The following is a 44,782-nucleotide window of genomic DNA, read 5'->3' on the forward strand; positions in this document are numbered from 1 at the left end:
AATAGACTATTTCTAGGAGCTAATATAAGTAGTGGAGGACTAGACTATAACTCATTTATATACTACGACATAGATCATAAGAAAAACAGACTATCTTTTAACCTAGCCTCTAAACTAGCGCTAAATAACCTTAGTGCTTATCTATGCTTAGATGAGCTAAGAGGATCTGGTAATGAGATAGATGCAAGATATTTTAACTATGCTAGAAGTAGATACACTGAATCTGATGTAGAGATAAGAGAGTTAAATTTGCATGTTGAGGAGGAGAAAGAGGTGTATAAAACATACAAAAAGAATTCAATACCGATCAAAGTAGCAGGCGAAACAAAATATCCAATAGATGCCTATCAAGAGGCTGCAAAGATTATATATATGCTTAGACTAGGAATTTTTAACACCAACTATGACAATACTCATCACAACCTCTCAAGAGAGCTTGTAGAGGCTCTTGATACTATAGGAAACAATAACATAAAAGGGATATATGTGGGGTGTAAAGATAATTATAAAAATGGAGAGTTAAACATTTCTAAGCCTATAATCCCTCCTCGCCTAATAGGTCGTCTAGCCACCACCATAGTAATGGAAGATGGTCTATATATAGGATAAGATATGAAGAAAATAATATTTATCATCATAGCTCTTTTAGTAGCTGGATCACTATTAATAATAAATAAAGGAAATTTAATGAGTAAAGAAAATCTAATGGATAACACTAATACATATACGGTTATAGCGCCAAATGGAAATATAATTGAGATTGATAAGAAGACTAATTTAATAGCTTCTAAAAATATCAAAAATGATAGTGCATACTTAGAGGAAAAATCCAAAATGCTCCTTGAAGCCCGTGCAATCCTAGACTCATCCCCATATAAAAACTATAAGCCACTATACTATAACCCTAAACCAAATTCTCTAGGTCAAACAGACTATCTATCATTTAAACCATGGCTAGATATTAGCTATAAATCAAACTCTACTAAAATTTCACCTTGGACCAAATCAGAAAAAGCCTACTATGAAAGCTTAAAAGATAAAAGAGATAGATATATCTATCTAGTAAAAAGAAGTAATCTAAAATGTACTATGATAGATATCCCAGATGATGCCATAGGTAGAGTAGATAGTAATGGCAAACTAACTAAACCAGAATATGCTGAAATCTATGATGAAGTAAATGCTCATAAAGGTACATTAAAATCAGAACTATTTGCAGCAGAGTGGAATATATGTGCAGGAGTATTGGGAGATATGGGAGGATTTGTAGGAGGGGTTGGACTAGGTTATGCAGGATTTAAAGCAAGAGCATATCAATCAATGTTTCTATCAGCCCAGCTTGGTCAAAAAGGAGCCTTAGAGGCATTAGCTGATCTATTTGAATACTCTACCTATCTAGTAGGTCTAAATACAAATTTACAAATGGCAGAAGAATTTAGAAGACTAGCTAAAAATCCCCCACTAGATGAATATGGCATGATGCCTTATCTAGATGAGATAGTAGGTAGCTACTTTGTGATGGATTTTAATAGAGATAATTTAGTAGTTATACCAGATGGTGGCTTTTATGCCGGACTTAGAGAGCTTGTAGAAGACAAAGGCAAGCTACTGGACCCTAGAGACCTAGATGCAAACGAGACTACAAGAAATGAATTTGATAACTTTATAAAGAAAGTTCTAGATGACAACAAAGAGGATTTTAAAGGCGGTTTCCCTGCAGAGTGGGATGAAAGAAGATTGTCTCTCTACATCGACTCCACCCTCCTAGAAGCCAAAATAATGTCCCTAACCCCACCAGAGGGATATCCAAATGCACCATACTACAACACACCAGAAGAGCTAACAAGACTATATGAGGCTGGTAAATTAGATAAAAAGCTAAATCCTCTAACACCAGTGATGTATAGAGATAGCTTCCCTGAAGATCTTAGGCAAAAAATATTAAGCTATGCCAAAGAGCATAATATAAAGGATTAGAAAATAAGCTTAATATCTATGGCTCCAAACGGAGCCACCTACGAACAACAAAAAAGATCTTATGAACTAATACTTCATAAGTATTTCACAAATAAATTTAATGATACCTATGCTGTTAAGAATATATCTTATGAACCAAATTCAAATAAAACAAGTGAATATACTTACTACCCTATAGAGATATACTCATCTTTTATAAATATAGATCTAAAAAGAACTATCATAGGAGGAAGACTATCTAGTGGAGGACTAGACTATCATAACTTCTTCTACTATGATATAAACACCACCACAAACAAACTAGACTCTAATCTATCTAAAGATATAAGCCTAGATACTATGATATCTTATCTATGTCTAGATGAGCTAAGAACAGATAATAAAACTGATGAAGAGTTCTTTAATAACCTTAACAAAAGAAATAAAAAACTAGCATATTCACCAAAAGAGCTTATGCTACAAGGAGTTAAAACATTGCTAACAATAAGTCCATCAAACTCAATAGATATAAAACAAAGAGGTGAAATTTATGATTTATATAGTCAGGGTGTAGAAGAGGGTACTGACCTACCAATAGACAAATACAACGAAGCTATGGAGATACTAGAAGACTTTAAAAATGGAAATTTAAATACCTTTGGCTCAGAAGTAGATAATAAATCAAGAAGACTACTAAAAGCATTAGATGTTATAGGAAACAACAATGTCAAGGGTATGTATGTGGGGTGTAAGGAATTTCAAGAATATAAAAATGCTAAGAGCAAAAAGGCGCCTTCGAAAGTTCCTCCTCGCCTAATCGGTCGTCTAGCCACTACCATAATAATGGAAGATGGTCTATATATAGGATAAGAGATGAAGAAGATCATATTTATCATAATAGCTCTTTTAGTAGCAGGATCACTATTAATAATAAACAAAGGAAATTTAATGAGTAAAGAAACGTATACAGTCTTAGCACCAGATGGAACAGAACTAAAATTTGATAAAGCAACAAACCTATTGGTGCCAAATAATAATGAGTATAAAAAGGTGCGTACTAGTAAGGAATACTTAGAAATTCAGTCTAAATATTTACTACAAGCTCGCTCCATCCTAGACTCATCCCCATATAAAAACTATAAGCCCCTATACTATAACCCTAAACCAAATTCTCTAGGTCAAACAGATTATTTAGCATTTAAACCATGGCTAGACATTAGCTATAAACCAAGCTCTACTAAGATAGCTCCATGGACTAAATCAGAAAAAGCCTACTATGAAAGCTTAAAAGATAAAAGAGATAGATATATCTATCTAGTAAAAAGAAGTAATCTAAAATGCACTATGATAGATATCCCAGAAGATGCAATAGGTAGAGTAGATAGTAGTGGCAAACTAACAAAGCCAGAATATGCTGAAATTTATGATGAAGTAGATAGAAATAAAAATACACTTAAATCAAGATTGTTTAGTGGTGAGTGGAGAATTTGTGCAGGTATATTAGGGGATAGACGATCATTTTCTTCAGCTACTGTATTAAATAACTCTGGCTTTAAAACAAGAGCTAGACAAGCAGTATTTTTAGCAGCTCAACTAGGAGAAGTAGATGCTTTAAAAGTGCTAGCTAGATACTTTTCTTCTTCGTCTTATATATCAGGCTCAAATAAAGACTTGCAAACAAAAATAAAATTTGAGAATTTATCTAAAAACCCTCCACTAGATGAATATGGAATGATACCTTATCTTGATGAGATAGTAGGAAGCTATTTCGTGATGGATTTTAATAGGGGTGGGGTCATACTTGATCCAATAGCTGATACCGTTCATCACTTAAGGGAAATGGTGGAAGATAAAGGCAAGCTGCTAGACCCTAGAGACCTAGATGCTAATGAGACAACTAGGGAAGAATTTTTGAAATATGCAAAAGAAACCTTGCATGATTTTCAAGCCCCTTATGATGTTGCAGAACCAGATGATACCGAATTAAAACAGGTTATGTTAAATAGAGATTCTGGTATATTAGAAGCTAAAATAATGTCCCTAACCCCACCAGAGGGATATCCTAATGCACCATATTACAACACACCAGAAGAGCTAACAAGACTATATGAGGCTGGTAAATTAGATAAAAAGCTAAACCCTTTAACACCAGTCATGTATAGAGATAGCTTCCCAGAAGATCTTAGGCAAAAGATATTAAGCTATGCTAAAGAGCATAATATAAAGGATTGATTAACGCTCATTAAAGTTTTATTTAAGAACATTGATTTTAAAATAAGTTTCTTCTAAAATAACTTTAGATAGAATTACATAAAAATAATATTATTAACGTGAGGTAAAGGAAACCATGAAGAAAACGTTTAAATTTCTTTGTTCTTTAATTTTTATGCTATTTATCGCAGGATGTGCAAAAGATCTTATCATAAGCAACACTCCAAATTCAAACTTAAACTACCACGGTGACAACGTACCAGTGACTATCATCGCTTACAAGCTGAAAGATGTGGCAAAATTTCAGCAAGCTAGCATAGTTGATCTAGCTGAGAAAAATGGCGACATACTTGGTCAAGATAAGATAGACTCGATAAAAACGCAAATTCAGCCAAACACAAACAGATATGCTTTTACAAATGTCGATCCAGACGAAGTGCCATATGTGGGCATTTTGGTGCTTTATGCTGATCAAAGTAAGACAAATATCAAAGCTTACAAATCAACAAAAGAAGCAAAAGAGAAAAATATAGTTTTTGAGATAACTAAAAATGGCGTAAATACCATAGACGCTAGCAGCTCTAAGATCCAAGCAAGCAAATAAAATGTCTGATAAACTAAAAGTTGTCTGGTACAACGGAATGAACGTTGATAAGGTTCATTTCGAGCAGCAAGAGAGGTATTTTGAGAGAAATTTAAACCTAAAAACCGTCTCGTCTTTTTCAAATTTATATGGAGTTTTGGAGCTTGATATCTCAAGCGAGCTTTTGCTTCAAGGCAAGATAGGGCTAAATAAAATTTCTTGTATCTCGCAAGATGGTACGATATTTAACGCCCCAGATCAAGACGACCTACCAGAGCCTCTTGAGATAAGTCCTAGCGAGCTAAATTCTGCTGTCATAGTACTAAAGCTACCAGTTAGCTCAGGGCTTGTTGATGTTAGCTTGCAAAACAACCTGCCAAATCTAAAATTTACAGCTAAACAAGCGCTCATTAGCTCAAGAGTGCATGATGAAGCTAGTAACGATATCTTGAACGAGCTAGATGACAAAGACGACTTTGAGCTTTCATCTGCTTTTACGCAGGATAAAGAAAATTTGATCCTAGCAAGCCAAAGATCGGCTCTAGGAGTGCTTGGCTCAAAGACGCCTTATGAGCTTAGCGTGCCTATTTGTAGGATAAAAAACATCGACCTAAACAAGCAAATAACGCTTGATGAGAAATTTATCCCAACCTGCATCGATATCAGTAAAAATTCTTTCATCACTAGCTTTATAGATGAGTTTAGCTTTGCTACAAAGCAGCACCAAGAGAGCTATACTGGGCTTTTAGGCGGTATAGATCAGGCGAAAAATAGGCTTGATATTTCAACGTATTTGACGCTAAATATGCTGAAGAAATGGCACTTGATATTCTCATATCTTTTCAAAAGAGACAAAATTCATCCAGAGTATCTATATGAAAAGCTAGTTGATTTTCAAGCTGATCTGCTAGCCCTAAGTCACGATGATAGTTTTAGCGAATTTATAGCTTATGATCACAACAACTTAAGCCAAACTTTCGTACCGCTAATAAACAATCTTAGGCTTTTATTCTCGCATATCTTGTCGCCAAAATACGTCATGGCACAGATCGTTAAAAACAATCACGGCTTTTTTGACTGCGTCTTTGATAATCCAAGCATCATAGAAAACTCAGAAATTTACTTTGCTATCCATAGCGATACAAAAAATGAGTACCTGCTTAAAAATTTCAAAGAGCAGTGCAAAATCCACACCCAATCAAACATCAAAAGTATCGTCTCATCGCAGCTTCGCGGCATAAACGTAGAGCAAATTTCAGCTATACCTAGTACATTGCCAAAGCTAAATGACTATATCTACTACAAGATCGATAAAAAAGATGAAATTTTCAAAAGCTTCGCAAATCAAAGCGTTATTAGCGTCTATATAACAGCAAATTTATCAAACGCTGATATTAAGATGTGGGCTTTATTATAAGGATAAAAAATGAGTGAGAATCAAAATGAAATTTCGGCTTTAAGCCAGACAAAGCTTCTAGGACTTGGCGCAAATCCTGCCCTAGATCACGTGCTACCACTGCTTCTTTTGGCAAATAGAGTATCAAAACTACAAAATTTTTCACAAAGTGAGATGCAAAATTTACGTGAAAAGCTGATAAATGATATATTAAGCACCACTTCAAAGATCTCAAATTTAGGCATTTATGAAGAGGATGACATCATTAGGCTTAGATATTGCCTTTGCGTTTTTATCGATGAGAGTTTGCTTAAAAATGAAATTTTTATGAACAGTTTTTGGGCGAACAACACCTTAACAACAAGATTTTTCAACGAAAATTTAGGTGGCAACAAATTCTTTGGCATCATGGATAAATGGTTTGAAAATGTTGGCAAAAACAAGGACTTTTTAGAGTTTATCTACGCTTGTTTGGTGCTTGGCTACAAGGGTAAATACGAAGCACAGGAAGATTGCAATGAGAAAATTTCATACCTTTGTGAAAATATAGCCTCAGCCGTTTCGCCACTTATCAAGGCTGATGAAAATGTATTTGAAAAGAGCTATTTAAAAACTAAAAAGAGAAGCTTTTTTGAGATATTTTCATTAAGACATTTGAAATTTTATTTTATCCTTATAGCGCTTGCAGCTATCGCGGCTGCGTTTTTATATAGCACCTACTCGATGGATCAAAATAACGTTAAAAACGACAGCGTCCTAAACAATAAGATAGAAAATTTTATGGAAAAAAAGTAAGTGCAAGATAAGTTTTTCAACAAATTTAACGAAAACTTTTCAGAAAACGAACTCTACATCAGCCTTATAGACGAGATGTCAAAGTATAAGACTTTGACGCATGATACGATAAAATGGGACTTTGTTTTTAGCTCGTCTTTAAAGGCATTAAGCGAATTTAGCCTCGATGTAAAGCTTTTAAATTTCTTAGCGATCTCTGCTATAAATTTAAACCAAAAAGATAGTTTTAAAACCCTGATCGAGGCCTTTTCATTTTTTCTAACTACTCTAAAACAAGAGCCAAATTTATTAGCAAAAAATGAAAAGCAAGTGCCTGCTAAAAAAAAGATATTTGCTCAAACGATAGAGCTTTTTACGCAAGCTCATAGGGATGGTATAAATTTAGACGAAGCGGGCGCAAGGGCTTTTAATGAGCTTGTACCTGAGCTCTCACGCGAGCTTAGCACGCACTTTGATACGCTTTATATAGAAGAAAAAAGTGAGCAAACTCAAAAAATAGAGGAGCCAAAACAGCCGCAAAAGACCGAACCAAACTACTCACAAAGCATCTCTTTTGGCAGTAGCGACATTAGTACATTTAGTGATAGAGAGTTTAGGGAGTATTTTGTAAATTTATCCATCTCGCTTTTAAAAAATGATATAAAAAATTTGACCGCTTACTCGCTTGTCTTTGAGGCGATGTGGGGCAGGATCAAGGCTCTGCCAGTTAGCAGCGAGCAAGTGACGCAGATACGCTATCCTGATGAAAATTTGATCTTACTTTTTAAAAATATGAAAGAAGCAAACCTTGGTAATTTAGAAAAATTTATAAGAAATTTAGCGCTTAATCCGTTTTGGATAGATGGCGTTAGGATATTTTGTGAGTTTTTAAGATCATCTGGGCTAAGTGAGCAAAGCGAACTCGTTTCTAATATGACTTTAAATTTTATAGAAAAATTTCCAGATATGAAAAAGCTCAAATTTCAAAGTGAAGAGGCATTTTTCAGCGAAGAGAGTGCTAAATTTTTTAGTAAAAAAGAGAGTGCAAATTTTATCTCTAGTGATGATATGAAAAAGGATATGAGCTTTGAGGAGCTGATAAAAGCCCTTGATAGAAGCAAATATGCAACAAATTCTCAAAGCGAGCTTAGCTTTTTGTTAGAGCTTTCCAAAATTTTTACAAGCCAAGGTATGGATAACAATGCGAAAGTTGTATATTCGCAAATAGTTAAATTTATAGAAAACACCGAGCTTAAGGATTATTTGTCAGATATTTATATAAAGGCAAAAACATTTTTGTGATAAAATATGTTTTTTTAAAACTTCTTTAATTTTATTTAATTATAATTCTTAAATCATTTACTCAAAAAAAGGATGTTATTATGGCAGAGAATTCAATCCCACCAAAAGAACGTATAAACATTGTTTATAGAACCAAAACAAACAACCAAGAAGCAGACGTTGAGCTTCCATTAAAGCTGATGGTAGTTTCAAATTTAACTGGTGAAAACCAAACTCCACTTGAAGATCGCGAAGTTGTCTCTATAAATAAGATAAATTTCGATCAAGTTATGAAAAGTTTAGACATTCATACTGAATTTTCAGTGAAAAATAGACTAAATTCTGGTAGCGAAGATCTAAATATCGATCTAAATTTTGAAAGCATTCAAGACTTCAATCCAGACAATATCATCAACCAAGTGCCTGAGCTAAAAAAGCTATTGCAGCTTAGAAAAGCTTTAGTTGCGTTAAAAGGACCTATGGGCAATATGCCTGATTTTAGAAAAGCGGTTTTAGAGGCTATTAAGGATGAAGATAGTAGAAAACAGCTTCTTTTAGAGCTTAAAGACGAAAAAGATAAGGAATAAAAATGTCTGAAACTAAAGTAAAAACTCCTATCATTGAAAGCATAATGCAAAGGAGCAAATATACAAAAGATGATGAAAGTTATAGCGTAGTAAAGCAAGGAGTTGCCGAGTTTATCTCAAATATCATCACAACAAACAACGCTGAAGAGAAGATAAACAAGCTAGCACTTGATGAGATGATAGCCCATATAGACACGCTTTTATCAGCTCAGATGGATGAAATTTTACACAATAAATCTTTCCAAGAGCTAGAATCTACTTGGCGCGGCATTAGATTTTTAGTTGAGAGAACAAATTTTAACGAAAACGTAAAGATCGATCTTTTAGACGCAACAAAAGAAGAAATTTTAGATGACTTTGAAAACAATCTAGATATAACTCAAAGCACACTTTATAAGCAAATTTACTCAGCTGAATATGGTCAATTTGGTGGTGAGCCAGTTGGTGCGATAGTTGCTGACTATGAGCTAGATAAGTCAAATCAAGACATGACTTTCTTAAACAAAATGTCATCAATTGCAGCGATGAGCCACTCTCCGCTTCTAACTTCGCTATCTTCTAAATTCTTCGGACTTGATAACTTTGGCGAGCTTGAAAACATAAAAGATCTAAAGAGCCTACTTGAAGGTCCTCAATACACAAGATGGAGAACTTTTAGAGAGAACGAAGATGCAAAATATACAGGTTGTATGGTAAATAGATTTCTTACTAGATCTCCATATATCCCAGAAGATAACCCTATAAAAAGCTTTAACTACCGCGAAAGCGTTGATAAGCACGATGATATGCTTTGGGGCAACGGCGCTTATGCGTTTGCTACAAGACTTACAGAGAGTTTTGCGGACTATAGATGGTGCGGAAACATCATCGGACCAAAAGGTGGCGGAGCTGTAAAAGACCTACCAACTTATACTTATGAAAACTATGGAAGCGTTCAGACAAAAATTCCAACCGAAGTTTTGATCACAGATAGAAGAGAATTTGAGCTTGCAGAAAATGGCTTTATCACGCTTACGCTAAGACGTGATAGCAACAACGCTGCGTTCTTCTCAGCAAACTCTGTGCTAAAACCTAAAGTTTTCCCAAATACTCCAGAAGGCAAAGCTGCCGAGACAAATTTTAGACTTGGCACACAGCTTCCATATGTATTTTTGATCTCTCGTTTGGCTCACTATCTAAAAGTACTTCAAAGAGAAGAGATCGGTACCTGGAAAGAGCGCAGTGATGTTGAGCGTGGCTTAAATGAGTGGCTAAGACAGTACATCTCAGATCAGGAAAATCCACCAGCTGATGTAAGAAGCAGAAGACCATTTAGAAGCGCAAAAGTCATCGTTAGCGATATAGCTGGCGAACCAGGCTGGTATAAGATAGAGCTTCTAGCTAGACCTCACTTTAAATTTATGGGGGCAAATTTCGAGCTTTCTTTGGTTGGTAAGCTGGATAAAGAGTAAATTTAAGTATGTCGCTGATAGATAAAATTTTATATGAATTTAGTGATGAGTCAAAATTTCGTCCATATTTTAAAGATCTAGACAGCGACATCAAAGATCATATCGATACTATCTTAAACTCAAGGCTGGGAAACTACGGTCGTTTAAACGATAGTATCATCGATCTTTGGTCGGTTGGGGTCGAGATAAACGAGCTTGGCCATAGACTTGGCATGGCGATATATGAACTAATCACCTCAAACGAAAATAGAATAGAGATAACCTCTATCGGCTATGATGACTCGCTAAAGCCTTGGCGTATCATCTTTAACATAAACTATAAGCATAAAAACGACAATTTCAAAGAGTATTTGCTAAAGGTTATTTTTAAGAACAATAGATATTGTGAGATTTTATAATGGATTATAATGAAAATAATTTAGCTTATTTTCAAAAAGAGATGGCGTATCTTGATGAAACGAGAGCTCTTTTTATAAAGAATTTCCCTAAAGTTGCACCATTTTTAGATACTAAGAGCAAAGATCCTGATGTTGAGAGTATCATAGAAAATATGGCTATTTTGACATCAAGGATTAGGCAAGAGCTAGATGAAAATATCCCCTTAATAGCTGAGTCTTTGATAAATATCTTAATGCCAAGCTATACAAACCCTTTCCCCTCAGTTTGCATGCAAGAATTTGCTCTAAGAGATGATTTTTCAGAAAAAAAGGAATTTATACCAAAAGGCAGTATCATAGAGTCAAAGCCAATAAACGGCGTGGCTTGTAAATTCCAGACGATATATGACGTAAATTTGCTTCCATTAAAGATATCAAAAGCTTTCATGTCAAACAACAAAAGCGACTATCTTTTAAATTTAAACATATCTATCACCAAAGATGAACTTAGCACAAAAGAGCTTGATACCAGCTTTTTAAATTTATACCTTGGCGATAACATATACTTCTCTTCAACTCTTTTGATGTGGCTAAAAAACTACTTAAAATTTATAGTCATAAGCTTTGAAGATAGCGATGAGGAGATAAAACTTGGAGCTGATAAGCTTAGCTTGGATGAATTTGATGAAGCTTTGATAAATAGCGATGAGTTTGGTTTTGAGGCGTTTGAGCTTATAAAAGAGCTTTCATATTTTTCATCTAAACTAAATTTTATCCGTATAAACGGACTTGGTTTTTTAAAAAGATTTGACGCAAAAAGCTTTAACATCAAATTTGTCTTTTCAAAAGATATGCCAAATGGTTATGTGCCAAGGCTAGAGTACTTCTCTCTCTTTGCCACACCAGCGATAAATTTGTTTGCAAAAGGCGCTGAGCCTATACAAAATAACAACAAACGAAGCGAGTATAGAATTTTCATCGACCGCTCAAACATAAACGCTTACGAGATAGTCTCTATCACAAAGGTCGTCGCTCACAGCAGCAATAATGAAAAAAGGATACTTAAAAACTACAAAAGCTTTGAGAGGTTTGAGTTTTTAAATAGCCAAAGATCAAAGGATTATTACTTTGTAAGCAACAAAATAGATATGAAGCTAAGCTCTTACAAAGAAATTTCATTTTTTAAAAATGACACCAAAGAGCAGACCGTGAGCATCGAGACGCTTTGCTGCAACGGCGACCTGCCAACTAGTCTAAAACTTGGCGAGATAAATAAAATCCAAAATCACCAAGGTGTAGTGACCAAAAATTTAACTATCCCAACTAGCGTAAAACGTGTAAATGTAGATGGAAATTTACTCTGGAGGCTAGTTAGTATCTTGTCATTTAGCTATCAAAGCATACTAAACAAGGGCTCTTTTCTAGCACTGCTAAATGCCTTTATGCTGCCTGATGATGAGTTTTTGAAGAAATTTTCTAGCTCACTTCATGAGATAAAGACAAAACAGATCCACAGGGTCGATGGTGGCTTTGCAAAAAGAGGAGTGCTTTGTATATTTTATATAGATGAGAGCGAGTTTGAAAGCCTTGGAAATGTCTATGTTTTAGGTATAAATTTGGCTAAGTTTTTATCAAAATTTGCTTCTATTAACTCATTTTGCGAACTTAAGATCAAGTGCGTAAAGAGTAAAATTTTATTTGATTATGGGTTTTTAAGCGGCACGAAAGAGCTAGTATGAGCGAAGAGATAAGCCAAGCTTCTTTTTTTAAGCTGATAAAAAACATCCTAAAAGATAGGGATAGGAGCGAGATATTTTTAAAAAATAGCTCGAGTTTTGCCTACCCGATCAAAGAGCTTGAGAGCTTAGATGAGCAAGAGCTTACAAAGATAATTGTAAATTTTATGGGTCTTTTAGGAAGCGGCTCGCACCTAACAAGCTACATTTTAGAGAAAATTTCAAAGACTAATGACAATAGCTATGAGCTATTTTTTGATTTTTTTGACAACTATTTGCTTTGGCTATTTTTTGATAGCATTAGTCTGAAAAACTACGCAAGATCTTTTGAAGATGAGCTTGATGATAAAATTTCAAAGATATTGCTTGATATGCTTAATATAAAAGATAAGCTACTGGCAAAGAAATTTCTGCCATTTTCGCCACTTGCGGTTAGCCAAAGAAGACCAAAAAAAGAGGTTGAATTTGCGCTTCAGAGCCACTTTGGGCTAAAAGATAAGCTTTTTATACTTGAAAATTTACCAAACCAAATTTTCATAGCACCATCAAATTTAAACTCTTTAGGCCATAAAAATAGGACACTTGGTAAAAATTTCATCCTTGGTAAAAAGCTTTTTGAAAAACAAACCAAGATCGCAGTCTTTATAAACGGCATAGAGTACGAAGAGGCTGTGAATTTCTTCCCCAAAAAAGATAAATTTAAAGAGCTTCAAGAGACTCTTTCTTATTTTACTAATGATGAATTTGTGTCTGATTTATATTTGAAGATAAATTACTCTCACAAGATGCAGTTTAAGCTCGGGTCAAAATATACAAGTAGTCAAATTGGCTTTGGTTCAAGGCTTAAAAATGATAAAAAAATGTCAAATTTTATAAAATTTAGACTTTGTTCATAAAATTTAACTCAAAAATCAAAAAAATCTGATATAATTACATAAAAGAAATATATTTATTTGTAAAAGGATTTGCAGCTATGGCATTTATCGACTACTTACGCAGATTTTTCACATTTTTTAGGTTTAAACACAGTGTTGTTTTAGTAACCTCTATCGCTCTTAGTGTTTTGTTTTGGCTCTATGCCCCACTTGTAGCATTTAACGATATATATAGCTTTGCTAGCATTAGCTCACGAGTTAGTGTGCTAGTTGCTTTTTGGGCAGTTATATTGTTTTTTGTCTTGCTTAGACCGCTGATGAACTATTTTGCATCACGCAAAGATGAGAAAAACGACAAACTAAAAGAGATCAAAAAAGAGTCATTGGATAGTTTTGGCAAAGCAAAGAGAAATTTCTTACTTTCGCTAAAAGATGCCAAAACGACTTGGAAAAAAGATATAAATTTTAAAAAATTGCCATTAATAATGATAATAGGCAACGAGGGCGCTGGAAAGAGTGCTTTTATAAACTATTCAAATATCGAATTTCCTCTATCTGATAGCCTGGATACTTATAAAAAGATACATCAAAGTACGACAAATTTTAACCTTTATGTATCAAAATTTGGCGCATTACTAGATACTGAGGGCATTCATTTTGCGCAAGAGAGCCTCTATCAGCCAACTGCAACAGAAGAGCTTCCTGAAGATGATGTGGAGAAAAATAGGGACTATCTACTTAAAAAAGGCGTTTGGAATGAGTTTTTACACTTTTTAAAGAGAAATGACTTTAACTCAAGACTAAGTGGAGCCGTGCTTATCATCGATACTAAAAAATTCCTAGAGGGTACTCAAGAGTATTTTGACGAGCTTATCAGATATATGGTAAAGAGGATAAACGACTGCGAGAAGCATCTGGGCATCAAATTTCCTATCTACGTGGTCTTTAGCAAGCTTGACCTTATAGATGGTATGGGTGATTATTTTAAATTATTTAATGAAGACGTGGCAAATAAAGCACTTGGTATAAATTTAGACTCAAATTTCACCGCTCAAACGCTTGAGACAGAGCTTAAGGGCTTAAGCGACTCACTATTTAAACACCTAATGAGCAAAAACTCGATCTCGCACATGCTAGAAGATAAAAAACGATCGTATTTGTTCTTAAAACAGCTTGAAAATTTCTTTGTACTGGTAAAAGACTTTGTCACAAAGCTAAGCTCTCAAAATGCTCTTAAAAATACCTCTGTTATAAACGGAGTTTATTTTGTAAGTGCATATCAAGAAAACATCCCTATAAACTACCTTACAAATACAATTTGTGATAAATATAGCATCAAAAAACCACTTCTTAGAGCGGTAAATAATTACAGCAAACAAAGCTATTTTGTAAAATCATTTTTAAAAGAGATCGCTTTTAAAGCAAATGTAACGAAATTTGGCGCACAAAATAGATTTATTAAATTTGTAAATTTCGCCCTAGTGGCTGCGCTTTGTGTGGGAGTTTATTTTGGCTCTAGTTATATTTTAAATATCAAAAATACAAAAGAGCAAACTGCGGCTAACAACGTAGATAAAATTTCTAACTATCTTGATAATAAAAAGTATAAAGATCTTACCGCCACACAAAAGATCGAACTTTTAAATCTGCTAAAACAAAGTCTAAACGACTATCCAAGGATCTTTAGTGGTGATACTAAATTTGAGTACATCACTCTTGATACCTCTTATAAAGGTTTTACGCCTGTTAAAGCGCTTTATTACGACCTTAGCGCCGATTTTTTCAAAAATACAGTTTTAACTGAGATGGAAAATATCCTAAAAACAGAGAGCGACCCAGATAAGCTTATAAAAGCCTTTTATATGTATGATTCACTTTTTGATAAAAACTATACAAACGTAGATCTATTTAAAATTTGGATAGCTGCAAACTGGGATAAATTTGAAAAATATGGCGTTGCCAAGGATGAATTTTTAGCACACATTGAAGCTATTTTAAATGCTAAAAATTTAAGCATTTCAGCAGACCAGAGCGCTCAAAGTGCAGCAAATACCAAGCTAACACCTGTTCAAAGAGCAAAAAGGCTCTACTCGATACTTGAGTTTATATCATTTAAAGATGAAAAATCATTCTACGACATCAAAAAAGAGGTTGAAAATTTAAACCAGGTAGTTCAAGAAAAAGAGGCATTTAATCCATTTAATAAAATTTATACAAAAGAAAATTTAAGAGATTTCTTGGCAAAACTTAGCTCAAACATCGATGAGACCGCGGGCATCGAGTCATGGCTAATGGATACCAACTCATCTTTAAAAGATATTGGCTCAAATGAGAAAAAGGAGCTAAGCATTGCAGTTGTAGAGCTTTACTTGCAAAACTACGCTGATAAATGGAACCAAATTTTAAGAGCGATCGAGCCAAATGAATTTGCTACTAAAAAAGAGGTCATAGACGAGCTTGAAATTTTGTCAAAAAGAGAAAACCCACTAAATTCTCTTATAAAACTAACTAATCAAAATACAAATTTAAATGATGAAAATTTACTAAAATACATCTACTCTCTAGGTTTTGCTTCAAGCGAGATAAAACGCGTATTTACAGACTTTAGCACTAAATTTACAAACTATCATGCGCTAAATTCTGACGGATCGCTAGATCTTATCAGCAATGACGTCACAAATGTATATAAAAAAGTTAGTGACTATAACTTTGAGATGCTTCAAAGCAGTGACGACAAGATAGTTTATGCGATAAATGGCATAAAAAATGAAAACGATCCATTTATCGTGCTAAACAATGACGCTAAAAAGCTTCCAGATGAGCTAAATGAGTACTATCAAAAGCTATCAAAGCTTGCTTGGAAACAGGTAGAAAACGGAGCTTCATCACTTTTAGCAACGGCTTATAAAGATGATGTTCTTGATGACTTTGAAAGTCTTATAAAACCTTATTATCCGTTTAATGAAAACTCAGCAAAGGCCGTTAGTATCGAAGAATTTAAGAGATTTTTTGGCAAGGACGGAACTTGGAATAGCTTTTATGATAAATATCTAAAACAAATTTTGAGCAAAACTGGCAGTGGCTACAAGGTAAGACCAAAATATGCAAAAGAGCTAAGATTTAATAAAAGTTTCCTTGAAAATATCGCTTATATCGATAGAATTTCAAATTTGATGCTTGATTCAAATGATGAGCTAAAACTAAACTATAACTTAAAAGCGGTTGATCTATCGGCAAATTTCAGCCACATAAATATAGGCTACGCAAATAACTCTTTGGTGTATGATCACACGATCCCATCAAATTTGCTTGTCTCAAGTAAAAGCTTTGATATCTCAACACAGTTTAAATTTAATGCAGTTTCAAATGCAGGCAGTGATAAAAAAGAGATCAGCTTTGATGGTGAGTGGGGCTGGTACAAGCTCTTAAAGGCTTCAAATTTCAGCAGCATTGGCGTTAGCACGCTTAACTTTGATGGTAAAAAAGAGTCATATTTTGGCTTTGAAGTTACTCCAAATGGCGGAGAGCTTTTAGAGCTTATGAATATCATACCAACGATTGATTTACCAAGAAAGATGCTTTATTAAGGAAAAAATATGCAAGAAATAGCAGCGGTTATACAAAATTTTGATAAAGCTTCGAGCTTTTTGGCGCAGTATGTCATTTTTGATGAAAACGGTGGGGACATAGGCTCGCTAGATACGGTTAAATTTCCGTGCAGCGATACAAGTGGCTCTATAGCTTCAAAGCACGCTCATATAGGCTTTGAAGAGGGTGTTTTTACCATTTGCGGATACGAAGGATGCGAGATATTTTATAGCGATTCTTATTCGAAGTTGCCTGATGATTATGAAAGCGTGATAAACCCAGGAGATATTTTTAGGATAGGTGAGCTTAAATTTATATTTATAGATCCTTCTAGGATAGACGAATATGTCGGCAAAGCCCACAAGATCATAGAAAATACCAAAAATTTTGATGAGCTTGATAATAAAGAATTTGAGCCAGTTGGGAAAATCTCAAATGTTGATTTTAAAGAAGAGCCAAAGATAAATTCTCTCATAGATGAAGAAAAAGATATCACTTTAAATGAAAATGTTAATGATGTGCCTTTAAATTTAAATGAGAGCGCTCAAAATTTCGATGAAGAAGATATAAATACTCAAAGGATGCTAACAGCAAAGAGCATGGATGAGCTTTTGATGAATTTAGTTGAGAGTATAAAAGTGCAGCCAAACATGAGCCCTATAAGCGAGCAGAGCAGGACGTTAAATACAAAAGATATGGAAACTATTATAAAAACGCTGCCTCTAAGCGACAACACGACGCTTGTTAATGCTGTTTTGCTTAAGCTAATATGCAAGGAGCTATATAGTCAAATGTACGATATAGTCGAGAATAATTCATTTTTCAAATATCTCTCTGGTGCTGTGACAAAAAGTACCAAAGAAGATAAAGAGGCGTTTAATTATTTATTACATAAAGCACTTGAAAGCTATATGCTAAAAAAGTAATGTTTTTAATAAAATAGAAAGTTAATAAAAGTTAAAATAACCAAATTTTTTAATAGGAGTAAATATGTCACAACCAGTGTATATTAAGGTGAAAGGTTCTACTCAAGGACTTATCTCAAGTGGTGCTTCAACAGAAGCTAGTATCGGTAATCGCTATCAGTCAGGTCACGAAGATGAGATCATGGCGCAAGAGGTTTCTCACATCGTAACTGTTCCAGTGGATCCACAAAGTGGCCAACCATCAGGACAAAGAGTGCATAAGCCATTTAGCTTTACAACATCTTTAAACAAAGCTGTTCCACTTCTTTACAACGCATTAACTCAAGGCGAGAGACTTCCAGAGGTTGAGATCCACTGGTACAGAACATCAACTAGCGGTGGCGCTGAGCACTTCTTCACTACAAAGCTAGAAGATGCAACTATAACAGATATCACTCTAGTAAGTCCAAATGCTCAAGACAAGCTAAATAGCGACAAAACTGAGCTTTTTAAAGTTTCAATGAACTATAGAAAGATAGTTTGGGAGCACGTAGCTGCAGGCACAAGCGGAAGCGATGACTGGAGAGAAGCTACTAAAAAAGCTTAAAAAATAACCTAGGGATCCTCCCTAGGGATATCAATATTCTCGTTGGAAGGACACAAATGAGCCCTTTTTATCATTATCTTTTAAAACACCATGATATGTGAAATGCGATATGAAACACTTGGTTATAATCATATTTCTCATAACATCTTTATATTCACACGAAGCAAATTGCACGGATATGTTTGGACTCATTTATAATAAAAATTTAAGCGATGTTGAAACAGCTAAGTATATAAAATACTACATAGATGATCTTGGATGCGATGCTAATATGACTATTAAAATACCAGATATTTCAATAAGACCAAATTTATTAGAGTATGCTTATGATACAAATAAAACAAAAACTTTTGATACTCTTTTGGCAAAAGGTACATTCGCTAATGCAAGCTTGGCTACATCTATAGGTATGAGCTTTGCATTTTTCTTTAGAGAAAATGGTGTCGGTATAGACAACAAAAAAGCAAGCCCTGAGCTACTAGAATTTATAAAAACTCAAAAATATAAAGAATTCAAAGAAGAGAAATTTAAGCTAATCAAAAAACTATTAGATCATGGGCAAGACCCAAAAGATTATAAAGTTTTAAAGATTATTCTGAAAATTATAAATGATGAGAAAGATTTAGAGAATTTATTAAAAGATGGAGCTAAAAAGGAATTAGCACAATGAAGCAATTAGCAATAATCATATTTTTCATAACATCTTTATATTCACATGAAGCAAATTGCACGGATATGTTTGCTATGATTTTTGATAAAAATACGACTGATGAAAATACTGCTAAATGTATAGAATATTACATAGATGAGCTTGGGTGTGATGCTAATATAGTCCCAAGTTTCGCTAATGATGGCTCCAATTTACTAGATGCTGCTTATGAAAATAATAAGACTAAAACGTTTGACTTACTTTTGAATAAAGATATTACGCCAGATAAATGGCTAACTGCAATTATAGCAACAGAATTCCTAGTCTTTTTTAGAGAAAATAGCGATGGCATAAAAGACAAAAAAGCAAGCCCTGAGCTATTAGAATTTATAAAAACACCGAAATATAAAGAATTTAAAGAAGAGAAATTTAAATTAATTAAAAAACTATTAGATCATGGGCAAGATCCTTATTATTATGGTTATTTGAGAGTTATATTAAAGATAGTAGGAGATGAAAAAGATTTAGATAGACTGCTAGGGCAATATAAAAAGGATAATAAATGAGTGTATTGATTTCATTTATTATTAATATAGCAATCATCAATTTACATTATCTTGGATGCGTAAATTCATTAAATATTGTAGCAAACAAAGATATAAGCGATGAAAAAACAGCAATGTATATGAAAACATATATAGAAGATTTTAAATGTAGCCCAGATATCGGTGTAAAATCAACAAAACTGACATCCGCTTGGATTGATTTATTGTATCTTTCTTATGTAGTTGATAAGCCAAAAACTTTTGATTATATTTTGTCTAAAAAACCTACTATAACAAGAGAATTAATCGGTGGAATAATTTCAGATTATATAATTTATTTGGCAAAAAATGGCGTTTCAATATCCAAGAAAACACCGAATACTTTAAAGTCTTTAGAATTTCTAGAAACAGAGCAATATAAAAGATATAAAGAAGAAAAAATGACTTTAATCAAAAAAATATTAGATAACGGAGCTAAATCGGATCTATTTAAATATTTGCTTGAGACATTAGAATATATAAATGATGAAAAAGATTTAGAGAATTTATTAAATAATGGGAATAAAAAGGAATTAGCACAATGAGGCAATTAGCAATAATCATATTTCTCATAACATCTTTGTATTCACACGAAGCAAATTGCACGGATATGTTTGGGATTATTTTTGATAAAAAAATAACTGATGAAAATACCGCTAAATACATAGAATATTATATAGACAAACTGGGTTGTGATGCTAATGCTAGCGTAAAATTAAATAATTTAATGGCTAGATCGAATTTATTAGAATTTGCTTACGATGCAAACAAAACTAGAACTATTGACATGCTTTTAGACAAGGGTGCTACTCCAAATGGCTGGCTATCTACGTCAATAGGGCTTGACTTTTCGTTTTTTTTTAATAGTAATGGAGTTCCAATAGAGAATAAAAGAGCCAGTAAAGAATTGCTTAAATTTATAAAAACACCAAAATATAAGGAATTTAAAGAAGAGAAATTTAAACTGATCAAAAAACTATTAGATCATGGGCAAGACCCAAAAGATTATGTCGTTTTAAAATCTATTTTAAAAATTGTAAATGACGAAAAAGAATTTGATGAGTTAGTAGAAGGCAGGAATAGGTAATGGATTTATTTAATATAAGCAAGAAGAAACTTGAAGTAAAAAATGATAACACTGATTTGAAAGACTTTAAAGAAAAAACTACCTCACAAAATGCAAAAGACAATGTAGATGCTTTTATAAGAGTTTATCCTAAACCTCCACTAATGGACAAAATTTTTGATGCTGCTGGAGAAGGAGTAAAAAGAGGCATAGACGATCAAACAGAAATTAAATTCAGAAAATATAAAGAGGCAAAAAGGCTTGGCATACTGGAAGAGTCAAAGCCTACGATTAAATTAAATGATGCTGATATTAAAGAATTTGAAGAAAGATTACAAGAAGAAGAAAACGAAAAAAGATTGAAAGAGCAACAAATGGACAAAAACATAACATCACCAACATCATCACTAACCAATCCAGTCATGCTAGCATCTGGCAACTCGGTGGCAACAGACGGCTTTGTAGATTATGGCGTATCTAGCGATGCCTTCTCAACTCTTCAGATAGCAAATGAAGCAAATGACAAATTTATAGTCACAAGAGCTGATATAAATGAGAGTTTAGAAGATATATTTAGCATAGAGTGCTTTGCCTATATAAATTTAGTCAAAAATCCGCTTTATGAAAATTTAGAGAGCATATATAATGATAACGCTCAAACTGGCATATATAGGTACCTTGATAAAGGCATGAAGCTAAGCATAAAAAGACCATCTTCTACAAACAAGAGTATCATCCCAAGCAATAATGGCAGCGACTATATCTACTTTAGCGGCATAGTAAGCGATGTCGAGTATCTAGGCGTTGATGACGATAGCAGCACAAATATAGACAAAAAATATTTCTTCAAATTTAAACTCACCTCTTCGCTATATAGACTAAGTATAAATAGAGCAAATAGAATTTACACAGATCAAAGCGTGCTTGAAGTAGTAAAAGAAATTTTGTCTTTTAACAAGCAAAGGCTAACTAAAGAGCTAGACTTCTCAAATATCAAAAATAGTTACAATAAAAAAGAATTTATAGCGCAGTACAACGAAAGTGACCTAGCTTTTATAACAAGACTTTGCCATGATAGTGGCATATATTTTTACGAAGATAATGAGAAAATTTACTTTCACGATACCTTTATCCTAGCTTATAGCAACCAAGCTGAAGGCCTAGCGCAAAGCGAACCGAGCAAAGGTAAAGAGGCTAGAAAAGTAAGCTTTAATGTAAATTTAAATAACAACCTTGCAAGCGAACACATAAATAAAATCACAAAGAGCGAAACTCTAAAAGCAAACAGCTTCACCCACTCATTTCAAAACACGGCCTATCCAAACGTGCTAGAGAGCAAAAATGAGAAGATATTTGACGAGCAGGTAAATATCTATGATAAGCATATAAATTTAGATGAGTATTCATTTAGTGATACGAGGTTGCTTGAGGTTAGCACCTATCTTAAAAAGCTAAGAAGCGATATGCTTTTAAAAGAATTTGTCGCTAGCTCAAACGTCTTTGCTCTAAATTTAAACGACAATATCTCAGTCGCCATAGATCAAAGTAGCGGCGAGTATGAGTTTAAAATAATAGCTATAAAACACACTTATATAGACGAAAGCGTTTTAGAAAATACTCTAAATTTAGGTGACAATGTCCCTTTAAAAGATAAGAAATTTATAAGCTCATATACAAATGAACTAAGCATCATCCCAAGCAGTGTGAAATTTGTACCAAGTTACAAGCAAAAGCCAAAAGCGCCTGACATCACTCTAGGCCTTGTTGTAGGACAAGATGGGCTAAATAGCCAAACAAACACCATCCATACGGATAGCTACGGCAGGGTAAAAGTAAGACTAAATGCCTTTAGCACACAAGAGCAGATAGATAAAGACGACACCATAAACGCAAGCTATCATAAAAGTGCCTATCTAAGAGTGATCACACCTATCGCAAGCAACAGCTCTGGCTTCTTTGCGATACCTAGGGTCGGCGATGAGGTGATCATCTCATTTTTGCAAAACGACATAGATAACCCAGTGGTAAGCGGTAGCCTCTATAATGCCTCAAATATGCCACTAGTAAATGTAGATAACAACTACCACCAAACATCGCTTAGCTCAAAAACGATAGGTGCAAACGAGACCGGCATAAACGAGATCACTTTGTCAAACTTAAAAAACAAAGAGCAAATTTATGTAAAAGCCGAGAAAGACTACGACGAGCTAGTAAATAACGATTTTTCTCAAACGATACTAAACGACAAAAGCTCTCAAGTGCATGGTAGCTACACTGAAAGGGTCAAAAAAGCGCATATCCAAACGATAGATCTTGCTAAAAACGTAAATGTCGGAGGCGAATATCTAACGACGGTCGGACTTTCAAAAGATACGGTAGTAGGCGTCTCAAACACACTAAATGTAGCTGTTGATGATACAACTAGAGTTGGTCAAGATAGACATGAGTTTGTCGGTAATGACAAATTTGTCGAGATAAAATCAAACCTCAACACAACCATACACAACGACGAAACCAAAGAGATAAAAGGTACTAAAGAGCAAAACATAGATGGTAGCTACAAGCTAAATTCGCAAAAAGGCATAAATGAGTTTAGTAACGAGCACATCGTACTTCAGGCAAACAACTACATCGACATAAATGCTAAGTCAAATTTCACAACAAAAACAGCCGCGCAGCACACAGAGATGGCAGACTCAAAGTTTAGCGAGATCGAGACGACATACGAAGTCAATGCTAAAAATGAGATCATACACCAAGTAGAGAGCACAAAAGTAACGATAAATGGCTCAAGCGTGGTTATAGAAGTTGGTGGTGTAAAAGCGATATTTGACAGCATGGGTCTAAGGGTCATCGGCGGAGATATCAAGGCGTTGTAAAAATAACCGGAGGATAATATGAAGAATGTCTTTTTTATACTATTTTTAATCGTAAATTTATACTCGGATAATGAAAATTCTAAATCAAAAGAGTGGGCAGGAAATTACTCGTTTGAAGATCAGATTATGCTAGATGAAAAAAATTATCGTGGGCATATTCAGGATTTGAATATATCGATGTGCAAAAACAATATTTGTAATGTTAGGTTTGAAAGTTACCGTACATATGGCGTTAAAGGAGATGAAGATAGCGAAGGTGCAAATATTTGCCTGATAGAAGTTGATGATAAAGCGATGAATTTACAAATTCTTTCTTCTAAAGAAGCGGTTTTAAGATTAGCAACAAATGATAAAAGTAAAAAATGCAGTGCAAATATCATAAAAACAGGTAAAGGCTTTAAATTTACTAAGCCAGAAATAAATGCAAATGAGTGCGCAAATATACTTATAGATTATGGTTGCGGAGAAGGAACTGATCCATATTGGGACGGAGAATTTATAAGGAAAGATAAATGACCTTTAAAGAGCTAAGCAAAGATGAATATGGCAAATTATTGGGCATATTCATGTGCAACACAGAAGTGCATCCAAACTCTGAATTAGTCAAGTCAGGACGCTTCCTTAAGCCTCACGCTGATAATTATAAAAATGTTAATCAAGGAAATATCGCTATTGGCTATGGATTTGATTTAAAAGTAAATGATACAGCTCAAATTACAAAATTGTATAGAGGTGTCTTTGGAGATAAATGGCAATTAACGCAAGAAGAGACTTTGGTTTTAAAAGACTATAAAAACGGAAAAATAACAACCTCAGCAGCATTAAGTAAATTTAGCTCTATTCAAAATTTAAGCTTAGATTTAAAGACAAGAGATAATGCATATAAACTATACTCTTTAACTCTTAGTGCTTATGAAGATAAAGTTAATAATAACATTCCAAAATCCTACGAAAGACTGGCATTAGTCTCAAGAGCATACAACCACTATGGCTCCGCTCTTATGAAAGCCGTATCGCAAAGAGATAGATTTTTAATATGGTTTCATCTACGTTATACCATAAACACTCAAAGAGGCAAGGAGCTAAACGGTCTAACCAAAAGAAGGTTGTGGGAATCAGATATTTTTGATCTCATATATAAGGATGATTTTGAAGCGGTAATAAATATTTTTAGTAGCTTAAATATATTTAAATTTAATGAACAAAGAATGATTAAATATATACAAGCATATGAAAAAAGAAATTTTACAGAAGAAAATATTAGCTCTTTTAAAAAAGATGCTACAAGCAGGAATCTTACCGGCCATTTTTCGTTTAAATATAGCAAGATAAAAGATGTGGTTGCACCTTTTTTGAATAAATTCCACTCTCTTATAAAAGAAGTAACAAGTACTGTTTTTGATTTTAAAAATATATATGTTGTAAATTTAAATTCCGATGGCACCAATAACATCTCAAAGATAAACAAGGCATTAGAAGAGCGAGAGAGAAATTCTGAATTTAAAGAAGAGTCTAAAGAGGAAATTTTACTAATACTTCCTTATAAGTCAGCTCAACCAATAGCACCATATCAGCCTAAACATACAAAACTTACCATCATCTTAGCGGATAAGACACATCTTGATTGTGTAAATTTAAATCCATCAGGAAAAAAAGAAGAGAGCAAGATCATACTAACTAACTATAAGTATAATCCTTACAATACAAATAAAAACGACAATATAAAATTTATAGTTCCATCTACAAGTACAGAGGTAACTCTTTACAAAGATAATACTGGCAAGTTTGTCTCTCAAGATGGAAAGTATTTTTTTGATAATACAAATAAGTTAACCTTAAATTTCTTTAACAACCTAAACTTTAATCTACTAAATTTTGCCAAAGAAAATGGCTCTTTAAGAAGTGATAAGGCTTCGTCAATGTTTGATATAAAGCTTAAATTAGCAAGCAACAACAGCAGTGTCCCTACTACCAATAATGGAAATTTTAATCTAGTCATAACAAATTTAATAATCACTGATGAAAATCAAAATAGCACTGATATAAAAGAGATATATTTGCACAACGGAGAAGATAAGAGAGTATATAAATCATACTATCTTAAGAAAAATGAAACTACTAGCGATGATGATTCAGAGAAAAACTCATATACGGCCAAATTTAATATCAATTTGATCTTAGATAAAAATCAAGGAGCATTTAAGAAGACTACAAAATTCATACTTGCCGCTCGTGATCTAAGCAAGGACTACTCTACTAGTGAAATCCACAGCATGAGCGATAACGGTGTCGTATCGCTTGAAGCCAATCAGAAACAAAGCGGACAAGCTACATACGAGCTAAAAACATCACTTATTGATATAGCAAATAATATATTCAATGTGACAGTAGATGTCCCAAACAAAAAAGATAGAACAACAATAACCACAAAAGATACAATAAACCTAAAGGCAAAATATAAGCCAAATAAGGGAGACGATAACTATAAAGAAATAAACTGGTCTTATAAGATAATCAAAAAAGATGAGTACAATGGTGAAGTAAGAGCAAATATAGTAATAAACGACATAAAACTAGAAGGCGAGAAATTTAAAGGCAAAGAGATAAACTTCACCCCGCAAACGGACATAAAAGATCAAGAGCTACTCGAAAAACTAAAAGAAGATGATAGTACTATTGTGTTTTTTGCATGTTTGAAAGCTCCAAAATATACGACAAGATATGGTAAAACACACGGAAAAATTGATTTTAAAGTGCCTATAAAGCTTAAATATGAAAACAGCAAGCTTTATATATATGAATTTGGCCATACTGACAAGAATTTAGACTTTGACGCAAGCTTATCAGATAAATTTAGTTGCGAGATCAATGAGACAAAAAAATCAACTAACTCTGGTGGAAAATATTACATAAGCTCAAGCATAAATAGTCAAAATATAGGCATCTTTAAGGATTATAAGCTAAAAGATCCTGCTTATCAAGTAATAAGTATTAATGGTAAGTCCAGTAGAGTGTCTTTTGAAATTTATGTAGCTGATAGTAAGACCAAAAGTATAATATCGGGTAATAAAGGCGGAATAAATCTAATAAACAATGAAAATAAAAGTAAATTTATTTCTAAATTTAACGAAATAAAACAAAAAGTTAAACTAGAAGATGGAGAATCTGTTGGTATTGAAATAGTTGAAGATGATGTTTGTTTTTGTTTAAGCCAAGGCTTAGTTAAAAAGGGCTGTGGTGGAAATGGTTGTAATATAAACGATAATGACTATGCAACAACTGCCAAAGATCTCGGTGTAGAAAAAGAAGTATTAATGGCAATAGCAAGCCAAGAGTCTAAACATACTTCGTTTAAAGCAGTAAAACAAGCCACTATTTTATTTGAAAGACATAAGATGTATAGGCTTCTTATTAAAAAAGGTAATACTAAAGCCAGCGTAGATGCACTATCTAAAAAATATCCAAGTATCGTAAATGAAGATAGTGGTGGTCATAATGATATGACATCATACGAAAAACTTAAAATTGCGAAAAGTATAGATTATGACTGTGCTATACAATCGTGTTCATGGGGAAAATTTCAAGTCATGGGATTTAACTATGCTAATTTATATTCATCACCTAGGGAGTTAGAAAAAGCTATGAATATGTGTGAATTGCAGCAATTCAAGTATTTTGTTTCATATCTTAAAAATACGAGCGGTATGGTTGATGCATTGAAGAATAAGAACTGGGAAAGAATAGCAACACTATACAATGGTCCTAACTGGAAAAATCAAAATCCAGAATATGCAAATAATATTAAAAGATATTATAATCAGTTTAAGGCATCTAAATGAAAATATTTTATATAGTAGTTTTACTAAGTGCATTTTTATTTGCTTCTGAAATTTCAGAAGCTTTTGGGGATCTAGACGGTGATGGCAAGGACGAAAGAGTGGTGGTTTGGCAAGATAGTGACTTGCATAGAGTTTTGCAAATTTTTAAAAAAGATAGTGAAAATAAATGGATAAAATGGCAAGAATTTAGTAATGTAATAATGAAGTCTGATGAAGGTGGTGCCATGGGAGATCCTTTTGAAGGTTTGGAGATAAAAAATAGAGTGATCACAATAAATCACAGTGGCGGTGGCGGTAGATTTGAGTGGGGCTATACCTACAAATACAGACTTGACTTAAAAGATAAAATTTGGAAATTAATAGGCGTTACTGTAAATATGCTAGATAAAAATGTAAAAGATCAAAACTTGGACTATAACCTCCTAACAAAGAAAGCTATATACAAGGTAGAGTGCTTAACAGAAGAGGCAAACAAATGCAAAAATATAAAAAATTTTATGTTTGATGCAAAAAACAATAACCAAATAGATATGAATAAAATAAAACTTGGAGAAAACCAACTTATCGTGCCAAAATATAATGAGAAAATATATTATTGACGTAATAGGATATTAAATTTTAATATAAGTTACTACTATGTAAAACACTCTAAATTTAATCCAAATTCACAAGATCCACAAACAAATTTACATAAAACTTTACCTTTACAATATTTTGTAATGTCACACGTTTCTGCTAAAATCGCCCCTTTTAATTTACCTAAAAGGGAGAAAATGAGAGATATTTAGCCGAGTTTTTTGGCACATTTTGGTTAGTTTTTGGAGGTTGCGGTAGTGCGATATTTGCAGCAGCTTTTCCAGAGCTTGGTATCGGATTTGTAGGTGTTGCGTTTGCTTTTGGTCTTACAGTTCTTACGATGGCTTACGCAGTTGGTCACATCAGTGGCGGACACTTCAATCCTGCTGTCTCAATTGGCTTGCTAGTTGGCGGAAGATTTGATAAAAAAGACTTCGTGCCTTACGTCATCGCACAAGTTATCGGAGCGATCGCAGCTGCTGCTGTGCTATATCTTATCGCTTCTGGCAAGGCTGGATTTGACGCTGCTGCAAGCGGTTTTGCTAGCAACGGATACGGCGAGCACTCACCAAATGGCTACAGTCTAGTCTCAGCACTTGTAGCAGAGATAGTTCTAACTGCGTTTTTCCTTATCATCATCCTAGGTGCGACTGATGAGCGTGCGCCAAAGGGCTTTGCACCGATCGCTATTGGCCTTGGCTTGACACTTATCCACCTTATCTCGATACCTATCACAAACACATCGGTTAATCCAGCTCGCTCAACTGGCGTTGCGATATTTCAAGGCACTTGGGCACTAGAGCAGCTTTGGCTTTTCTGGGTTGCGCCTATCGTTGGAGCGATCATAGGAGCTATCATTTATAGGATTTTAGGCTGCACATGCGGCTGCAAAAGCGCAAAATAATCAAATTTTATACTTCAAGGGGCGATCTTCGCCCTTTCTACTCTTTCAAATTTAAAATAAGTAAAAAGAAATTTATAAGATATTTTTGAGGGGTCATCTAAGAAATTTAATTCTTAGATGAAAGAGGATTTAAGCCTTTTTTGTCATCGCCCTAATAGGTATAACAAATATCGCTGCAACAAGGTAAAAAACGATACCAAAGACAGCTGCCATCATAAATATCTCGCCGATATCATAAAAGCTTGACTCAAGCCTAATAGTATCCACGTAATTTATCGCAAACCATAATGCTACGCCAAGAGCGATAGCAAAAACAAAAAATCCCCAAGAAAATAAGAAATTTAAAATCTTAGTCATCAACTTTTCTCCTTTTTGAGTTTATTTATCTACCTTAAATCCGCCGCCAAGTGCCCTATAAACTTCAACCGCGCTATCTACTTCATCAAGCTTTGCAGAGACATCTTGAAGCTTTGCTTGAAGCAAATTTCTCTCCGCGTCAAGAAGCTCTAAGTGACCGATATAGCCAGCATTATACTGATCTTTAGCAAGCGAATAAATTTTTTGCTGCGATTGTAGCAAATTTTTTACCTGATCCAAAGAGAGCTTTGCATTTTGCCTTGATATAAGGGCATCTCTAACCTCTCCAAGGGCCGATCTAACAGTCGCTTCGTAAGTGATAGCTGCGATTTGCTCGTTTGTCTCAGCAACACGGACGTTGTTTTTTGTCCTGCCATAGTCAAATATTTTTTGCGCTAAAGAGCCACCTATATTCCAAGTATTGGCATTTCCTACAAATATATTTTCAAAATCAATACTTGTAAAGCCCAAAAGTCCGGTAAGTGAGATCGTAGGAAAATAATCAGCTTTTGCCACGCCAACAAGCGCATTTGTAGCTTTTAGATCTGCTAGCGCCTTTGCCACGTCGCTTCTTCTAAGCAAGACATCTGAGCTGATGCCAGCCTTTATCTCAGGTGAGCTTGGTAAATTTTGCGCACTAGCAACGGCTCCTTTTAAAATTTCATCATTGCTCTTGCCAGTTAGGATGGCTAGCGAAGTAAGCGCTTGCGACTTTGAGTTTAACACTGAAGTTAGGCTTGTTTTTGCCCTTTCAACCTCAGCCTTGCTTTGCAGATAGGTCATCTCATTTATGCCACCAAGATCAAGCTGCGTCTTGCGAAGCGCTAACGTATCTTCGTAGGTCTTTAGTGTCTCTTTTAGCACTGCTTCTTGCATGTTTAGCGATACTAGAGCAAAGTAGCTTTTTGCCACACTTGAGCTAAGGCTTAGTCTAGCGCTATCATAGTCAAATTTGCTCGCATTTAAATTTTCATTAGCTGCAAGCACGCTATTTCGCACTCTACCCCAAAGATCTATCTCGTAGTTTAGTCCTAAATTTATGCTCGAGCTTCTATAACGTGTTTGAGGCTGCTTGGTGTAGGTTTCACCACTGCTTTTTGCTTTGGTATAACTTGCATTTAAATTTACCCCCGGTAGCAAGTCAGCCTCAGCAACACCAAGACTCGCCTTTGCTTTTTCTAAATTTAAATATGCGATGCGTAAATTTGTATTTTTCTCAAGCGCACTTTCAACAAGAACATTTAAATTTTCATCGTGAAATTCTTTCCACCAAAGATCTCTTATATCGCTTGTCTCGAAAGTGTATGTTGAGGTGAAATTTGTATCCACGTTTGGCATATCTGGGCGAAACGAGCAACCAGCCAAAAACGCCGCTGTTATAAGTATAAACGCCTTATTTCTCATCTTTTTTTGCTCCCTTTTTCCAGTATTTTTCATTTAAATTTTCAAGCAAATAGTAAAACATAGGCACGAAAAATATCGCTATTGTTGTTGATGCGATCATGCCGCCAACCACGCCAGTTCCTAGTGAGTGGCGAGATGCAGCTCCAGCGCCTGTGCTTATAACCATTGGGAAAACGCCAAGCGTAAATGCGATCGAGGTCATTACGATAGGTCTAAAGCGAAGTTTGGCCGCATTTACAGCTGAGTCAAATATGCTCTTTCCGCTCTCACGCTCTTGCATAGCAAATTCTACGATCAAGATGGCGTTTTTGGCCGCTAGACCGATGAGTAGCAAGAGTCCGATCTCAAAGTAGATATCGTTTGTTAGCCCTCTTATCCAAACAGCTAGCAACGAGCCAAATACCGCAAACGGCACGGCTGTGATGACTGCAAGTGGGATGAGCCATCTTTCGTACTGAGCCGCAAGGATCAAAAAGACAAAGACCATACCAAAGATAAAGGCAACCGTGCCTGTTCCTTGAGAATTTACCTCTTGATATGCCGTTCCAGCCCAGCTTATAGCGTACTCATCGCTACTTAGCGTGTCATTTACGACCTCTTGGATCGCTCTGATCGCATCACCTGATGTATAGCCAGGTTTTGGATCGCCCATGATCTTAGCCGCTGGAAAGAGGTTAAATCTATCAACGATATCAGGTCCGATCGATCTTGTGAGCGTCGCTACTGAATTTAATGGCACCATGCCACCATCTTTTGAGCGGACAAAAATTTTCCTTAGATCCTCAGGGTTGTTTCTAAAGTTATCGCTCGTCCTTGCATATACGCGGTACGACTTGCCTGCAAGATTGAAGTCGTTTATGTAGTATGAGCCAAAAGTAGCGGCTATGGTGCTAAAAATTTCATTCTCGCTTACGCCAAATAGCCTTGCTTTTTCTTTATCAACTGTTATCTTAAACTGGCGGTAGTTCGTCTCAAGAGTCGTTCTCACGCTTTGTAGCTCAGGCCTTGCATTTGCTGCTGCAGCTACCTTTCTAGCGTCAGCCTCTATCTCGTTGTAGCTCTTGCCGCTCTTGTTTTGTAGATACATCTCAAAGCCGCCAGTCATCGATAAGCCCATGATAGGAGGTAAATTTACAACAAAGGTTATTGACTCTTTTGAGCCCCCAAGCATACCACTAAACTGTCCAGCCAAGGCATCTGCACCGTCCGTTGCACCTTTTCTCTCGCTCCAGTCTTTTAGCTTGATAAAGCTAACGGCTGAGTTTTCTCTAAGAGAGCTAGCTAGCATATCATAGCCTGCAAAGCCCAGGGTAAATTCGACATTTGGATTGCTCAAAATGGCGTTACTAATAGATTTTACCTCTTCTTTAGTCTTTAGCATATTTGTTGAAGGTGGAAGAGAAGTGATAACCATCAAAGCACCCTTGTCTTCTGAAGGCACAAGCCCTTTTGGCACTTTCTGAAATAGCCCATACGTTGCAAATCCCATGATACCAATGACTATAAAGCTAATAATGACGTGTTTTAAAATTTTTGCCACGCCTGCTGTAAAGAGCCTAGTGCTAAAGTCAAAAAAGTCGTTAAATTTCTTAACTATCCAAAATGGCTTGTTCTCTTGTTTTTTAAGCATAACCGCACAAAGTGCTGGCGTAAGAGTAAGAGCGACAAAGCCTGAGATACAAACGGCGACAACAAGTGTTAGCGCAAATTGCTTTTGTATAACGCCAACAAAGCCCTCCATAAATGAAACTGGCACGAAAACCGCGCAAAGCACGAGCACGATAGAGATGACTGGGGTTTGTACCTCCTCCATCGCCTTAAATGTCGCGTCTTTTACGCTTATCTCTTTATCTTCATGCAAAATTCTCTCGACGTTTTCTATAACGATGATCGCGTCATCCACGACGATACCGATGGCTAGGATCAGGGCAAAAAGTGTGATCAAATTTATACTAAAGCCCATCACATAAAGACCGCCAAATGTGCCTATGATAGAGACTGGCACAGCAAGCATCGGTATGATGGTAGCTCTAAAGCTCTTTAAGAAGAAGTACATTACGATAAGAACGAGCAACAACGCTTCTATGAAAGTTTTTATGACCTCTTCTATTGAGACGGTGATAAATTCAGTTGGGTTATAAGCTATGGTGTGCTCTAGGCCAACTGGGTAGGTTTTCTTTAGCTCTTCAAGCTTTGCTTTTACTGCTTCAGATGTCGCAAGCGCGTTTGCGTCATTTTGCAAAAATAGCAAAAGTGGCACTGCTGGCTTGCCATTTAGCATAGCATCATATGCGTAGCTAGCAGCTCCAAGCTCGACTGTGGCGACCTCTTTTAGTTTTACAACGCTGCCGTCTTCACTTTTTATCAAAATTTCACCAAACTGCTTTGGATCTTTAAAACGTCCTTCAGAAACTACAGAATAAACATAAGGATTTTCACCCTTTGATGGCTGCTCGCCGATCTTGCCAGCTGCGTATTGTGAGTTTTGAATTCTTACTTGAGAGATGACGTCGCTTGGAGTTAGTTTAAACTGAGCAAGTCTGTCTGGCTTTAGCCAAATTCTCATCGAGTACTCTTTGTTGCCAATTAGCACTGTATCGCCGATACCATTTACCCTTTTGATCGCATCAGCGATGTTTAAATTTACATAGTTATATAGCTCAACTTGGTTCATATTTGGATTTGTAAAGCCAACTGCTTGAAGGATCGAGCCACTTCTTTCACGCACCGTTACACCCATATTTTGCACCTCTTGAGGCAATCTTGAAAGGGCAGCTTGCACGCGGTTATTTACATCGATAGTAGCTTGTTTTGATGATGAGCCGATCTTAAAATATACACTTATATTCATAGTGCCAGCTGAGCTTGAGGTGCTTTGCATATAAAGCATATTTTCAACACCATTTATCTGATCTTCAATGGCACTTGCGACCGAGTCAGCGATAGTCTGCGCATCAGCGCCGCTATATGTCGCAGTTACAGAGACAGTAGGCGGTGTAAGACTTGGATACTCCTCTATTGGAAGCCCCTTGATACCCATAAAACCTGCTATAACTATGATGATAGATAAAACAGTTGCAAATATCGGGCGGTTTATGAAAAATCTTGAAAACATCTATCTGCCTTTACTTGCTACTTGTAGCGTTTGCATCTTTGTTTAAGAAATTTGCGCTTAGGTCTTTGTCAGTTTCAACTGGTGCGCCAACTCCTATTTTAAGGAAGTTATTAACTATTATCTTATCGCCCTCTTCAAGGCCCTCAGTCACTACGACCATATCTTTTGTTTGGTAGCTAGTTTTAACATTTTTTTGGCCTACTTTGCCATCTTTTACGACTAAGACATAAGTGTTTGTAGCGCTTTGTTGAAGGGCGACTTGTGGGATGTTAAAGGCATTTTTTTGCACAAATCCACTCATCTTTATATGACCAAACGCGCCTGGCAAAATTTTACCCTCACTATTATCAAAGCTAGCCTTTGCCAAAACGCTGCCAGTTGCGGTATTTACGACATTATCTATAAATGTCACTTTGCCAGTGAAATCTTCATTGTTTAAATTTAAAACAGCCTCGCTATTTAGTTGCTGCCAAGCGCCACTATCTAAATTTGCTTTTCTGCTTAGATTATCCACGTCTGCGATGTAAAAGTCAGCTTCGATCGGATTTATCTTAGTTAGTCTTACAAGCTGAGTTTGGCTTGCTACTACAAGTGAGCCAACATCGACTTTATTATCGCCCACTACGCCGTCAAATGGAGCCACTATGCTTGTGTAGCCTAGATCTATTTTTGCACTTTTTAAATTTGCTTTTGCGCTTACTAAATTTGCATTTGCGATATCATAAGCTGCAACAGCTGCGTCGTAGTCTTTTTGAGAGACTGCATTTTTCTTATAAAGGGCAGAAATTCTTTTAAACTCAGTTTCGGCATTTTTTAAATTTGCATTTGCAACGCCAACAGCTGCATCAAGTGAGTCGTAGCTAGCTTGATATTTCTCTGGATCTATGAGAAATAGCTTCTCCCCAGCTTTTACCTTGTCGCCTGGCTTAAAAAACTGCTTTATGATCGTGCCGCCAACCTTTGGATAGATGATGACATCTTGGTTGCTAGTAACTGTGGCTGTGTAGTCAAAGCTAATAGGCACATCCGCCTTTTTAGCCACGAAAATATCAACATGAGATGTTGGCATCTGGCGGCCTGCAGCAGCCTTTTTGTCGCCACTTTCAAAGCAGCCAGAAAGCAAAAAAACGGCAGCTGAAAGCACAAGAAAACTTTTAAATCTCAACATAAAAACCTCTCTTAATTTTAAATTTTAATCCCAAGTTTAGTTTTGTAATTTTCATTACAAATTATAAAAGTCACTGACTATAACTAAATATAAATTAAAAGTCAATTCTACTTTTTAATGATGCCATTTAAAAATAGCTCAACACACAAAGCAACGTGCTCTTCACGCTCTTTTTTGCTTAGTTTTGGCTCCTCGTCTAATATGAGAGCGTTGTAGTAATGTGACCCCTTTACATTTTCTATAAAGCATTTTGCGGCAAATTTGGCTGGAAATTTTGGATTTAGCTGTGATTTTATCTCATCTCTTTCAAAGAAATTTATAAGCACAAGGTCGATCTTATTTAAAATTTGATCTAAAAATACCCTACCAAGTTTGCCACCATTTTTAGAGCTCTCGCTTATCATTATCCTGCCAAGTGAGATATTTTTCTTGGTGCAGATGATAGAAAAAATAATGGTTGCAAATTTGGTTAAAAACTCCTCCAAGCTGTGAGAAATTTTAAGATCTATCCTCTCATCGACCTCTTTTATAAGCGCATCTATCTCTTGCTCGATGATCGCTAGAAAAAGCCCCTCTTTGCTCTCAAAAAATGTGTAAATGCTAGCAAGCGAGCCGCCGCTTATCGCCACGATATCGCTAAGGCTTGTCTTTTCGTAGCCATTTTTTAAAAATAGATCAAGCGCTGTTTTTACGATGAGCTCGTATCGTTTTTTGCCTTTTTCTGATATCGCCATTTCACTTCCCACTAAATTTTCGTCATTTTATCATCTTTTAGGATAGATAAAAGTGCTAGCCCTTTGCACGCTGATAGTTGGCTCGTCAGTGGCGTAAGCTTTTATATTTATATGTTTTAAAAGATCTTTTTCGCTTGTGTTTTCATTTTTTGATTTTAGCGTGACGATGACCTTTTGCTTTGCGCCAGCTTTTAGCGTAAATGGCTTATTTGGACGAGAAATTTCTATGCTTTTATCATCTATCTCAAAGTAAAATTTATGATCCTTGCTTTGGGTATTTTGCACCAAAAATACATAAGAATTTTCAACCTCACCTTGATCTAAAACCTTGTAAAGCTCGCTAGTTCTATTGATATTTAAAAGCATGCTCTCTTTTTTGCCACTCATCAGCGCTGCAGCTACCAAAACTACGCACAAAATGACAAGATAAGCAACCGTTCTAAATCTAAAAATTTTCACCTTTTTATTTTCATTTTGAGAATTTATGCTTCTCCACTCTATAAGCGAGCTTTCGTTAAAATGCCCCATCACTTTAGCGCATGCGTCACTGCACTCAAGGCAGTTTATGCACTCAAGCTGCATGCCCTTTCTTATGTCTATATGCGTCGGGCATATCCTCACGCAGGCCTCGCACCCAGTACAAAGTGCGCCTTCTTCTTTTGGCTTTTTAAATTTCTCTTTGCCATCAAATATGACGCCACCTCGTTTTTGGTTGTAGATAACTTGTATCGTGTCGCTATCAAACATAACTGACTGCACTCTCGCATACGGACAAACGTAGACACAGAAATTCTCTTTTAAAATGACCACGTCATAGACTAGCCAAGCAGCGATACTAAGCCAAAATACAAGTAAAATTTTATGTTCGCTTGGATCACTTATATAGGCTAAAAATTCAAATGGCGGCACAAAAAACCACATGAAATTTGCAGCTATGATAAGAGCCAAAACAGACCAAATTCCAACAGCTAAAGCACGCTTTAAAATTTGACCTTGTGGCTCATTTTGTTTGTTTTGGATGTTTTTTCTGATCTTTAAAATTTTAGTCTGCAAAAGGTCACGAAAGAGCGTTCTAAAAATGGTCTGCGGACAGCTCCAACCGCACCAGATACGCCCTGCAAGCGTCGTTAGAAAAAATATGCTTAAAAACAAAGTGATAAACAAAAACGGCATCAAATATAGCTCTTGCATATCAAATTTTGTAAAAAATAGATCGACCCTGCTCTTATCAAAACTTAGCAAAAATAGCTGCGCGTCATTTATCCTAATAAATGGCAAAATAAATACAAATAACGTGATACAGGCAAAAAAAATGTAACGCCTCTTGGCGTAGCTAAGATGAAGATCCTTTGACATGGTGAGCCTTTTTGATTTTTTGTGATTATACATTAAAACCGCTTTAAACCCATTTTTGCCCCTTTTCTAAGGTATATTTTTGCAAATTTATTAAAGGAGCGTGCATGATTTCTAGACGTAAATTTATAAAGACAAGTTTAGCAGCCACAACACTAGCTGCTTTAAATTTAGAGGCGTCAGCGAATGAGCCAAAATGGGATAAGGAATTTGACGTACTTATCGTTGGTAGCGGACTTAGCGCAAATGTAGCTGGCATAGTTTTGGCTGAGGCTGGGCTAAAGGTAGCGCTGATTGAAAAAATGTCAAGACTTGGCGGTAACTCGGTCATTTCGCAACTTGACTTTGCCTGCGTTGGATCAGACGAGCAGATAAATGCTGGCATAAAAGACTCCATAGAACTTTTTGTCAAAGATCTAAACAAGGCTGGCAAGGGCTTTAACGATGTCGCTCAGTCTTTGCGTATAGCTGAAAATTCAAAACGATCGTATGAATTTGTAAAGGCAAGAGGTGTTAAATTTGCTAGCAAGCTAAAACATCTTGGCGGTCATAGTGTGGCTAGAAGCTTAGAGACAGAGGGCGGTGGTGGAGCGTTTGTTCAGACTTTAAATTCGCACTTTGAAAGTAAAGGCGGGGCAAGTCTTAAGCGCGTAAAGGCTGATGAGATTATATTTGACGAAAGCGGCAAGGTAGCAGGCTTAAAGGTGAGAGAAGAGTATAAATTTGATAAGAGCTTGGCTGATGATGATCTGCAAAATACAGCAGGCGATGTCAAATTTTACAAAGCAAATAAAGCTGTCATCTTTGCAAGTGGTGGATATTCGGCAGATAAGGCATTTAAAGCTGCTCAAAATCCAAGACTAGCCCTTGCCAAAACACCTTCAAATCCAGGTGCAACAGCTGGTGCTTTAAAGATGATGTTAGCAGTTGGAGCAACGCCTATCCAACTAAGTCTTGGCAGGTACTCTTTTGGTATCCCAACAGAAGATCTAGTCTTTTCAATGATAGTTGATGGTAAAAACTCAAAAAGATTTATGAATGAAGATGGCGACAGGCAGGGCTTATCAGATAAAATTTTAGAAAATATGCAAGATAACAGCTCAGATAAATTTGCAGTGATAATCTTTGATGAGGTTGGTTTTGGAAGCAGTCACGATCCAAAAAGGTTAAACAAATTTGTAGAAGATGGAAAGATGAAGAAATTCCAAAATTTGGACGAACTAGCAAAAGAATTTGGGCTAAATTTAGAGGTTTTAAACAGCGAGATCAAGCGATATAATGAAAATATAGAGAAAAAAGATGATAGTGACTTCAAAAAAGATCTAAGCAAGGTAAATCCTATCTTAAAAGCGCCATTTTACGGCATGCTAGCAGCTCCTGGCATAAGCTATACACCAGGCGGAGTCAGGGTTAGTTTAAATTTTGAAGTGCTAGGCTTAAAAGATAATATGCCTATTAAAAATTTATATGCCATAGGCGAAGCAACAGGCGGAATTCACGGCTATGCAAGGCTAACAAGCTGCTCTACACCAGACTGCATTAGCTCTGGTTTGATAGCTGCTGAGCATATCTTGAAAGCTTAAATTTATGAAAGTTAAACTATACTCACGGCTTATTTTAATCTGAAAGGTGGTGAGGACGTTGCCTGGTATTAAGGTACATCCTAACGAGTCATTTGACGAGGGTTACAGAAAGTTTAAAAAACAAACTGATCGTAACTTAGTCGTTACTGAAGCAAGAGCTAGACGCTTCTTTGAGCCTAAAACTGAGATCCGCAAGAAACAAAAAATTGCAGCTCGCAAGAAAATGCTTAAACGTCTTTATATGCTTAGACGCTACGAGTCAAGACTCTAAAACCAAGACAAAGAGGGCTTTGCTCTCTTTGTTTAACTCTTCTTTTAGCCTTATTTTTTTATAATCAAAGCAATTTTTTTATTTTATTTTAAACGGAAATCCGATGCAAAAGCTAGCTGTAAATGAAGCTGCAGAAATTTTAGGCATAACAAAAGAAGCAGTCTATAATAGAATCCGCCGAGGCTCGTTAAAAACAGTCATTGAAAATGGCACTAAATTTGTCATCCTTGACGAGGAGCCAAGTAGCGAAAAACCCACAAAAACCGCCCCAAAAAGCACAAAATCTAAATCCCAAAACGACGAGTTTGTAAGTTACTTGCTAAATGAGCTAAATGAGCTAAAGAGCTTAAATTTAAATTTGCAAGCCGACAAAGATAGGCTTTTTAAAGAAAAAGAGCAGATGCTCATCGAGCGAAAAAATGAAATTTTGCAAATTTATAAGGATAGAGACGAGAAGCTCATGCAGTTTCTAAACGCCATGCAAAGACCGCTTTTAGCACCTAAAAACGAAAGTGCCGCAAGCGAAGTGGCGATAGATGCGCAGATAGAGGACGAGTCAAAATGGATAAATTTAAGCGAATATCTAAAGGAGTTAAATTTAAAACCAAAAGCGACAAAAAAGATCAGTGAAAAGATAATAAAAGCGATACATCACTCCAAATTTATCAAATTTAAACGCGGCGTGATACTTGTTAGAAGACATAAAAATTTAAAAGAGTTGATAGGAGAGATATGAAACATATTAAAAAAATAGCTACTTATGCTGCGGTTGGAGGATTTGGTGCCATTATCATGGCTGGACTTGCTGGTTGCGGAAGCGACGATGGTGGTAATGAAAACGCACTAAACGAAGTTGCGCAAAAAAATGGCGCCTTTGTCATCATCGAAGAGAGCGCGCCTGGCGTTTATAAAATCTTAGAAGAGTACCCAAGTACCGAAACTAGGGTCGTGCTAAAAGATATGAACGGCACTGAGCGCGTGCTTAGCAAAGATGAGATCGATAAGCTTCTAGCGCAAGCAAACGCAAAGATCGACAACAACACTTCAAATTTGACAAGAACTAGCGACGCACAGCTAAGTAGCGGCGGGCTAAGTCTTGGCGAGACGATCCTTGCCTCAGCAGCTGGCGCGATACTTGGTAGCTGGATAGGCAGTAAGCTCTTTGGCAACCAAAATTTCCAAGCAAATCGCCAAAGCACATATAAAAATCCAAGTGCCTACACAAGAAGCGTCGATAGCTTTAATAAGCAAAAAGCGGCAAATTCTGCTGCAAGAAGCAGCGGTGGTAAGAGTGGATTTTTCGGTGGTGGCTCAAAGTCAGGCTCTAGCTCATCAAGTTTTGGAGGCTGAAAATGATAAATTTAAGAAAAATCACCCCGTTAAATAACGAATTTATGGAGAAAATCGGCTTTGCATGGCATACAGATAACGACAACAGCTCGTATATCGCAGATGAGATCGTGCAGGTAAGCGAAAAAGAGGCAAATGCCTACTACGAGGCGGCAAACGAGCTATATGATATGTATGTAAATGCCGCTCAGCACGTGATCGACAACAACCTTTTTCACGAGATAGGCATACCATTTAACCTTGTTGATATCATAAAAAATAGCTGGGAAAATGACGTTCACTGGCACCTTTACGGCAGGTTTGACCTAGCTGGCGGGCTTGATGGTAAGCCTATAAAGCTCATTGAGTTTAACGCCGACACGCCAACGGCAGTTTTTGAGACGGCGATCATCCAGTGGGCGATGCTAAAGCTAAATCACATGGACGAAGCAGCCCAGTTTAACGACCTTTACGAGTCGCTAAAGCAAAATTTCAAACGCCTTATCACGCTTGGCGACGAAGATGCGGACTTTGACGAGCTTTACGAGGGCTGGGGGATACTCTTTAGCAGCATCGCTGGCAGTATCGAGGACGAGCAGACCGTAAAACTTCTGCAATACATCGCAAAAGAGGCTGGCTTTAAAACAGACTTTGCCTACGTAGATGAGGTCGTTTTTGACGATAATGAGGGCATTTTTAAAGGTGAAGAAAATTTCGAGTATTGGTTCAAGCTTGTCCCTTGGGAGAGCATAGCGATCGATGAGGGCGAGCTAGCTCTAATACTCTCAAACATCGTCAAAAATCAAAAAGCTATTATCATAAATCCAGCCTACACGCTGCTTTTCCAAAGCAAAGGGATTTTAAAAATCCTTTGGGATCTTTATCCTAATCACCCGCTCTTGCTTGAGACCTCAAACGAGCCGCTAAAAGGTAAAAAATATGTGAAAAAGCCGGTATTTGGCAGAGAAGGTGCAAACGTCTCTATATACGATGAAAACGGCGCACAAATAGCAAGCAACGATGGCGAATACGACTCAAACAAAGCCATCTATCAAGAATTTTACGAGTTTAACCAAGATGAGGGGGGCGAGAGCTACCAAGCAGGCGTATTTTACGCTTATGAGGCATGCGCGCTTGGATATAGAAAGGGCGGTAAAATTTTAGATAACTATTCTAAATTTGTAGGACATTTCATTAAGGACTAAAGATGAAGATCGTTTGTTTAGATGCGGCAACGCTTGGAGAAAACGTTGATCTTAGTGTTTTTAAGAAATTTGGCGAGTTTATCAGCTACCAAAAGACTAAGAGCGATGAGGTCGTGCCTCGTCTAAAGGGCGTTGATATCGTCATCACAAACAAGGTTATCATCGACAAAGCCGTGATGGACGCGCTAAATTTAAAGCTTATCTGTATAAGCGCAACTGGCATGAATAATGTCGATCTAGAGCATGCAAAAGCTAAAAACATAGTCGTTAAAAACGTCGCTGGCTACTCAACAGCAAGCGTCGTGCAGCACACGTTTGCTTTGCTTTTTGAGCTAACAAATCGCATCAAATTTTATGATCACTACGTAAAGAGTGGCGAGTGGGTGAAGAGTGAAATTTTCACCTATCTTGGCGCAGATATCAGCGAGATCGCTGGCAAAGAATTTGGCATCATCGGACTTGGCGAGATAGGACGCGGCGTGGCGGCGGCAGCGCGTGCATTTGGCGCAAACGTGAGCTACTACTCGACAAGCGGAGCAAATAAAAATAGCGAGTTTAAGCAAAAAAACCTAGATGAGCTACTAAGAAGCAGCGACATCATCAGCATCCACGCACCGCTAAATGAAAAGACTAGAAATTTGCTAGGCGCAAACGAGATAAATTTGCTAAAAGATGATGCGATAGTGCTAAATTTAGGACGTGGCGGCATAGTCGATGAAGCGGCGATGGCAAGGGCGATAGATGAGAGAAATTTACGCTTTGGCACCGACGTTTTAGAAAGCGAGCCAATGAGCGAAAATAGCCAATTTTTAAATGTAAAAAACAAGGAAAATCTACTAATCACCCCGCACGTAGCATGGGGCAGTTTGGAGGCTAGAAAACGGCTGATCTCGCTCATAGTTAAAAATATAGAAGAATTTATAAAAGGATAGAAAATGGCAAGCGAACATAGCTTTGATATAAGTGCTGAGGTCGATATGATGGAGGTTAAAAACGCTCTTGAAACGGCTAAAAAAGAGATCGCTGCGAGGTATGACTTTAAGGGGCTTGCGGCTGAGGTAGAGCTAAATGAAAAAGAGAAATTTATCACGCTTCTTAGCTCAAGTGATAACAAGATCGACGCGCTAAAAGACATCGTGATCTCAAAGCTCATCAAGCGCAACATCCCACCAGTGGCGATCACAGAGACAAAAAGAGAGCCAGCAAGTGGGGGGAATTTAAAGGCGACGCTAAAGCTAAACGATACGCTTGATAGTGAAAACTCAAAAAAGATTACCAAAGCGATCAAAGACTCAAAGATCAAGGTAAGTGCGCAGATCAGGGGCGAAGAGATCAGAGTGACAAGCAAAAGCATAGACGATCTGCAGGAGTGTATAAAGCTCGTTAGGGGGTTGAACCTAGAGCTTCCGATAGGCTTTAAAAACCTAAAATAATGGCTTCTCGTGAGCGCTTTTAAATGAGCTAGAAAAATTCTCGCTTCGCAGGCTATATCGCATATTTTCGCTTTATTATGCGTCGTTGATTCAAATTTTTGCTCGGTCATTACCAGCTCGGTAACTCCCGTCACAAAAATTTAAATCGCCTCGCCTAATTTTGCGAAATAATCGTATGGTTTTTGTGGTGAAATCTTGCAGACTTGCAGGCTAAATTTGCGAAATCGTCGGACGGTTTTAGTATTAAAATTTAGTAGGTTGCTGGGCTAAAATTGTGAAATTTATCTGATTCGTGGGTGAAATTTCGCCTTATCGTTTTATTTAAATTTGATCTATCTAAATTCTAAAAAGGAGTAAAAATGGGCTTTTTTGAGAAAATACTTGGTAAGCAAATAGACCTTGGCGAGCAGATGCCGATCTATTTTGTAAGTAGCGACGAAGACTATATGCAGCGCGCATTTGAGCAAGCTCGTGAGAGCTTTAAGTATTTTTGGCGTGAGCTTTACTGGGAGCGCCGCAGGATCACACCTATGCTTGATTATGCGATGGTAAAAATTTGCTTTTTAGATGTCATAAATGGCGAAGAGGTGGGCGAGCACATGTGGGTAAATGACGTTGAATTTGACGGAGAGACGATATATGGCACGCTCGTAAATGAGCCAGATAGCGTGCAAAACGTCAAAGTTGGCGATCAAATAAGCGCAAAATTTACCGATATGAGCGACTGGCTCTTTGCGATAGACGGACGTGCTTATGGTGGCTTTAGCGTGCAGGCGATGCGCTCACGCATGCAAAAAGATGAGCTAGCCGAGCATGATGCGGCTTGGGGGCTTGATTTTGGCGATTTTAAAGATATTTTGGTGGTTTTCGAGCAAAAAGAGCATCCAGAAAATTTGATAGAGCATCCGATGAGCAAAAATATGCGCGGCCAGGTGGAGCATTATATAAAAGCGCATCCAAGCATGGTCGCAGACACCGACGAGCTTGGTTTTACGCAGCTTCACCATGAGGCACTTGCTGGAAATTTAACGATCGTAAATCTCTTGCTAGAAAATGGCGCTAGCAAAAACGCCCGCACAAAAAGTGGCAAAACCGCAGCTGAACTTGCTAAGCAAATAGGCTGGAGCGAAATCGCAAAGGTGCTTAGCTAGTTAAATTTGTAAATTTAAAGATGTTTTAAATAAAAAAGGTTTTGAAATATGAAAAGCTTTGAGAGATTAGTTGAAGATAAAAATAGAGTTATTAAAGATTGCGACGATTTTATTAATAAACTCAAGGAAATTTCGTTATCTAATGACAATGTTTTAAATTTAATTGATTTACTTTCTGCAAAAAAAGAAAAATATAAAGAATTAAAATATAATAATTATGAGGGAACAGTACTTTTCATAGAGAATATCGATGAAAAAATTTATAGACAAATTGTTTTATTGGAAAAACAGAATATAAAAGAGGTTAACCCTATATTAAAAAACTTTGATTTTGAATATAAAGATTATCAGAAACTAAAATTTATTTTGGAAAAATTAAAATTTATAAAAAATTATTATAAAAGTTTAATAACATTACTAGGCATAATACCATTCATAATATATTTTGTACTTAATAGAAACATAGGTTTCATTCCAGTATCTGAGAGTGGAGATATTTTTTCACTCCTTGTTTCACTAACTTTAGCTGGACTTAGTTTGTTGTTTATATTGTATCTTATGCCTATGTTGCAACTGTTTTTCTTATTTCAAATAAGAGACATTAAAGGGACAGGTATAATTTATGCTACATCTGTATTTTTATTTATTTTGTTTGTTTTTTTAGTAGGTTTCTTTAGTAAAACGGCAAATGAGTATATGATACTTACTTACTTTATATTAATAGAAATTATTATTGTTTTAATGATTGGGAGGCACTATAGATATAAAGATAGTTTTAATTCATATATGCTAATGGTTATTTACGCATTTATTTCTTTTGTATGTCCAATAATAATTTTTTTATTAATTTATAAT

Annotated in this window: 37 protein-coding genes and 3 pseudogenes; 34 read left to right on the plus strand and 6 right to left on the minus strand. The window is 36.0% G+C overall.

The annotated features are described in order from the left end of the window. The 25 genes and pseudogenes from F3G76_RS10440 to aqpZ form a co-directional block, all read left to right on the plus strand. Positions 1-609, plus strand: a pseudogene (locus tag F3G76_RS10440) (hypothetical protein); the annotation flags it as partial. A gap of 3 nt (positions 610-612) precedes the next feature. Further along, positions 613-1,977, plus strand: coding sequence for a thioredoxin reductase (locus F3G76_RS04080; protein WP_149706006.1), 1,365 nt, complete (start codon positions 613-615; stop codon positions 1,975-1,977). A gap of 18 nt (positions 1,978-1,995) precedes the next feature. Further along, positions 1,996-2,826 (plus strand): 3-deoxy-D-arabinoheptulosonate-7-phosphate synthase, encoded by an 831-nt coding sequence (locus F3G76_RS04085; protein ID WP_149706007.1) that lies wholly within the window; start codon positions 1,996-1,998, stop codon positions 2,824-2,826. A 3-nt stretch (positions 2,827-2,829) separates the two neighbouring features. Further along, positions 2,830-4,188, plus strand: a complete 1,359-nt coding sequence (locus F3G76_RS04090) for a thioredoxin reductase (protein WP_149706008.1) — start codon at positions 2,830-2,832, stop codon at positions 4,186-4,188. A gap of 115 nt (positions 4,189-4,303) precedes the next feature. After that, on the plus strand, positions 4,304-4,771 hold the full coding sequence (tssJ, locus tag F3G76_RS04095) for a type VI secretion system lipoprotein TssJ (RefSeq protein ID WP_087583804.1): 468 nt from the start codon (positions 4,304-4,306) through the stop codon (positions 4,769-4,771). A 1-nt stretch (position 4,772) separates the two neighbouring features. Next, positions 4,773-6,167 (plus strand): type VI secretion system baseplate subunit TssK, encoded by a 1,395-nt coding sequence (gene tssK / locus F3G76_RS04100; protein ID WP_109147081.1) that lies wholly within the window; start codon positions 4,773-4,775, stop codon positions 6,165-6,167. Between the two features lie 9 nt (positions 6,168-6,176). Beyond that, entirely contained in the window at positions 6,177-6,941 is a 765-nt protein-coding gene (gene icmH / locus F3G76_RS04105) for a type IVB secretion system protein IcmH/DotU (RefSeq protein WP_103558249.1), read from the plus strand. Beyond that, on the plus strand, positions 6,942-8,222 hold the full coding sequence (locus F3G76_RS04110) for a type VI secretion system domain-containing protein (RefSeq protein WP_103558248.1): 1,281 nt from the start codon (positions 6,942-6,944) through the stop codon (positions 8,220-8,222). It abuts the gene before it with no gap. Positions 8,223-8,302: 80 nt separating this feature from the next. Continuing rightward, positions 8,303-8,788 carry a type VI secretion system contractile sheath small subunit gene (gene tssB / locus F3G76_RS04115; protein ID WP_012001089.1) on the plus strand — a complete coding sequence of 162 codons (486 nt, stop codon included), beginning with the start codon at positions 8,303-8,305 and terminating at the stop codon, positions 8,786-8,788. Between the two features lie 2 nt (positions 8,789-8,790). Next, positions 8,791-10,239: a type VI secretion system contractile sheath large subunit gene (tssC, locus tag F3G76_RS04120; RefSeq protein ID WP_021086376.1), complete on the plus strand. Its 1,449-nt coding sequence runs from the start codon at positions 8,791-8,793 to the stop codon at positions 10,237-10,239. Positions 10,240-10,247: 8 nt separating this feature from the next. Then, positions 10,248-10,637, plus strand: a complete 390-nt coding sequence (locus F3G76_RS04125) for a hypothetical protein (protein WP_012001091.1) — start codon at positions 10,248-10,250, stop codon at positions 10,635-10,637. Then, entirely contained in the window at positions 10,637-12,355 is a 1,719-nt protein-coding gene (gene tssF / locus F3G76_RS04130) for a type VI secretion system baseplate subunit TssF (RefSeq protein ID WP_103637817.1), read from the plus strand. The genes F3G76_RS04125 and tssF overlap by 1 nt, the downstream gene beginning before the upstream one ends. Then, positions 12,352-13,248 carry a type VI secretion system baseplate subunit TssG gene (locus F3G76_RS04135; RefSeq protein ID WP_087583801.1) on the plus strand — a complete coding sequence of 299 codons (897 nt, stop codon included), beginning with the start codon at positions 12,352-12,354 and terminating at the stop codon, positions 13,246-13,248. The genes tssF and F3G76_RS04135 overlap by 4 nt, the downstream gene beginning before the upstream one ends. Before the next feature lie 77 nt (positions 13,249-13,325). Next, the gene (tssM, locus tag F3G76_RS04140) at positions 13,326-16,814 is read left to right on the plus strand and encodes a type VI secretion system membrane subunit TssM (RefSeq protein WP_149706009.1); all 3,489 of its coding nucleotides are present in this window, start codon (positions 13,326-13,328) and stop codon (positions 16,812-16,814) included. Positions 16,815-16,823: 9 nt separating this feature from the next. After that, entirely contained in the window at positions 16,824-17,741 is a 918-nt protein-coding gene (locus F3G76_RS04145) for a hypothetical protein (RefSeq protein ID WP_103573920.1), read from the plus strand. Positions 17,742-17,805: 64 nt separating this feature from the next. After that, a complete protein-coding gene (locus tag F3G76_RS04150; RefSeq protein WP_012001093.1) occupies positions 17,806-18,327 on the plus strand; it encodes an Hcp family type VI secretion system effector in 522 nt (173 codons plus the stop codon). Positions 18,328-18,505: 178 nt separating this feature from the next. Beyond that, positions 18,506-18,997 carry a hypothetical protein gene (locus tag F3G76_RS04155; RefSeq protein ID WP_223227420.1) on the plus strand — a complete coding sequence of 164 codons (492 nt, stop codon included), beginning with the start codon at positions 18,506-18,508 and terminating at the stop codon, positions 18,995-18,997. After that, complete coding sequence (locus F3G76_RS04160; protein ID WP_223227421.1) at positions 18,994-19,542, plus strand: hypothetical protein; 549 nt, start codon at positions 18,994-18,996, stop codon at positions 19,540-19,542. The genes F3G76_RS04155 and F3G76_RS04160 overlap by 4 nt, the downstream gene beginning before the upstream one ends. After that, positions 19,539-20,105 (plus strand): hypothetical protein, encoded by a 567-nt coding sequence (locus F3G76_RS04165; RefSeq protein ID WP_103645823.1) that lies wholly within the window; start codon positions 19,539-19,541, stop codon positions 20,103-20,105. Before F3G76_RS04160 ends, F3G76_RS04165 begins: the two co-directional genes overlap by 4 nt. Next, on the plus strand, positions 20,102-20,647 hold the full coding sequence (locus tag F3G76_RS04170) for a hypothetical protein (protein WP_223227422.1): 546 nt from the start codon (positions 20,102-20,104) through the stop codon (positions 20,645-20,647). The genes F3G76_RS04165 and F3G76_RS04170 overlap by 4 nt, the downstream gene beginning before the upstream one ends. Further along, entirely contained in the window at positions 20,647-23,505 is a 2,859-nt protein-coding gene (locus F3G76_RS04175) for a type VI secretion system Vgr family protein (RefSeq protein ID WP_188116564.1), read from the plus strand. Before F3G76_RS04170 ends, F3G76_RS04175 begins: the two co-directional genes overlap by 1 nt. 18 nt (positions 23,506-23,523) lie before the next feature. Further along, the gene (locus tag F3G76_RS04180; protein ID WP_149706010.1) at positions 23,524-24,021 is read left to right on the plus strand and encodes a hypothetical protein; all 498 of its coding nucleotides are present in this window, start codon (positions 23,524-23,526) and stop codon (positions 24,019-24,021) included. Beyond that, positions 24,018-27,344 (plus strand): N-acetylmuramidase domain-containing protein, encoded by a 3,327-nt coding sequence (locus F3G76_RS04185; RefSeq protein ID WP_149706011.1) that lies wholly within the window; start codon positions 24,018-24,020, stop codon positions 27,342-27,344. Before F3G76_RS04180 ends, F3G76_RS04185 begins: the two co-directional genes overlap by 4 nt. Then, positions 27,341-27,943 carry a hypothetical protein gene (locus tag F3G76_RS04190; protein WP_103581505.1) on the plus strand — a complete coding sequence of 201 codons (603 nt, stop codon included), beginning with the start codon at positions 27,341-27,343 and terminating at the stop codon, positions 27,941-27,943. Before F3G76_RS04185 ends, F3G76_RS04190 begins: the two co-directional genes overlap by 4 nt. Positions 27,944-28,131: 188 nt before the next feature. Beyond that, positions 28,132-28,824, plus strand: a pseudogene (gene aqpZ, locus F3G76_RS04195) (aquaporin Z); the annotation flags it as partial. A gap of 129 nt (positions 28,825-28,953) precedes the next feature. Here aqpZ and F3G76_RS04200 read toward each other — a convergent pair. The 6 genes from F3G76_RS04200 to ccoG form a co-directional block, all read right to left on the minus strand. Next, on the minus strand, positions 28,954-29,181 hold the full coding sequence (locus F3G76_RS04200; protein WP_009295001.1) for a hypothetical protein: 228 nt from the start codon (positions 29,179-29,181) through the stop codon (positions 28,954-28,956). Between the two features lie 21 nt (positions 29,182-29,202). Beyond that, a complete protein-coding gene (locus F3G76_RS04205) occupies positions 29,203-30,585 on the minus strand; it encodes an efflux transporter outer membrane subunit (RefSeq protein ID WP_149706012.1) in 1,383 nt (460 codons plus the stop codon). Then, complete coding sequence (locus F3G76_RS04210; RefSeq protein WP_149706013.1) at positions 30,575-33,700, minus strand: efflux RND transporter permease subunit; 3,126 nt, start codon at positions 33,698-33,700, stop codon at positions 30,575-30,577. The genes F3G76_RS04205 and F3G76_RS04210 overlap by 11 nt, the downstream gene beginning before the upstream one ends. A 10-nt stretch (positions 33,701-33,710) precedes the next feature. Beyond that, positions 33,711-34,868, minus strand: coding sequence for an efflux RND transporter periplasmic adaptor subunit (locus F3G76_RS04215; RefSeq protein ID WP_149706014.1), 1,158 nt, complete (start codon positions 34,866-34,868; stop codon positions 33,711-33,713). Positions 34,869-34,975: 107 nt separating this feature from the next. Further along, positions 34,976-35,602, minus strand: a complete 627-nt coding sequence (locus F3G76_RS04220) for a TetR/AcrR family transcriptional regulator (protein ID WP_149706015.1) — start codon at positions 35,600-35,602, stop codon at positions 34,976-34,978. Between the two features lie 30 nt (positions 35,603-35,632). Next, positions 35,633-36,958: a cytochrome c oxidase accessory protein CcoG gene (gene ccoG, locus F3G76_RS04225; RefSeq protein ID WP_149706016.1), complete on the minus strand. Its 1,326-nt coding sequence runs from the start codon at positions 36,956-36,958 to the stop codon at positions 35,633-35,635. A gap of 104 nt (positions 36,959-37,062) precedes the next feature. On the opposite strand from ccoG, the gene F3G76_RS04230 reads away from it, so the two are divergent. The 9 genes and pseudogenes from F3G76_RS04230 to F3G76_RS10445 all read left to right on the plus strand — a co-directional run. Beyond that, entirely contained in the window at positions 37,063-38,538 is a 1,476-nt protein-coding gene (locus tag F3G76_RS04230) for an FAD-dependent oxidoreductase (RefSeq protein WP_149706017.1), read from the plus strand. A 58-nt stretch (positions 38,539-38,596) separates the two neighbouring features. Then, complete coding sequence (gene rpsU, locus F3G76_RS04235) at positions 38,597-38,809, plus strand: 30S ribosomal protein S21 (RefSeq protein ID WP_009294994.1); 213 nt, start codon at positions 38,597-38,599, stop codon at positions 38,807-38,809. Between the two features lie 103 nt (positions 38,810-38,912). Then, the gene (locus F3G76_RS04240) at positions 38,913-39,545 is read left to right on the plus strand and encodes a DNA-binding protein (RefSeq protein ID WP_107855910.1); all 633 of its coding nucleotides are present in this window, start codon (positions 38,913-38,915) and stop codon (positions 39,543-39,545) included. Beyond that, positions 39,542-40,159, plus strand: a complete 618-nt coding sequence (locus F3G76_RS04245) for a UPF0323 family lipoprotein (RefSeq protein WP_004318051.1) — start codon at positions 39,542-39,544, stop codon at positions 40,157-40,159. Before F3G76_RS04240 ends, F3G76_RS04245 begins: the two co-directional genes overlap by 4 nt. Before the next feature lie 2 nt (positions 40,160-40,161). Continuing rightward, positions 40,162-41,343, plus strand: coding sequence for a glutathionylspermidine synthase family protein (locus F3G76_RS04250; RefSeq protein WP_107855909.1), 1,182 nt, complete (start codon positions 40,162-40,164; stop codon positions 41,341-41,343). A gap of 2 nt (positions 41,344-41,345) precedes the next feature. Next, positions 41,346-42,275: a D-2-hydroxyacid dehydrogenase gene (locus F3G76_RS04255; RefSeq protein WP_149706018.1), complete on the plus strand. Its 930-nt coding sequence runs from the start codon at positions 41,346-41,348 to the stop codon at positions 42,273-42,275. Between the two features lie 3 nt (positions 42,276-42,278). Then, positions 42,279-42,776, plus strand: a complete 498-nt coding sequence (locus F3G76_RS04260) for a YajQ family cyclic di-GMP-binding protein (RefSeq protein ID WP_149706019.1) — start codon at positions 42,279-42,281, stop codon at positions 42,774-42,776. A 359-nt stretch (positions 42,777-43,135) separates the two neighbouring features. Continuing rightward, a complete protein-coding gene (locus F3G76_RS04265) occupies positions 43,136-43,927 on the plus strand; it encodes a DUF2314 domain-containing protein (protein ID WP_149706020.1) in 792 nt (263 codons plus the stop codon). Positions 43,928-43,975: 48 nt separating this feature from the next. Further along, positions 43,976-44,782: pseudogene (locus tag F3G76_RS10445) on the plus strand (hypothetical protein); the annotation flags it as partial.

It is taken from the genome of Campylobacter concisus (assembly GCF_902460575.1).
Lineage (GTDB): Bacteria > Campylobacterota > Campylobacteria > Campylobacterales > Campylobacteraceae > Campylobacter_A > Campylobacter_A concisus_AW.

Coding starts and splice junctions, on each gene's coding strand:
- tssJ (WP_087583804.1), top strand. CDS start 4,304: ATGAAGAAAACGTTTAAATTTCTTTGTTCTTTAATTTTTATGCTATTT.
- F3G76_RS04125 (WP_012001091.1), top strand. CDS start 10,248: ATGTCGCTGATAGATAAAATTTTATATGAATTTAGTGATGAGTCAAAA.
- ccoG (WP_149706016.1), bottom strand. CDS start 36,958: ATGTCAAAGGATCTTCATCTTAGCTACGCCAAGAGGCGTTACATTTTT.
- F3G76_RS04160 (WP_223227421.1), top strand. CDS start 18,994: ATGAAGCAATTAGCAATAATCATATTTTTCATAACATCTTTATATTCA.
- tssF (WP_103637817.1), top strand. CDS start 10,637: ATGGATTATAATGAAAATAATTTAGCTTATTTTCAAAAAGAGATGGCG.
- F3G76_RS04080 (WP_149706006.1), top strand. CDS start 613: ATGAAGAAAATAATATTTATCATCATAGCTCTTTTAGTAGCTGGATCA.
- F3G76_RS04155 (WP_223227420.1), top strand. CDS start 18,506: ATGTTTGGACTCATTTATAATAAAAATTTAAGCGATGTTGAAACAGCT.
- F3G76_RS04165 (WP_103645823.1), top strand. CDS start 19,539: ATGAGTGTATTGATTTCATTTATTATTAATATAGCAATCATCAATTTA.
- tssK (WP_109147081.1), top strand. CDS start 4,773: ATGTCTGATAAACTAAAAGTTGTCTGGTACAACGGAATGAACGTTGAT.
- F3G76_RS04255 (WP_149706018.1), top strand. CDS start 41,346: ATGAAGATCGTTTGTTTAGATGCGGCAACGCTTGGAGAAAACGTTGAT.
- F3G76_RS04180 (WP_149706010.1), top strand. CDS start 23,524: ATGAAGAATGTCTTTTTTATACTATTTTTAATCGTAAATTTATACTCG.
- F3G76_RS04145 (WP_103573920.1), top strand. CDS start 16,824: ATGCAAGAAATAGCAGCGGTTATACAAAATTTTGATAAAGCTTCGAGC.
- F3G76_RS04220 (WP_149706015.1), bottom strand. CDS start 35,602: ATGGCGATATCAGAAAAAGGCAAAAAACGATACGAGCTCATCGTAAAA.
- F3G76_RS04265 (WP_149706020.1), top strand. CDS start 43,136: ATGGGCTTTTTTGAGAAAATACTTGGTAAGCAAATAGACCTTGGCGAG.
- tssM (WP_149706009.1), top strand. CDS start 13,326: ATGGCATTTATCGACTACTTACGCAGATTTTTCACATTTTTTAGGTTT.
- F3G76_RS04215 (WP_149706014.1), bottom strand. CDS start 34,868: ATGTTGAGATTTAAAAGTTTTCTTGTGCTTTCAGCTGCCGTTTTTTTG.
- F3G76_RS04090 (WP_149706008.1), top strand. CDS start 2,830: ATGAAGAAGATCATATTTATCATAATAGCTCTTTTAGTAGCAGGATCA.
- F3G76_RS04250 (WP_107855909.1), top strand. CDS start 40,162: ATGATAAATTTAAGAAAAATCACCCCGTTAAATAACGAATTTATGGAG.
- tssB (WP_012001089.1), top strand. CDS start 8,303: ATGGCAGAGAATTCAATCCCACCAAAAGAACGTATAAACATTGTTTAT.
- F3G76_RS04170 (WP_223227422.1), top strand. CDS start 20,102: ATGAGGCAATTAGCAATAATCATATTTCTCATAACATCTTTGTATTCA.
- F3G76_RS04085 (WP_149706007.1), top strand. CDS start 1,996: ATGGCTCCAAACGGAGCCACCTACGAACAACAAAAAAGATCTTATGAA.
- F3G76_RS04210 (WP_149706013.1), bottom strand. CDS start 33,700: ATGTTTTCAAGATTTTTCATAAACCGCCCGATATTTGCAACTGTTTTA.
- F3G76_RS04260 (WP_149706019.1), top strand. CDS start 42,279: ATGGCAAGCGAACATAGCTTTGATATAAGTGCTGAGGTCGATATGATG.
- F3G76_RS04185 (WP_149706011.1), top strand. CDS start 24,018: ATGACCTTTAAAGAGCTAAGCAAAGATGAATATGGCAAATTATTGGGC.
- F3G76_RS04135 (WP_087583801.1), top strand. CDS start 12,352: ATGAGCGAAGAGATAAGCCAAGCTTCTTTTTTTAAGCTGATAAAAAAC.
- F3G76_RS04175 (WP_188116564.1), top strand. CDS start 20,647: ATGGATTTATTTAATATAAGCAAGAAGAAACTTGAAGTAAAAAATGAT.
- F3G76_RS04245 (WP_004318051.1), top strand. CDS start 39,542: ATGAAACATATTAAAAAAATAGCTACTTATGCTGCGGTTGGAGGATTT.
- F3G76_RS04150 (WP_012001093.1), top strand. CDS start 17,806: ATGTCACAACCAGTGTATATTAAGGTGAAAGGTTCTACTCAAGGACTT.
- F3G76_RS04200 (WP_009295001.1), bottom strand. CDS start 29,181: ATGACTAAGATTTTAAATTTCTTATTTTCTTGGGGATTTTTTGTTTTT.
- F3G76_RS04205 (WP_149706012.1), bottom strand. CDS start 30,585: ATGAGAAATAAGGCGTTTATACTTATAACAGCGGCGTTTTTGGCTGGT.
- F3G76_RS04240 (WP_107855910.1), top strand. CDS start 38,913: ATGCAAAAGCTAGCTGTAAATGAAGCTGCAGAAATTTTAGGCATAACA.
- F3G76_RS04190 (WP_103581505.1), top strand. CDS start 27,341: ATGAAAATATTTTATATAGTAGTTTTACTAAGTGCATTTTTATTTGCT.
- icmH (WP_103558249.1), top strand. CDS start 6,177: ATGAGTGAGAATCAAAATGAAATTTCGGCTTTAAGCCAGACAAAGCTT.
- F3G76_RS04230 (WP_149706017.1), top strand. CDS start 37,063: ATGATTTCTAGACGTAAATTTATAAAGACAAGTTTAGCAGCCACAACA.
- tssC (WP_021086376.1), top strand. CDS start 8,791: ATGTCTGAAACTAAAGTAAAAACTCCTATCATTGAAAGCATAATGCAA.